The following is a 57,671-nucleotide window of genomic DNA, read 5'->3' on the forward strand; positions in this document are numbered from 1 at the left end:
AGTTGCTGGAGCGCCTGCATGCATTTCTTGAACACGACGTGCTGCCACTGATTCCCGAAGAAGGCTCGGTGGGCGCCAGCGGCGACCTGACACCGCTGTCCTACGTGGCCGCGACTTTGTCCGGCGAACGCGAAGTGATGTTCCGTGGCGAGCGTCGCCACGCCTGCGATGTGCACCGCGAACTGGGCTGGGACCCGTTGGTCCTGCGCCCCAAAGAAGCCCTGGCCCTGATGAATGGCACCGCCGTGATGACCGGCCTCGCCTGCCTGGCCTTCGCCCGCGCCGACTACCTGCTGCAACTGGCCACGCGTATCACCGCGCTGAACGTGGTGGCGCTGCAAGGCAACCCGGAGCACTTCGACGAGCGCCTGTTCGCCGCCAAGCCGCACCCGGGGCAGATGCAAGTCGCCGCCTGGCTGCGCAAGGACTTGGCCATCGATGCGCCGACCGCGCCACTGCACCGCCTGCAAGACCGTTACTCGCTGCGCTGCGCACCCCACGTCCTCGGCGTGCTGGCCGACAGCCTGAACTGGCTGCGTTCGTTCATCGAGATCGAACTGAACAGCGCCAACGACAACCCGATCATCGACGCAGAAGAGGAGCGCGTGTTGCACGGCGGGCACTTCTACGGCGGGCATATCGCCTTCGCCATGGACAGCCTCAAGACTCTGGTGGCTAACGTCGCCGACCTGCTCGATCGCCAGCTCGCCTTACTGGTGGACGTGCGTTACAACCACGGTTTGCCAAGCAACCTGTCCGGCGCCCCGGCGGATCGCGCGATGATCAACCACGGCTTCAAGGCCGTGCAGATCGGCACCAGCGCCTGGACCGCCGAAGCGCTGAAAAACACCATGCCGGCCAGCGTGTTCTCGCGGTCCACCGAATGCCATAACCAGGACAAAGTGAGCATGGGCACCATCGCCGCCCGCGATGCGATCCGTGTGCTGGAGCTAACCGAACAGGTCGCCGCCGCCACCTTGCTCGCCGCCAACCAAGGCGTATGGCTGCGCGCCCAGGCCGAAGACGCTCGCCCGCTGCCTCCAGCCTTGGCCGCGATGCATGAGGAACTGGGCAAAGACTTCCCGCCAGTGATCGAAGACCGCGCCCTGGAAGGCGAACTGCGCCTGTGCCTGCAACGCATTGCCGAGCAACACTGGAGGCTGCATGCGTAGCCCCGGCGTGCTGCATTGCGACACCGAAATCCTCGTGCCGTTTTTTGACGTCGACACCATGAACGTCGTTTGGCACGGGCACTACGTGAAGTACCTGGAAGTGGCGCGTTGCGCGTTGCTGGACAAGCTCGGCCACAACTACACGCAGATGCTGGAGTCGGGCTATGCGTGGCCGGTGATCGACATGCAGTTGCGCTATGTGCGCGGCGCCGTGTTCGGCCAGACCATCAATGTGCGCGCCAGTTTGGTGGAGTGGGAGAACCGTTTGAAGGTCAATTACCTGATCACCGATCTGGCCAGCGGCGAGCGTTTGACCCGTGCCAGCACCGTGCAAGTGGCCGTGGAAGTCGCTAGCCGCGAGATGCAACTGGCCTCCCCCAAAATATTCACAGACGCCGTCGAAAGGGCCTTGAAATGAGATTCCCTGTGGGAGCGTTAATCCTGTTGTTAAGCGTTTCAGGCTTGGCCCATGCCTTCGACCTGCAACAACTCAGTGACCAGCTTGCCAAACCCTCCGTGATCCACGGCAGCTTCATCCAGGAAAAACACCTGCGCGCCCTGCCCCAACCCCTGGTCAGCAAAGGCACCTTCGTGCTGGCCAAGGACCACGGCCTGCTGTGGCTGCTCAAAACCCCGCTGCAACAGGACTATCGCATCAGCGCCCAAGGCATTGCGCGCCGTGACGCCAACGGCTGGCAATTGCTGCCAAACAAGAGCGCAGGCGCAGAACAGAATCGCCTGTTTCTCGCTGTGCTCCAGGGCGACAGCAGCGGTTTGCAGCGTGACTTCGAACTGCAACTGCAAGGCGAAGCCAGCGGCTGGAAATTGACCCTGATCCCACGCTCGCTGCTGCTCAAGCAGGTGTTCACCCAGATCAATATCGACGGTGGCGAGTTGGTGCAAAAAATCGAACTGCTGGAGACCCAAGGCGACAGCACCGTGCTGCGCATGCAGGACAGTTCGGCCAGCCAACCCTTGAGCGAAGCGGAGCAACACGACTTTGCCCAGTGAGCGCCTGCTACCGCGCCTGTTCCTGATCCTGCTGGTAGCCGTGCTGGCCCTGGCTGGCTGGCAGTGGCGCCACGGTGCCCCGCTGTCGGCCAACCTGATGGAACTGGTGCCGGGCAACACGCCGGATGCCCTGGAACTGCAAGCCGAACAGCGCATGCAAGAGCCGCTCAACCGCGAAATGCTGGTACTGGTGGGGCATGCCGACCGCCAGCAAGCAGTGGCGGTAGCCCAGCAGTTGGGCGAGCGTTGGCAGGCCAGCGGCCTGTTTGAAAAGGTCCAATGGAACCTGCAAGCCGACTTGCCGGCGCTGCGTGAACAACTGCTGCACGGCCGCCTGGCGATGCTCTCGGCCAAGGATCGCAAGCAACTCATCGAGCAACCCGACGCGTTTATCCAGCAGCGCGTGCAGGCACTGTTCGACCCCTTCACCGGGTTCAGCCTGGTACCGAGCCAGGACGACTGGCTGGGCCTGACCGGACGCATCCAGAACAGCCAACCGCAACATGGCTCGGTGCAATTGGATATCGGCAGCGGTGCGTTGATCGCCGATGCCGACGGCAAGAGCTGGGTGCTGTTGCGTGCGCGCACCACCGGCAATGCCTTCGATATGAAACTGCCGTTGCAAGTGGCGGACCTGCTCCAGGCCAGCCGCGAACAAGCGAGCGGGCAAGGTGCGCAATTACTCGCGGCCAGCGGGCTGCTTTACGCCGCCAACGGCCAGCAGCAAGCCACGCGTGAAATCACCTGGGTAGGCGGCGGCGCCACCGTCGGCATCCTGCTGTTGCTGTTGCTGGCGTTCCGTCGCTGGCGCGTGCTGCTGGCATTCGTGCCGGTGCTGGTGGGCATGCTGTTTGGCGCGGTGGCTTGTGTGGCACTGTTCGGCCACATGCATGTGATGACGCTGGTACTGGGCTCCAGCCTGATCGGCGTGGCCGTGGATTACCCGCTGCACTACCTGTCCAAGAGCTGGAGTATGCAGCCGTGGCGCAGTTGGCCGGCGTTGCGCATCACCTTGCCGGGGCTGAGCCTGAGCCTGGCCACCAGTTGCATCGGTTATCTGGCGTTGGCGTGGACGCCGTTTCCGGCACTGACCCAGATCGCCGTGTTCTCCGCCGCCGGCCTGGTAGGCGCGTACCTGTCTGCCGTGTGCCTGCTGCCGGCGCTGCTCAAGGGTATCGAGTTGCGCCCAGCGCAATGGCCGCTGCGGATCGCTGACGGTTTGTGGCAGGTGCGAGCGTCGTTGCTCAAGCGCGTGTCAAGCCCAGTGTTGCTGGTGTTGCTGCTGCTGTTTTGCGCAGGGGGCCTGTGGCACTTGAACAGCAAGAACGATATTCGTCAGTGGATCGGTGCACCGCCGCAGTTGCTGCAAGAAGCGCAAGCCGTGGCACGCATTACCGGGTTCCAACCCACCAGCCAGTTCTTCCTGGTGCGCGCAGAGAACCAGCAACAGTTGCTGGAGCGTGAAAGCGCCCTGGGCCAACGCCTGGATCAGTTAGTGAACATGGACAAGCTCCAAGGTTATCTGGCGCTCAACCAGCTGGTCAGCCTGCCCGCCGAGCAGCAACAGGTGCGCGACGCATTGAACGCGTTGGCGCAGCACTGGCAACCACTGCTGGACCTCGGCGTCCCTGCCAGCGCCCTGCAAGCCGAGGTCGCGCAACTGCAGGCGCTGCCCACCCAAGACATCGACGCCGCATTGGCAGGTCCACTGGCCGAGCCTTGGCGCACGCTGTGGCTTGGCCCGGTAGACGGCGGCGTGGCGGCGATGGTCAGCCTGCAAGGCTTGAACAACCCGGCGCTGCTGCGGGTGCAAGCGCTAGACCTGCCTGGCGTGCAACTGGTGGATCGCCTGGGCGACTTGAACCGGGTATTTGCCAACACGCAGATCAGCGCCGCCGAATTGAAGTTGATGTCGTGCGTGCTGATCGTGCTGTTGTTGATCCTGCCGTTCGGCTTCGGCGGCGCCCTGCGCATCGTCGCGCTGCCGCTGCTGGCAGCGCTGTGCAGCCTGGCGAGCCTTGGTTGGTTGGGCCAGCCGCTGACGCTGTTCAGCCTGTTCGGCCTGCTGCTGGTCACGGCCATCAGCGTCGACTACGCGATCCTGATGCGCGAGCAGATCGGCGGCCCTGCGGTCAGTCTCTTGGGCACGCTGCTGGCGGCGCTGACGACCTGGTTGTCGTTTGGCCTGCTGGCGGTGTCCAGCACACCGGCCGTGAGCAATTTCGGCTTATCGGTCAGCCTGGGCCTGGCATTCAGCTTTATGCTGGCGCCCTGGGCCGGGCAACAGAAACACGCCTTATGAATGTGATTATCGCCAAAGCGGCAAGGAGCCCTCGTGCCCACAGTTGAAATGGAACGTCGCCAGGTGGTGGTGATTGGTGCCGGTCCGTCCGGGGCCATCGCCGCTGCGCTGTTAAAGCGCAAAGGGCATGATGTATTGATCATCGAGCGCCAGCATTTCCCGCGATTCTCGATTGGCGAAAGCCTGCTGTCCCACTGCATCGACTTCATCGAAGAAGCCGGCATGCTTGACGCCGTGCAAGCTGCCGGGTTCCAGTTCAAGACCGGTGCGGCATTCGCCTGGGGCGAGCGTTACAGCGCGTTTGATTTCAGCGACACGTTCAGCAACGGCAAGCCCACCACCTTCCAGGTGCAGCGTGGCGAGTTCGACAAGTTGCTGGCCGACCAGGCCGCGCTTCAAGGCGTCGAGATCCGCTACGGCGAAACCATCGTCGGCGTGGACTTCAAGGGCGACTGCCGCTACCTGCACGTACGCCGCGAGAACGGCAGCGAGTACCACCTCAAGGCCAAGTTCGTGCTCGATGCCAGCGGCTATGGCCGCGTGCTGCCGCGCTTGCTGGAGCTGGACTTGCCGTCTGACTTCCCGGTGCGCCAGGCGGTATTCACCCACGTCGAAGACCGCATCGAACACCCAGGCTTCGACCGCACCAAGATCCTGGTGACCACCCATCCAACGAAGCGCGATATCTGGTTCTGGACCATCCCGTTCAGCAATGGCCGTTGCTCGGTGGGTGTGGTCGCCGCCAAGGAGCACTTCGACGGCCGCGACAGCGACCTCGATGCCTGCCTGCGCGGTTTTATCGACGAGACCCCAAGCCTGTCCGGCGTGCTGCAAAACGCGGTGTGGGATACGCCGGCGCGCACCATCGGCGGCTACGCGGCCAACGTCAAAACCCTGCACGGTCCAGGTTTCGCGCTGTTGGGCAATGCGGCGGAATTCCTCGACCCGGTGTTTTCTTCTGGCGTGACCATTGCCATGCGCTCGGCGAGCATGGCCGCCGGTCTCTTGCATCGCCAGCTGACGGGCGAAACGGTGGACTGGGAAACCGAGTTTGCCGTACCGCTCAAGCGCGGTGTCGACACCTTCCGCTGCTACGTCGAAGGCTGGTACGCCGGCACCTTCCAGGATGTGATTTACCACCCCGATAGCTCGCCGGAAATTCGCCGGATGATCTGCTCGATCCTCGCCGGTTATGCGTGGGACGAGCGCAACCCGTTTGTCAGCGAACCCAAGCGGCGGTTACGGATGTTGTCGGAGATTTGTGCAGGGGATGCCGCATGAGCAGTCAGTACCTAAGTAAGAACTACGTCGAAGAAACCAAGTTCGGCTTCTGGTTCCTGCGCAGCCACACCTGGCAGCACCACGTGTTACGCGTGGCAATCAACGACCTGCGTAGCCTGTTTACCGACCCGTTGCCACAGGCACCCGTGTTGCTTGACGCCGGTTGCGGCCAGGGCAAGTCGTTCCAGTATCTGCAGCAGGTGTTCGCCCCCGCGCGCCTGATCGGCCTGGATGCCGACCCCCACAGCCTGGAGCTGAGCAAGGTCGAAGCCGCGCGCCAGGGCCTGGATATCGAGTTGATCGGCAGCGACTGCGCCACCCTCGATGTGCCGGATGCCAGCGTCGATATCCTGTTCTGCCACCAGACCTTCCACCACCTGGTTGAACAGCACCGCGCCCTCAAAGAGTTCTACCGCGTGCTCAAACCGGGCGGTTACCTGCTGTTTGCCGAGTCCACCGAGGCCTATATCGACACGTGGGTGATCCGTTGGCTGTTCCGCCACCCGATGCACGTGCAGAAAAGCGCCGAAGAGTACCTGGAGATGATCCGCGAGCAGGGTTTTGAGTTCGGCGCGCAGAACGTTTCGTACCCATACTTGTGGTGGAGCCGTTCCAGCGATTTCGGCCTGCTGGAACGCTGGGGCCTGCGCAAGGCGCCACCGGTGGGCCAACGCGAAGAAACCCTGGTGAACTGCGTGGCACGCAAGCCCCTGGCGAGCGCCACCCCATGATGCGCCTGTTGCTGATCGGCTGCCTGTTGCTGCTGAGCGCCTGCGCCAGCCAACCGCCGCTGCCCGAGAAACCCCCGGCCCTGGCTTTGCCGATGCAACTGCATGTGCAACGCCTGGCCGATGGCCAAAGCCAGGACTGGTTGTTGGTGATCCAGCGCGAAGGCGGCGGTATTCGCTGGTCGATGATGGACCCGCTAGGCATCCCACAGGCCCGGCAAAAGCTGATCAATGGCCAGTGGCAGGCCGACGGCTTGCTGCCGCCCAATCCTCAGGCGCGCGAGCTGTTCGCCGCGCTGCTGTTTGCACTGGCCTCGGCAGATGACCTGCGCGCGCTGTACCCCAACGCACAAGCCATGGACCTGACGCGCACCCTGCCCGGTCATTGGCAGATCGTGTATCAGTCTTCCGAAGTGTTCAGCGTGAACATCAGCGGGCAACCGTTGAGCTACCGCATCACGCCACTTGGGGCTGCCCAATGACCGCCTACCTCAATGCGCTCGGCGTGATCTGCGCCCTTGGTCGTAGCCAGGCCGAGGTCGCGCGCAGCCTGTTCGCCGGCGACTGCTCGGGCATGCGCGCCGAAAGCGGCTGGGTGCCGGAGCGCGTATTGCCGGTGGCCGGCGTGCACGGCGAGCTGGCGACCATCCCACCGGAACTGGGCCAGCAAAGCAGCCGCAATAACCAGCTGCTGCTGGAAGCGGCGTTGCAGATCGAGGATGACATTCGCCAAGCGATCCATCGCTACGGCGCATCGCGCGTGGGCATCGTGCTGGGCACCAGCACGTCGGGCATCGACGAAGCCAGTCGCGGTATCGCCCATTACCTGCGAGAACATCAGTTCCCGGCCGACTACGACTACCAGCAGCAAGAACTGAGCGCCCCAGCCAACTTCCTCGCCGACTGGCTGCAACTGAGCGGCCCGGCCTATGTGATCTCCACCGCTTGCACCTCCAGCGCCCGTGCGCTGATGAGTGCCCAGCGCCTGCTGGCGCTCGGGGTGTGTGATGCAGTGATCTGCGGTGGCGTCGACAGTTTGTGCAAGCTGACCCTCAACGGGTTCAGCTCGCTGGACGCCGTGTCGAACGAGCGCTGCAACCCCTTTTCGGTGAACCGTAACGGCATCAACATCGGCGAAGCGGCCGTGCTGTTCCTGATGACCCGGCAACCGGCGCCCATCGCCCTGTTGGGCAGTGGCGCCAGTTGCGATGCGCACCATATTTCCGCACCCGAGCCCAGCGGCAAAGGCGCTCTGCAGTCGATGCGCAAGGCCCTGGCCAGCGCAAAGCTTGCACCCGAGCACATCGGTTACCTGAACCTGCACGGCACCGCCACCCAGCACAACGACGCGATGGAAAGCCTGGCGGTTGCCAGCCTGTTCCCCAACGGCGTGGCCTGCTCGTCGACCAAGCCCATGAGCGGCCACACCCTGGGCGCCGCCGGAGCGCTGGAAGCGGCGTTCTGCTGGCTGAGCCTGGCGCACGGCGTCATGCCGCCGCATGTGTGGGACGGCCAGGCCGACCCGGCATTGCCCGCCTTGCAATGGACACGTACCGGTGAACCCTTGAAAAAACGCCGCCTGATGAGCAACTCGTTTGCCTTCGGCGGCAACAACGTCAGCCTGATTATCGGAGAGGCCCCATGATCGATTGGCCACTCGCTGAACTGCTGCCCCATGCCGGCGACATGATCCTGATCGACCAGGTGCTGTCGTTCGATGAAGAGCAGATTCATACCCGCGCCACCGTCACCCCTGGCGGCCTGTTCAACCGCCCTGACGGCAGCCTGCCAGCGTGGGTTGGCATCGAGTTGATGGCGCAAAGTGTTGCCGCCTACGCCGGTTGCCGCGCGCGCCAGAAAGGCGAAGCGGTGGAACTGGGCTTCCTGCTGGGCACCCGTAAGTTCGAATGCAACGTGGAGCATTTCCCGGCCGGTGCCGAACTGACCATCCACGGCCTGCGTTCGCTGGAAGACGACAATGGCATGGGTGTGTTCGAATGCCATCTCACCGGTGACGGCATCCAAGCCAGCGCTCGCTTGAACGTATTTCGACCGCCCCAGGCGGCCAACTATTTAGATGAATCGAAGGACGAAACGCCATGACTGAATCCGTACTGGTCACCGGCTCCAGCCGTGGTATCGGCCGCGCCATTGCCCTGCGCCTGGCGCAGGCCGGCCATGACATCGTGCTGCATTGCCGCAATGGCCGTGCCGAAGCCGATGCAGTGCAGGTCGAAATCGAGGCCCTGGGGCGCAAGGCGCGGGTGCTGCAATTCGATGTGGCGGATCGTGCCGCGTGCCAGCAAATCCTGGAAGCGGACGTTGAGAGACACGGCGCCTATTACGGCGTGGTGCTCAACGCTGGCCTGACCCGTGACGGCGCGTTCCCGGCCTTGTCGGAAGACGATTGGGACGTGGTAATGCGCACCAACCTCGACGGTTTCTACAATGTGCTGCACCCGGTGATGATGCCGATGATTCGTCGTCGCGCCGCTGGGCGCATCGTTTGCATCACCTCGGTTTCCGGCTTGATTGGCAACCGTGGCCAGGTCAACTACAGCGCCTCCAAAGCCGGCCTGATCGGTGCGGCCAAGGCCCTGGCCATCGAGCTGGGCAAACGCAAGATCACCGTCAACTGCGTCGCACCGGGTTTGATCGACACGGCCATGCTCGATGAAAACGTACCGGTGGAAGAACTGATGAAGATGATCCCCGCGCAGCGCATGGGCACCCCGGAAGAAGTCGCCGGCGCGGTGAACTTCCTGATGTCGGCCGAAGCCGGCTATATCACTCGCCAGGTCCTGGCCGTGAATGGAGGCCTGTGCTGATGAAGCGCGTCGTAGTCACCGGCATGGCCGGCATGACCTCCCTGGGCGGCGATTGGGACACCATCGCAGCCAACTTCCGCGCCAACCGCAGTGGCATTCGCCGCATGGATGAGTGGGACCGTTTCACCGAATTGAACACGCGCCTGGCCGGACCGATCGACGATTTTGTCGTGCCGGCCCACTGGACCCGCAAGCAGCTGCGCAGCATGGGCCGCGTCTCGCGTCTGGCGGTGTGGGCGGCGGAGCAGGCGTTGCAGGACGCCGGTTTGCTGGGCGACGAGTCGATCAAGGACGGGCGCATGGGCGTGGCCTGCGGCTCATCCACCGGCAGCACCGACGAGATCAAGGCGTTCGGCAACATGCTGCTGAACTCGGTAGCCGAGGGGCTCAACGCCAACTCCTACGTGCGCATGATGCCCCACACCACAGCGGCGAATATCAGCATCTTTTTTGGCCTGACCGGGCGGCTGATCCCCACCTCCAGTGCCTGCACCAGCGGCAGCCAGGGCATCGGTTATGCCTATGAAGCAATCAAGTTCGGCCGCCTGCCGTTGATGCTCGCTGGCGGCGCCGAAGAGCTGTGCCCCACCGAAGCCATGGTGTTCGACGCGCTGTACGCCACCAGCCTGAAAAACGATGCACCGCAGACCAGCCCGCGGCCTTACGACAGTGGCCGCGATGGCCTGGTGATCGGCGAAGGCGGCGGCATGCTGGTGCTGGAAGAACTGGAACATGCCCTGGCACGCGGTGCGCACATCCACGCGGAACTGGTGGGTTTTGGCAGCAATGCCGATGGTCAGCACACCACGCGTCCGGAGCAGAAAACCATGCGCCGCGCGATGGAGTTGGCACTGGAAGACGCCGGGCTTACCCCGGACGCCATCGGCTACGTCAACGGTCATGGCACTGCCACCGACCAGGGCGACATTGCCGAAACCCTGGCCACCAGCAGCCTGTTTGGCAGCCGCATGCCCATCAGCTCGCAGAAGAGTTTCCTCGGCCACACCCTGGGCGCCTGCGGGGCGTTGGAGTCGTGGTTCAGCATCGAGATGATGAACCGCAACCAGTACGTGCACACCTTCAACCTGGACGCCGTCGACCCACAATGCGGCGAGTTGGATTACCTGCAAGGTGAATTCCGCGAGATGCACAACGACTACGTGATGAACAACAACTTCGCCTTTGGCGGCGTGAACACGTCGCTGATCTTCCGCCGCTGGTCCTGACTTTTTAATCGATTGGAGAATACGGAATGTCTTCCTTGCTACGCGCTACCTTGATCACCCTGGCCCTGTTGACCACCGCCGGCTGCACCAACAAGCCGATCCTCAACACCCAGCATGAGCTGCCGGTCGACAACCAGGTCAGCGAAGAAAAGATGAAAACGATCATCGTCAACGCCCTGCAAAAACGCGACTGGACGGTAGAGCGCCTGAGCCCGCAACTGGTGCAGGCCGAGATCAACGTGCGTAACCAGTATTACGCCGCTATCGACATCCGCTACACCCGCAACAGCTACGCCATCACCTACCGCGACAGCCGCCAACTGGGCTACAAGGACGGCAAGATCCATCGCAACTACAACCGTTGGGTGAGCATGCTGGACCGCGACATCATGGCGGCGTTGCGCAGCAATGGTACAAACGAGGCGGGCTCGGCGGCGCAGTTGTTCGAACAAACCGGCACTACTAAGTAAAACGGGTACCGCTTCCTCGCCATCAAACGAATTTGGGTTCAACAGAAACGACAAAGGGCGCCTTTCGGCGCCCTCTTCACAAACAGGTTGGCTTGTCATCGCCGCTTCCTGCCTGGCTCTGCGATGGCTGGTTGCCCAGGATCCTCAGAGTCTCACAAGCCCCTTTCGGGAACGTGGCCAGTATGCCCGAAAACTCCTTGCCCGCAATCAATGGCAAAGCGCCGCCGGTCTGTCGCAAAACTCAGTGCAGTCCAAGCGCACTGCGCACCGCTGCTTTTATCGCGCGAAACTGTTCGCGGGTGAGTTCTGCGATTTTGTAAGTTCGTTTGCCATGGCGATCTTTACTTTTGATTCTATCGAGCCGGCCCAGGCTCACCGTCGCCACAATGTCGCATTTCGCCCAACAGATCGGACTCGCTCCTTGAAGATGGCTGTCGAGTTGCAAATGATGGTCCAGAACCGTCTGTGGAGCGGTAGTACTCAACGGAACCACCGTCACCAGCAGTTTGTTGGTTCGGTGCTTGCGAATCACTATAACGGGCCTGATCTTGATGATTTCCGGTACTTCATAGCCTCGAAAATCACAAATCAACACACTGCCCTCCTTGGGCTGATAAAGAAGTGCCATCCCTATCACTCACTTGAAAAAAAGCGATTCTGCGCAATTTTCCGGACAATCACTAAGGCGGATGCGTTACCCGATATGTGACCCTGCCTACACCGCCACTTTACGCGTCAACAACTCCACAAACGCCTGCGCCATTGGCGTTTGCACGCCCTTGCGCTGCACCAGCCACACCGCCGTCACCGCCTCGGGGTCCAGCAAAGTGCGGTACACCACGCCGTCAATGCGGATGCGCTGGTAAGACGCCGGCAACACCGACACCCCCAACCCCGCCGCCACCAACCCGATGATGGTCATCGCTTCCCCTGCCTCCTGGGCGAAGTGGGGGCTGAAACCGGCATCACGTGCCAAGTTGATCAACTGCGCATAAAGACCACTGCCGTAGCTTCGCGGGAAAAACACGAACGGTTCCTGTGCCAACTGCGCCAGAAGCAGGCCACGCTCACTGCCCTCGACCAGCGGGTGGCCGGCATTCATCACGGCCACCAGCGGCTCGCGCATCAACTCGACCACGCTCAAGGAGTCCGGCAACGGCAACGGACGCATCAGCCCGACCTGGATCGATTCATCCACCAGTGACTCGGCCACTTGGGTGCTGCTCATTTCCTGCAGGTTCAGGTGTACCGAGGGAAATGCCTGGCGAAACGCGAAGATCGCCTGGGGGATGCTGGAGTTGAAGGGTGCCGATGAGGTGAAGCCGATCTTCAACTCACCCAGTTCACCCAACTGCGCACGCCGCGCCACATCCGCAGCCTTGTCGACTTGTGCCAACACCAATCGCGCCTCTTGCAGGAACAAGCGGCCCGCCTCACTCAGCTCGACCCGACGATTGGTACGCTCAAACAAGCGTGCCCCCACCTCCTGCTCCAGCGCCTGGATCTGCTGGCTCAAGGGCGGTTGCGAGATGCCGAGCACCTGCGCGGCCCGGCCGAAATGCAGTTCTTCGGCAACGGCGATGAAGTACCGCAGGTGGCGTAATTCCATGCAAACCTCATTAGGTCGTAAAAGCTATCAAACAGGTCGAACAATATATTGGAAAGAATCATTAGCCAGCTATATTCTTTTTTGCATTGCCGGTCCTGGCACGTTCTTCCTCCCCGAGGTCCCCGTGAATTCTGCTGTCGCTCCACTCGCCCAAGAAGTCCCGCCTACCGCCCTGGATGAGGTGGTGGCCCAGCTCAATGACGCCTACATCGAAAAGGGCACACCGATGTTCATGCGCACGGTGCTGGCGCTGTTCTCCGGCGGCTTTGCGACGTTCGCCCTGCTGTATTGCGTGCAGCCGATGATGCCGGCGCTGTCCCACGAGTTTTCCATCAACGCGGCCCAAAGCAGCCTGATCCTCTCGGTTGCCACCGCGATGTTGGCGTTGGGCCTATTGATCACCGGACCGATATCCGACCGGCTGGGACGCAAACCGGTGATGGTTTCCGCGCTGTTCTGCGCAGCACTGGCAACCATCGCCAGCGGCTTGATGCCGACATGGGAAGGGATCCTGTTGATGCGCGCGCTGGTCGGCCTGTCGCTCAGCGGCCTGGCGGCCGTGGCGATGACCTACCTGAGCGAAGAGATCCACCCACAGCATATCGGCTTGGCCATGGGCCTCTACATCGGCGGCAATGCCATTGGCGGCATGAGCGGACGCCTGATCATCGGCGTGTTGATCGACTTTGTCAGTTGGCACACCGCAATGCTGATCATCGGCGCCCTGGCGCTGATCGCGGCCACGGTCTTCTGGAAAATCCTCCCCGAGTCGCGCAACTTCCGCGCCAGTAGCCTCAAGCCGCGCAACCTGCTGGATGGCTTTGTCATGCACTTCAAGGACGCGGGCCTGCCGTGGTTGTTCCTCGAAGCCTTCCTGCTGATGGGCGCATTCGTGACGATGTTCAACTACATCGGCTATCGCCTGCTAGCCGATCCGTATGACTTGAGCCAAGCGGTGGTCGGCCTGTTGTCGCTGGTGTACCTCTCGGGCATCTACAGCTCGGCGAAAATCGGCTCCCTGGCCGACCGCCTTGGCCGCCGCCGCGTGTTGTGGGCCACCATCGTGCTGATGCTCGCCGGCATCGCCCTGACCCTGCTCACCCCGCTGTGGCTGGTGGTGCCAGGCATGCTGATCTTCACCTTCGGCTTCTTCGGCGCCCACTCGGTGGCCAGCAGCTGGATCGGTCGCCGTGCGGTGAAGGCCAAGGGGCAGGCGTCGTCGTTGTACCTGTTCTGCTACTACGCGGGGTCCAGCGTGGCCGGTACGGCTGGCGGGTTTTTCTGGCACTTTGCGGGGTGGAACGGGATTGGGGCGTTTGTCGTTGCTCTGCTGATCGGTGCGTTGCTGGTGGCGTTGAAGTTGGCGAAGTTGCCGCCACTCGCTCGCGCCTAAAGCGCCGTCGTTTCAAGGTCCCGGACCTTGAACGACATCCGCGCCATCACCCGTTTGCCACGTTTCTCATGCAGTACCACCGCGCCGATATGCAGGACCAGCATCAACAACAGCAACACGCACGACAGCACATGCACTTGGGTAAACCTGGCAATGGTTGCGGGGTCACTGAGGAACGGGGAAATGGCGAACAGGTTAAACACATTGATCGACCGATCCATCATCAGCACGCCCGTCGCCAATACCACCGCCAACACCAGGTACATGGCCTTGTGGACGAATAACGCCATGTACTCCTGCAGCGAGCGCCGGGTGGAAAAATCCAGGCCGTGGGAGAACGAGCAATAAACCCGCAGCACAAAGACTGGGATATACAACGTGGTCAACGACACGTTAAAAAAACCGACCCACGCCTTGATGGCGGCAGGAACGGTAAATACGGCTACATAAAAACCCGACAACAACGACCACACAATGATGACGGCAGAAACCCAGTGCAGGACTTTCTGGCTCATCGAATATTCGGTAACGCTCATTGGGTTATCACCTCTTCATCAATGCCAATCATCGGCGAGTGAATTCGCGGCGGATTCTTGACGAAAGAGCGCCCTTTGGACTTAGGAACAATTCCAAAGACTACGAAAGGGCAGCGCGAGAATGCTGAAAGCGCCGTTTGCTATACCGTCGGTCGACACGTTTGGGCCAACACCTAAAGCACCAGGCGTGCCTCTAGCCGCTGCTCGCGCTTTTGCAGCGTCAACGTGAGCAAAGGCGTGCCATCGCGCTCCAGATCAGCAAGCCAGCTCAACAGTGCGTGCGCTTCTCCGCTGATGCTCAGGCGCAATTGGTCGCCATCCACTTCCATCTGATGCAGATCCAGGCCTGCCGCCGTTGCGCGTTCACTGAGCCGGGCCGGCAAGGGTTGCGTGGCAACCGACATCTCTTGTTGGGGTTGAGCAAGCAACACTCGCCGCGAGAGGACCCACTGTTGCTGGTAAAGGCGCTCGGCACCGGCCAACTGTTGCTGCGTGGGTTGCCACAATAATGAGTAGAGCAATCCGCAGAGCAGCAGCAGTGCCATGCAAATAAGCAAGTAGCGCTCGCGCAACGACAGACTTTTCCAGGCGCGTAAGGTCGACTCAATCCGGCGCTTCACAACGACTGCTCCCACATCAACACCGCCTGTACCCGGTTTCCATTCTTACTGGCATTGCCGATACGCACCGGTATCCCGCTCTGCTGCCCACGCTCACGCAGTCGCTCCAGTTCATTGAAACTGGAGGTCGTCAATTGCACCTTCCAGCCATCACCCGCCTGAAAATCGATGCGCTGCACGTCCACATCCCCACCACCGATCACCTGCTCGGTGAGCCACACTAGATGTGCGAGCGCAGTGGTCGAAGCGGTCGCGCCCTGCCTCTGCAACGCATCGAGCTGCGCAGAAAGATCTACGACACGGGTCTGCTGCGGATACAGCGCTTGAAACCGTTGCAGGCTTTGCGCATACAACTGCTGCGCCTGCCCTTCGAGGGTTTGAATACGCACCCGCTTGAACCCCCAATCCACCATGAACAGCAAGGTGGCCGCGAGGGCCAACGTCACCCAAGGCCAGGCCCGCCGGGCGCGACCGAACTCACCCTGCAACAGGTCGATCGATTGGCCGTGTCCACTCCACAGCGCCGCTTCAATCAGCATCCGGCTGTCGGTGTCGCCGAGCCACTGCAACGGCTCGACAAGCAAGGGTTCAATGGCCTTGAGGCCCTGTGGGGAAAGCGCCACGTGCAGGTTGCCGCCGACTACGCGACGGTCAAGCCAGTCGACGGCATCGGTGGAATCGTCGAGTAATAGATTGGCGTCCACCTTCACGCTACGGACTTGAATACCCAGTGCCGCCAGTAAATGCAGCAACGCCCTGAAACGCGCTTTATGCGTGACCAGCACCGGATAACGACCCTGGCGGTCACGGCGCCCGGCACACACGTGCACCCCCTCCAGGTCTTCACCCAGTTGTTCCTCAATGGCGAAGGCGATCGCCTGGGCGTCCGGTCGACGTTTTGACGGCCAAGGCTCTGTGCGCAAGAAGCTGCACATTTCCATTGGCAGCAACAGATCGACAGGTTGCCCAGCCAGGCGCTGCGCGGCTTCGGCCAACCGCATCCGCTCGCAGTCACCTGCGGCGCGCCACAGCAGACACGGCCACTCGTCAGAAGGCGCAGCGAGGCCTTCGGCGCTCAAATGAAGCCAGTTTTTCATAAAGAGTTCTCGCTAGAAATCGGAGGAAGGAAACGTCGCTGCACCACGCGCCAGCGCCCGGTTTTGCGCTCACGCTCAACCTCGCTGACCAAACGTAAGCGATTGGTGCCCAGGCTTACCTCGACACTGACGCGAAACCAGCGACTGCCGATGCCCAAGCCCTGACTGTTGATTCCCAGCCCCGCGATCAGCGGATCATGGGTAAACGCCTGGACGCTGGCGTAACCGTCGTCGGATCGTTGGGCCACCAGTGCCTGGGCAGTCGCCATGGACACGCCGTCCAACATTGCCAACACCTGCGCCGGAGCAGTATTGATGTTCAACGCGGCGTCCTCTGGCAGGGTCGCCACCCAAGGCTCCAGCCTGCGCAAGAGCGCACCGTCGATACCCGGCAGCACGCGCAACTGGCTCAGTTCCTGTATCGCGCCGGTTGCCGGCAAGTCCAACGGACTCAGCCCCAGGGAGCCGAGCAGCCGCGTCCAGCGCTGTCCTGCCACCCTATCCACGCGCCCTTCGCTCAACAGCGCGTTGAGGTTGAAGCGACCGGAAAGGTCTTCGATGTGCAGATTGATCTGCGCGCCGTCAGTCGCGAAAGGCCAGACCACATGGGCCCACGGTTGGGCTGTGTGTACCCTCTGCCTGTCATCCTCGGTCGCCTCCAGCGCGAGCTTTGCCCAGGCTTCCGCCGACAGTGCCAATTGCCGAAGCTGTACCTGGTGCAAGTGACGCGTGCTGCCTTGCAACATCAACAAATGGCTACGCAGCATGGCCGCCGTCAGTAACAACGCCAGGCTCATGACCAGCAACACGCTCAGCAACGCGACACCGCGTTGGCGACGCTTCATGGATGCCCCTGGGGCAATGGCCATACGCGGCGTATTCGCTCGAAACGATCACTCGACAGCACCACTTCGAGTGCTTGCGGCGGCGTGGTCGCTGCGCCTCGCCCCACTGGCCACGTGGCACTCCAACCGGTTTCGGGGTCGTACAATCGCCAGGTGAACTCGTGCACATCATCGAGCAGTTTCTGTCGCTCCACCGTGGGTGAATCCAACCCTCGGCTTTCACGCCAGAGCACGCGGTTTTCCAGGCGATAGAGCACATGCTGACGCCCGCTGCGCGGCAGGTCATGTGGGTTGCGCCAGTTGCTGCGCACCAGCTGCAAGGTGGTGGGGCCAAGGACCATGACCGATGACGCTACGTGCAACGCATCCCGCTCAATCACGCCGAGCACCCGCTGCAGGCGACGCAGTGACTGTTCGTGGCTGGCCACGCCTTGTTGTGCGCGTACGGTCGTGTCGAACAGCCGCCAACTGGCCAGCCCCAACAAGGCAAAGATAGCCAGGGCAATGACCAATTCCAGCAGGGTAAAACCACGTTGCTTATTCATGCACGGCAAGCACCCAACTGCTGGTGCTGTAGGCCGGCTGATCGCTGCCTTGGCGCGTGACGCTGATATCGACCTTGAGCATTCGAGGGTCCGTATCCGGCGTGATGATCTGCTCGACCACCCAATCACTCTGGTCAAAGTGCCGCAGCAATTGCTGGCGCCCAGGCGACGCAGCCTGCAAGCGCAATTCGCTGAGTTGGTTATCCGCCAGCCACACGCATTGCATCTGCTCCTTGAGCCGGCTGTTCTGCTGCAATGAGTAATGGCCGGCCGTGATCACGGCGGCGGCCAACGTGGCGAAAATTGTCAGGGCAATCATGACCTCCAGCAAGGTGAACCCCCCGGCCGTCTTGGTACGTTTTCGATTGCGCCGGTGTTTACCCTTCAATCCAAGGGTCTCCCGCGCCGTCACTGACCACGCTCAGCCACGTCTGCTCCATCGACTTGAAGTACAGGACAAATGCACTGAGTTCGTCGTTGCTGAGCATCAGCAATTGCGGCACGGTACCGTCGAGGTTCAGTTGCTGACCTTCCTGTTCGAGGTGCAAGTACAGGCCCTCGGGCAACCGGTGCACGGCACCGGCAGGTTGCCAGCCCTCGTGTTCAAGGCGCGCGACGCGATATTCATCACGCTGTATGCGCACACCGTATTCACGCCCCTCGAGCACGGCTTGCTCGCGCAGTTGCTGGACCACTTGCAGCAGTTGGCCGGCCTCCTGACGTGCCACGCGCCCGGGGCTGTTACTGGTCGACAGGCTGACGACACCCAGCACGATGCCGATCAGGGCGATCACCACCATCAGTTCCAGCAAGGTAAATCCACGGCTGCGCCTAGGCATCCGATCAGCCTCCCCAGTTGCCGATATCCGCCGCGTGGCCTTCGCCACCGGTTACGCCATCGGAGCCCAATGAGTAGAGGTCATAGCCGCCATTGGCTGCGCGCACGCCAGGATTGAGGTATTGGTAGGGCGTACCCCAAGGGTCCACCGGCAGGCTTTTCAGATAGCCCTGAGGGTTCCAGTTCCTAGCGGCCGGTGTGCCTGTCGGGCGATGGATCAAGGCCTCCAGGCCTTGCTGGGTCGAGGGGTAATAAGCGTTGTCGAGGCGATACATTTCCAGGCTAGTGGAAATTGCCTGGATATCCGTCTTGGCGGCCGTGACTTTCGCCTGGTCGGGTCGGCTCATGAACTGCGGCACCACAATGGCGCCGAGCACGCCGATGATGACCACCACCACCATGATTTCAATCAGCGTAAAACCGCGTTGGCCCTGGGGCATTTTGCGCATTCAGTTCACCAGTTGGTTAAGGCTTAAAATCGGCAACAGAATCGCCATGACGATCAGCAGCACCACGCCACCCATCACCACCAGCATTGCCGGTTCGAACAAACTCACCACCAGCGCGATACGAGCGGCGAGGCTTTTTTCTTGTTGCTCGGCGGCGCGCGCCAGCATGGCGTCGAGTTCACCAGCGCTTTCGCCACTGGCGATCATGTGCAACATCAGCGGTGGAATATCGCCGCCCGCTTCAAGCCCGCGGGTCAGGGTTCCGCCCTCGCGCACAGAACGGGCGACATCGGCCATGCGCGCTCGAATGGTCACGTTACCAATCACGGCAGCAGCGATTTCCAGGGCGTCCACCAACGGCACGGCGCTTTTCCCGAGGATCGCCAGGGTGCTGGCGAATCGCGCGGCTTCCATTGCGCGCAAAACGCCGCCCACCAGCGGAATACGCAACGCCAGGCGGTGCCAATACCAGCGCCCGCGCGTTTGCTGCAGACTCCAACGCAGCCCTATCACGATGCCGGCCAGTACCACCAACAGCACCAGTCCGTAGGCACGCAGGCCATGGCTTACAGCGATCATGGCCTGGGTCAGCCGGGGCAGCGGCTGGCCACTGTCGACAAAGATCTTCACCACATCCGGCACGACGTACCCGAGCAGAAAACCGACGATTGCCACACAGGCCGTCATCAGTAACGCCGGATAGACCAGGGCCAGTTGAATCTTCTGGCGCGACGCCTGGCGTGCTTCGGTATACGCAGCCAACTGCTCAAGCACGTGGCCTAGATGCCCCGAGCGCTCACCGGCAGCGATAGTCGCGCAAAACAACTCTGGAAATGCCCGAGGAAATGCCCCTAGCGCAGCGGCCAGTGAATGACCTTCCATCACACGGCCGCGCACCTGCACGAGCAGACGGGATACGCGACGTTTCTCGCTCTGCTCGGCCACCGCTTTTAGGGCTTGCTCCAGCGGCAAACCCGCTTGGACCAGGGTCGACAGTTGCAAGGTCAACAAGGCGAGGTCAGCGGCATTCAGTCCCAGCGCCAATCCCCTGCTGTCACGCACACTCGCTGCTTGCACCCGGCTCGGCAGCAGGCCTCGCTCACGCAGCAATTGCCTGGCGTGACGCGGGCTGTCGGCCTCTTGCCGACCTCGGCACGTACGGCCCTGACGGTCTCGGGCTTGATAGTCAAAGGTGGGCACGACTAACTCTCCTGGATGACCCGCAGTAGCTCATCCACGCTGGTCAAGCCTTCGAGTACCAGCCGACGACCGTCCTGAAACAGGCTTGGCGAGTGACGTCGCGCTTCGGCCAGCAACGCCTGCTCACCGGCCCCCTGGTGAATCATCCCGGCCAGTTGGGGGGTCACCCGAACCAACTCATAGATGCCAACACGCCCGCGATAGCCCTGCTGGCAATGCTCGCAGTTGCAGGGATCGATGCTGGCCAGACGTCGGCAAGCTCTGCTCACGCAGGTCCTGATAACGCCGCTGGCTGATCCCGGACAGGTCCTGGCCACTGCGCACGATGGTCGGGCGCAGGAACACCATCAGGTTGCTCTTGACCTGGGTGTCGCGGCTCCAACGAAACAGCGCGCCGAGATAAGGAATGTCGCGCAACAGCGGCACTCCGCTGTGCTGGGTACGCACGCTGTCCTTGATCAACCCGCCGATCACGATGATCTCGCCATCGTCGGCCAGGATCGTGCTCTTCAGCGCACGCTTGTTGGTAATCAGGTCGGATGAGTCCACGCCTGACACGGCCGGGGCGATGTCGGAGACTTCTTGCTCGACCTCCAGGCGCAGGGTCGAGCCTTCGTTGATGTAGGGTTTTATCTTGAGGCTGATACCGACGTCCTTGCGCTCCACTGTGGTAAAGGGGTTATCCGCACCACTGCTGTTGGTGGCGTAGGAGCCCGTCTTGAACGGCACGTTTTGACCAACGATGATTTCCGCCTCCTGGTTGTCCAGGGTCAGCAGGCTCGGCGTCGATAAGAGGTTGCTGCGACTGTTGCTGGCCAGGGCGGAAATCAGCGCGCCAAAATGGTCCCCACCCAGTTTGAGCAATGCCCCCTCGGGCACCACGCTTTTCTCGTCGAACTTCAAGCCGCCGATGATCGGCAACCCAGTGCCAGGAAAGTTGATCAGCCCCGACGCACCGCTACCGTTGAGCGCCCACTGCACACCGAGCGCTTCGGCGATGTCGCCGGAAATCTCGACAATAGCGGCATGGATCAGCACCTGCGCACGCGGCCGGTCCAGCTCGCGCACGATGCCTTCGAGCGTTGCCAACTGAGCCGGTTCTGCCACCACCACGAGGGCATTCTGGCTTTCATCAGCGCGCACCATGAAAGGCGCGTTGGCGGTGGTGTCTTTGAGCCCTAAAGCGGACAGCGGCGATTTGCTGCCTTGCCCCATGGTGTCCAGCACTTCGGCCAGTTGCTTGGCATCGCTGTAGCGCAGACGGATAACACGGGCATTGTCCAGGCGCTCGGGGGCGGTGGTATCCAGGCTGCGGGCCAACTGCACCAGGCGCTGGCGCACGGCCGCTGTGCCGACGATCACCAGACGGTTGCCGCGCGGATCGGCCAATACTGAAATGGCACTTTCCGCATTTTGTTTGCCCAGCGTGCCTTCCATCAACCGAGCGATATCCACCGCGACGCCATGGCGCAGCTCCACCAGTTCATGGGTATTCTTCGCGCCCGAATCCAACTGCCGCACGACCTCACTGATACGCCGTACATTGCGCGCCGTATCGGTAATCACCAAGGCATTGGCCGAAACGGAGGGACCGACATAGCCATTGGTGGAGATCAAGGGCCTGATGAGCCCGGCCAGATCAGAAGCGTTGCTGATGCCCAATGCGATGACTTGCGTCACGAACTGCTCGGGGGCCGCCGTGGGCTCCTGCGCATCGGCCGAGAGGGACTTGGCCTGGGCAACCGGCACCACAAGGATCTGATCGCCCTGGTCAATCACACTGAAACCATGGGTATCGAGCACGCTGTAAAACAGCCGTCGAACACCTTCACGGTCCAGCGCCTGGCTGGACATCACGGTGATCCGGCCCTGCACTTTGGGGTCGAGGATCACCGTCTTACCCAAGATGCTCGATATTTCTTCGACCACATCACGCAGCTCGGCATTGTTCATGGTCAACTGCCAGCGCTCTTGCGAAGCCGACACGTAGCCCGTGGACAACGCTGCGAACAGGGTCATTGCGCCAAAGACGCCGCATAAGGTGCGCTGCCCGATGATGCTGTGCATGGGTTTACTCACTTGCGGGATTGTTCGGCGGTTGGCTTGAGATGAAGGCTTCTTGCCTCCTTGCGATGTGCATCCACAACCTGCAGAAACCTCTCGCCCGCAGGACGGAGCATCAGTAGTTCCTCACGACCCTGGCGCCACAGCACAACGTGGGCCGGTTCAATGCGCCGCAGCACACTACTTGCCGACAACCGCTCGCCGGCACGGTAGAACCGTTCGCCAGCGGGCCCGGCCAGCAACGCCCGCGACTCGCCAGTGCCGACTACCGTGGCCAGCAACGTCAAGGGTTCAGCACTGCTTACCCTTGCGCCCGGCGAGGAAAAACCAAGCACTGTCGCCACCGCCAGGGTGTTGAGCGGCGCCGGTACCGCTATGGGCACGGTAGGGACTGGTGTCGGTAAGGGCGCCTGTAACCCTTGGCGAAACACCCTCTCCTGCCACGCCAGCATCAGGCCATAGCCCAAAGGCAGTGCCAGGAAGAGCACCCGGACCCAGGACATGCGTAACGTCATACGCACCTGCGTACCGTGCATTCAATGAAAAAAGGGGGGTGGGTATACAAAGAAAACACCTGAAAAAAACAACAAATACCCATTAAAAAAAAGACCGGAAACTTAAAAACAAAAGTACCGAGCACACAAATATTTGCTTCCCAAGTTGATATGACCGGGCAAGCTAAACCACACACTTGCTTCATTTAATTTACGCCCACAGACAGCCAATCCACTCCACTTAAAAAGCCCAAGGAAAGTTCTAATTTACTTACCTCGGGCTTTCTCAACTAACGCTTACAGTTGGTTCCACGCGGTTTGCCAGTGATGGCCAACACCTGGCTCGAAGCCCGTGGCGGTTGGTGTGTACTGCTTGCAGTAGCCCGACTCGGGGAACGGCTTGCACTCATAAACTTCACCCGTTTGCGGGTGCAGTACACGGGTACCGGCGTCATAGGTTGTCAGGCCTTCCGGGAATACGAAGTGGTAGTCCTTCGCGCCACCTTCACCTGTCATGTTGACCGGCTGGGTATCCTGAAGCGTGGTACGCCCGTCTGTGGTAGTGCCCACCAACGTCATGTGGTGAGTACCGGGTTCCGAACGCACATCCATTTCAAGCCAAGTGCCGGAACCCTGTGCCAGGGTTTTTACAGAACCGACGGCTTTGTTGCTGGCGTTGAACAAGGTGGCTTCGACGTTCATCTCACGGTTGGCGAGCATGGTGAAATTCAGGGTCGCGCGACCTTTGTCCAGGACGTATTCGGTAGCAAATGACGACAAGGCCATTTTTGCACTTTCGTCCTGCTTCATGTCCAAAGCGACTTCGTAACGAACCACGCCGCTATCTTTCTGGGCATACAGGTTGTTCTGGCCTTTGACCGGCGCAACATTGCCCTGCTCGTCGCGGATACCCGCTTGAATCAAGGTCTGGGTCTTGTTGATTTTATCCGCCAGCTTGAACGCCCAGTTCTCAGGCACGCCCTCTTCGGCGTTATCAATGCTGATTTCAACCGAGTGCGACGCACTCTCACCGTCAGCAGTGAAGGCGCGGGCCTTGACCTTATCCCCCGCCAACAACTGGGTGGACGCAGCGATACTGCCAACATTGCTCCACCCGCCAGGCAACTCGGCTTCGGCAATGATGTTCACGTCAACAACGTTGTAAAACGCCGCATCGGTGTCACCCACGGTCCAGATACCGAGAAGTACGTGAGAACCGTTTTTGTCCTGTGGAATGACACATTCGTGCTTGGTGCCTGGCGTCGGCAGTACGTTGCCACCGTCGACCGAACAGAACGGGGTACTTTCGAACGAAGCGCGCGCGAGTGGCTGGTTAGGATTCCAACCATTGCGAGTGATGAAGTACTCATGCTTGGTCACCGGGTGCGGCGCCGTGTACTTCCAATCGAACTTTACAGTGCGATCCTTGATTTCAGTCTTGTACCAACGCGTGGCTGACTGGGCGTCAACCGCAGAAAACAGGCCATGACCACCACTGGCGATCTTCCCGTCAACCGGCCCCTGCAACGGCGCGCCGCCTACTCCGGCCGGAAACCCCTTGAAGGTTTCACCCACGCTTTGCGGTTCGTACTGAGCACCGCCGCAGTCTTTGTTCAGGCCTTTCTGGCACTGGAACGCCCGGGAAGGTGGGTCATTCAAGAAGCCATGAGCGATGGCGTTCTGTGCTGGTAGTAGCAACGCACTTGCTAGGGCCAACGAAGAAGCGCCGCCCCATTGCGAAATATTTTTTTTGATCACGATTTTTATCCCACGATTAAAACTTGGTAAATAGTGCACACACATGGCGCGAACGATGCCTTGAAGAGTTACCGAACAACAACCGGCCGCAATATTCGCGGAAGCAACAAACAATGACTGTAAGAAAAGTCTTAGCGTTAACTTTCAGGCGCAAAAAAAAGCCCAACTACGTTAAGTAACAAGTTGTCTTTTAAAAATACAAATACTTTGATTCAGGCAATAAAAAACCCATCACTCCACGTACGCGAAGTGATGGGTTTCAGGCGGAAGTTGTTACTGGTGGTATTGCGCGGACAACTCGTGCACGGCCTGCAGGAACGCGCCGGCATGCTCCGGGTTCACTTCCGGCGTGATGCCATGGCCCAGGTTGAAGACATGCCCGCTGCCCTTGCCATAGCTGGCCAGGATGCGGCCGACTTCGGTGCGAATCGCTTCCGGCTTGGCGTAGAGCACAGTTGGGTCCATGTTGCCTTGCAGCGCAACGCGGTTACCCACGCGCTGGCGGGCCTCGCCCAGGTCGCAGGTCCAATCCAGGCCCAGCGCGTCTGCGCCGGCGTCGGCAATGCTCTCCAGCCAAAGGCCGCCGCCCTTGGTGAACATGATCACCGGCACTTTGCGCCCTTCGTGTTCACGGATCAGGCCGCTGACGATCTTGCGCATGTAGGCCAGGGAGAACTCCTGGTACGCCGCCGACGACAGGTTGCCACCCCAGGTGTCGAAGATCTGCACCGCTTGTGCACCGGCCATGATCTGGCCGTTGAGGTAGGAAATGACCGACTGCGCCAGCTTATCCAGCAGCAGGTGCATGGCTTGCGGGTTGTCGTACAGCATGGCCTTGGTCTTGCGGAAGTCTTTCGACGAACCGCCTTCGACCATGTAGGTGGCCAGGGTCCATGGGCTGCCGGAGAAGCCGATCAGCGGCACGCGGCCATTGAGCTCGCGGCGGATGGTGCTGACGGCGTCCATCACGTAGCCCAGATCCTTGTGCGGGTCGGGGATCGGTAGAGCCTCGATGTCGGCCAGAGTGCTGACGACTTTCTTGAAACGCGGGCCTTCGCCGGTTTCAAAGTACAGGCCTTGGCCCATGGCATCAGGAATAGTCAGGATGTCGGAAAAAAGGATGGCCGCGTCCAGTTGTGGATAGCGGTCCAGCGGCTGCATCGTGACTTCGCAGGCGAACGCAGGATTCATGCACAGGCTCATGAAGTCACCGGCATTGGCGCGACTGGCGCGGTACTCCGGCAGGTAGCGACCCGCCTGGCGCATCATCCACACAGGGGTGACGTCCACGGGTTGCTTGAGCAGGGCACGAAGGAAACGGTCGTTCTTGAGGGCAGTCATGTCGGCATCCGCAAAAAAAGTGCGGGCATTTTCTCAGAGCCAGACGCAAAAGGCACGGAATGCGCCGTGCCTTTTGTCTATAGGGTTGATTTACGACAATTACTTGAACCAGCACAAATCAAATGTGGGAGCGGGCTTGCTCGCGAATGCGGTGGGTCAGTCAACACATCTGGTGACTGATCCACCGCATTCGCGAGCAAGCCCGCTCCCACAGTTTGATCCCATTCCAAGTTTGGACTGGGGTTAGACGCCGAGGTAATCCAGGATCCCTTCGGCGGCATTGCGGCCTTCGAAGATCGCCGTCACTACCAGGTCAGAACCGCGCACCATATCGCCACCGGCGAAGATTTTCGGGTTGCTGGTCTGGTGCTTGTGCTGGCCCTGTTCCGGGGCGACTACACGACCCTGGCTGTCGGTCTGGATCTGGAACTGCTCGAACCACGGCGCTGGGCTTGGGCGGAAACCGAAAGCGATGACCACGGCGTCAGCCGGGATGATCTCTTCAGAACCCGGAATCGGCTCAGGGCTGCGACGGCCACGGGCGTCCGGTTCGCCGAGACGGGTCTCGACCACTTTCACGCCTTCGACGCGGTCTTCACCGACGATAGCGATTGGCTGGCGGTTGTAGAGGAATTTCACGCCTTCTTCCTTGGCGTTCTTCACCTCTTTGCGCGAGCCGGGCATGTTGGCTTCGTCACGACGGTACGCACAGGTCACCGACTTGGCACCCTGGCGAATCGACGTACGGTTGCAGTCCATCGCGGTGTCACCACCGCCCAGCACCACGACCTTCTTGCCCTTCATGTCGACGAAATCTTCCGGCGACTTTTCAAAGCCCAGGTTGCGATTCACGTTGGCGATCAGGAAGTCCAAGGCGTCGTACACGCCCGGCAAATCCTCACCGGCAAAGCCGCCTTTCATGTAGGTGTAGGTGCCCATGCCCATGAACACGGCATCGTATTCTTCGAGCAGTTGTTCCATGGTGATGTCTTTGCCGATTTCGGTATTGAGACGGAACTCGATACCCATGCCGGTGAACACTTCGCGACGGTTGCTCAGTACGGTTTTTTCCAGCTTGAACTCGGGAATACCGAAGGTCAGCAGACCGCCAATTTCCGGGTTCTTGTCGAACACCACCGGGGTCACGCCGCCGCGCACCAACACGTCGGCACAGCCCAGGCCAGCAGGTCCGGCACCGATGATGGCGACGCGCTTGCCGGTCGGCTTGACCTTGGACATGTCCGGACGCCAGCCCATGGCGAACGCGGTGTCGGTGATGTACTTCTCCACCGAACCGATAGTCACCGCGCCGAAACCGTCGTTAAGGGTGCACGCACCCTCGCACAGACGGTCCTGCGGGCACACCCGGCCGCACACTTCCGGCAGGGTGTTGGTCTGGTGCGACAGCTCGGCGGCGGCGAGGATGTTGCCTTCGGCCACCAGCTTGAGCCAGTTGGGAATGAAGTTGTGCACCGGGCACTTCCATTCGCAATACGGGTTACCGCAACCCAGGCAACGGTGGGCCTGGTCGGCCGAGTGCTGGGGTTTGAAGGGTTCGTAGATTTCCACGAACTCTTTCTTGCGTTGACGCAACAGTTTCTTCTTCGGATCTTTGCGCCCGACATCGATGAACTGGAAGTCGTTATTCAGACGTTCAGCCATGTTAAAACCTCATCAAACTCTTCAGGCGCATATCACTGCGGGTTGGCACGGATGCTGGAAAGCAACGATTTCAGGTTGGCAGCCTTGGGCTTGACCAGCCAGAAACGACGCAGGTAATCATCGAGGTTTTCGGCGAGGTTACGACCCCATTCGCTGCCGGTCTCCTCGACGTACTCGTCCAGCACGTGCTGCAAGTGGTTCCGGTAGGACTCCATGGCTTCGCCGCTGATCCGCTGGATCTCGACCAACTCGTGGTTGACCTTGTCGACGAAGGTGTTGTCCTGGTCGAGCACGTAGGCGAAACCGCCGGTCATGCCCGAACCGAAGTTGTAACCGGTCTTGCCCAGTACCGCGACAAAGCCCCCGGTCATGTACTCGCAGCAGTGATCGCCAGTGCCTTCCACCACGGTGTGGGCACCGGAGTTACGCACGGCGAAACGCTCACCGGCCGTACCGGCGGCGAACAGCTTGCCACCGGTGGCGCCGTACAAGCAGGTGTTGCCGATGATGGCACTGTCCTGGGTCTTGTAGACGCTGCCTTTAGGCGGAACGATCACCAGCTTGCCGCCGGTCATGCCCTTGCCCACGTAGTCGTTGGCATCGCCTTCCAGGTACATGTGCAGGCCGCCGGCGTTCCACACGCCGAAGCTCTGGCCGGCAGTGCCCTTGAAGCGGAAGGTGATTGGCGCTTTCGCCATACCTTGGTTGCCGTGCTTGCGCGCGATTTCGCCGGAGATGCGGGCGCCGATGGAACGGTCGCAGTTGCAGATATCCAGTTCGAATTCACCACCGCTGGCGTCGCTGATCGCGCCACCTGCGATTTCCACCATCTTCTCGGCCAGCAGGCCCTTGTCGAATGGCGGGTTGCGCTCGACGCCGCAGAACTGTGGCTTGTCGGCCGGGATGTGATCGCTGCCCAACAGCGGCGTAAGGTCCAGGTGATGTTGCTTGGCGGTCTGGCCTTCGAGGATTTCCAGCAGATCGGTACGACCGATCAGTTCTTCCAGCGAACGCACGCCCAGCTTGGCCAGCCACTCACGGGTCTCTTCGGCGACGTAGGTGAAGAAGTTCACCACCATGTCGACGGTGCCGATGTAGTGATCCTTGCGCAGCTTCTCGTTCTGAGTGGCGACGCCGGTGGCGCAGTTGTTCAGGTGGCAGATGCGCAGGTATTTGCAGCCCAGGGCGATCATCGGCGCGGTGCCGAAGCCAAAGCTTTCGGCGCCGAGGATCGCGGCCTTGATCACGTCGAGGCCGGTTTTCAGGCCGCCGTCGGTCTGTACACGCACCTTGCCGCGCAGGTCGTTGCCGCGCAGGGTCTGGTGGGTTTCAGCGAGGCCGAGTTCCCACGGTGCGCCAGCGTACTTGATGGAGGTCAGCGGCGAAGCACCAGTGCCGCCATCGTAACCAGAGATGGTGATCAAGTCGGCATAGGCCTTGGCCACGCCGGCAGCGATGGTGCCAACGCCAGCTTCTGCCACCAGCTTCACCGAGACCAGCGCCTTCGGGTTGACTTGTTTCAAGTCGAAAATCAGCTGCGACAAGTCTTCGATCGAGTAGATGTCGTGATGCGGTGGCGGCGAAATCAGGGTCACGCCCGGCACTGCATAACGCAGCTTAGCGATCAGACCGTTGACCTTGCCGCCTGGCAACTGGCCGCCTTCACCGGGCTTGGCACCTTGGGCTACCTTGATCTGCAGCACCTCGGCGTTGACCAGGTATTCCGGCGTTACACCGAAACGACCCGTGGCGACCTGCTTGATTTTCGAGCTCTTGATGGTGCCGTAGCGCGCCGGGTCTTCACCGCCTTCACCGGAGTTGGAACGCGCACCCAGGCGGTTCATGGCTTCGGCCAGGGCTTCGTGTGCCTCAGGCGACAACGCGCCCAGGGAGATACCGGCGGAGTCGAAGCGCTTGAGGATCGATTCCAGCGGCTCGACTTCGCTGATGTCCATCGGCGTGTCCAGGGTCTTCACCTTGAACAGGTCGCGAATCATCGACACCGGGCGGTTATCCACCAGCGAGGTGTATTCCTTGAACTTGGCGTAGTCACCCTGCTGCACAGCGGCTTGCAGGGTGTTGACCACGTCCGGGTTGTACGCGTGGTATTCGCCACCGTGCACGAACTTGAGCAGGCCACCTTGCTGGATCGGCTTGCGCGCGCTCCAGGCTTCGGCTGCCAGGGCTTTTTGTTCGGCTTCGATATCGACGAAACGCGCACCCTTGATGCGGCTCGGCACGCCACGGAAGCTCAGCTCGCAAACCTCTTCAGACAGGCCGATGGCTTCGAACAGTTGAGCGCCGCGATAAGACGTGACGGTGGAGATACCCATCTTCGACAGGATCTTCAACAGGCCTTTGGTGATGCCTTTGCGGTAGTTCTTGAACACCTCATAGAGATCGCCCAGCACTTCACCTGTACGGATCAGGTCACCCAGCACTTCGTAAGCCAGGAACGGGTACACCGCCGAGGCGCCGAAGCCGATCAGCACCGCGAAGTGATGCGGGTCGCGGGCGGTGGCTGTTTCGACCAGGATGTTGGAGTCGCAACGCAGGCCTTTTTCGGTCAGGCGGTGGTGCACCGCGCCGGTCGCCAGGGATGCGTGGATCGGCAACTTGCCTGGAGCGATGTGTCGGTCGGTCAGCACGATCTGGGTACGACCGGCGCGCACGGCTTCTTCGGCCTGGTCGGCGACGTTGCGCACAGCGGCTTCAAGGCCGAGGCTCTCGTCGTAGTTCAGGTCGATGATCTGGCGGTCGAAGCCTGGGCGGTCCAGGGTCATCAACGAGCGCCACTTGGCCGGCGAAATCACAGGCGAGCTGAGGATCACACGGGAGGCGTGCTCAGGCGATTCCTGGAAGATGTTGCGCTCGGCACCGAGGCACACTTCCAGCGACATCACGATAGCTTCGCGCAGTGGGTCGATCGGTGGGTTGGTCACCTGGGCGAACTGCTGGCGGAAGTAGTCGTACGGCGTGCGCACGCGCTGGGACAGCACGGCCATCGGCGTGTCATCGCCCATGGAGCCTACGGCTTCGTAGCCTTGCTCACCGAGTGGGCGCAGCACCTGGTCGCGCTCTTCGAACGTGACCTGGTACATCTTCATGTACTGCTTGAGCTGGTCGACATCGTAGAAAGCCGAACCGTGGTCGTTGTCTTCCATGGTCGCCTGGATGCGCAGGGCGTTCTTGCGCAGCCATTGCTTGTACGGGTGACGCGACTTCAACCGGTTGTCGATGGCGTCGGTGTCGAGGATCTGCCCGGTTTCGGTGTCCACGGCCAGGATCTGGCCAGGGCCAACACGGCCTTTGGCGATGACGTCTTCGGGCTTGTAGTCCCACACGCCGATTTCCGACGCCAGGGTGATGAAACCGTTGGTAGTGGTGACCCAACGCGCCGGGCGCAGACCGTTACGGTCGAGCAGGCACACCGCGTAGCGGCCGTCGGTCATGACCACGCCGGCCGGGCCGTCCCACGGCTCCATGTGCATCGAGTTGTACTCGTAGAACGCACGCAGGTCCGGGTCCATGGTTTCGACGTTCTGCCACGCGGGCGGAATGATCATGCGCACGCCACGGAACAGGTCGATGCCGCCGGTGACCATCAGCTCGAGCATGTTGTCCATGCTGGAGGAGTCGGAACCCACACGGTTGACCAGCGGGCCGAGCTCTTCCAGGTCCATCAAGTCGTTGGCGAACTTGGTGCGACGGGCCACGGCCCAGTTGCGGTTGCCGGTGATGGTGTTGATCTCGCCGTTGTGGGCGAGGAAGCGGAATGGCTGGGCCAGCGGCCATTTCGGCAGGGTGTTGGTGGAGAAGCGCTGGTGGAACACGCAGATTGCGGTTTGCAGGCGCTCATCGCTCAGGTCTGGGTAGAAGGCGGTGAGGTCCGCCGGCATCATCAGGCCTTTATAAATGATGGTCTTGTGGGAAAAGCTGCAGATGTAGTGGTCGGTGTCAGCGGCGTTGGCCACCGACGAGCGGCGACGCGATGTGAACAGCTTGATCGCCATGTTCTGGTCGCTCAGGCCGTCGCCTGCGATGAACACTTGTTCGATCTGCGGCAGGCGCTCCAGGGCCAGGCGGCCGAGCACGCTGGTGTCGATCGGCACTTTGCGCCAGCCGACGAGCTGCAAGCCAGCAGCCAGGATCTCGCGGTTCATGTTTTCGCGAGCGGCTTCGGCTTTGACCGGGTCCTGGTTGAAGAACACCATGCCCACGGCGTACTGCTTGGGCAGGTCAACAGCGAAATGCTCTTTGGCGACAGCGCGCAGGAACAGGTCGGGCTTTTGAATCAGCAAGCCACAACCGTCACCGGTCTTGCCGTCGGCGTTGATCCCACCGCGGTGGGTCATGCAGGTCAGGGCCTCGATGGCCGTTTGCAAAAGGGTATGACTGGGCTCGCCCTGCATATGGGCTATCAGGCCGAAACCACAGTTATCCTTGAATTCGTCGGGTTGGTACAGACCTGCTTTCATAGACACTTTCTCACCAGGCTGCCTCTTATAACGAGGCAAATTTCTTTTCAATTCAACCGGTTACCTTCCACGTCGAACGTACGCCGACTTAGCGGGGGCAAAAGGGAGGTCATTGTACACACCGACACAGACGCTCACAAATTTAGCGACGAAATGTCGCAAATCTATGTCGCATTTATGAAAGGTTTAAAGCGATACGCTGTGCTAGTCAAAACTTTTTTAATTTTGACTGCCGCGACTCAAAAGCCACTGTGACGCAGACACCACAAAGCGCGCGGTCCTTGCGGGACTGCACGCCATGCGATTTATTTTGAGGTGCTGGGAGGGCGACCTGGGTAAGGTCGCCGGATCTTCAGCGAGTTGTTGCCAGTTCTTGTTGAACGCTGGCGACAGTGCGAGGCCAAGGTTTACCAGCCTGAACCTTCGCTGGCAAGGATTTGATCGCAGAATCAGCGGCTGCACGGCTAGAGAAGTTGCCGTAGGTGATCACGTAGAGAGGCTTGCCGTTGAGCACTTTCTTGAAATAACGGTACTCGCCGCCCTGCTCTTTCACGAAAGCTTGGGCGTTGGCTTCGGAGCTGGTGCCAAGGATCTGCACGACGAAATTGCTGGCTGGTTGGCTGCCATACCAGCCACTGCCAGCTGCGCCTGCTTTAGCGACGGCGACAGGTTTTTCAGCAGGCTTGGCCGCTGGGGCCGGAGCAGGCTTGGCAACTGGCGCAGCGGCGACGGGCTTGGTCACCGGTGCCGGCTTGGCGGTGGCAACAGTCGGTGCTGGCGTTGGCTTGGCCGCCGGCTGACCTGCAGGCACACCCACAGGTGGTGCAGTGGTAGTCACGGTTGGCGGTGTAGCGCTCGAGCCTTCCACCGGCACACCGTCGTCGCCTTCGGAGATGCCGCCGGCTTCTTCGGCGAGTGGGCCACGCATCACAGGCTGGCCAACCATAGGCAGGTTGGTCGGTTGCCCGGAATTGGCGAATTCGACGTTTGGCGTGGGCTTGCCCAGTGGCAATTGCGCCTGTTCGGTTGGCGCGCCGGCCGTGGTTGGTGCCTTGCTACGACCTGGAATCAACCAGGCGGCGGCAACAGCGACCACGACAACGGCGGAAATAGCCAATACGTGCTTCTTAGGCATGGTGAACCCCATCTTTGGACGCTTGACCGCAGAGCGGCTGGCAATCATGGCTTCGATCATCGCATCGCGGGCGACCTGGTTGATGGTGCCAGGCCAGCCGCCTGCGCTGTCGTGAATATCAGAGATCTGCGCAGCGGAGAAAAGTTCGATACCCGCCCCTGCGCCTTCCAGGCGTTGAGCCAGGTATTCGCGGGTTTCTTCTTCTTCGTAAGGCTGCAATTCGATGACGTGGAACAGCTCTTGTTCGCCGCTGATCTGCTCCAGATCGGCGATCAACGACGACTCACCAAACAGGAACACATGCGGGCGACCTTCCGGCGTACCCGCTGCCAGTGCCAGCAGCGCTTCCAGGGCAGATTCATCAAGCTGTTCGGCGTCATCCACCAACAAGTAGACTTCTTGGCCCGTCAGGCCCAGTTGCACAACCTGCTTTAGAATCGCGTTCGGCTCGGCAGTGGCCACGTCCAGCGACTGGGCAACCTGGCGCAAAACGCCTGCCGCATCACCGACACCACGGGCCGACACCACTACGCTCTGAACCGATTGCTTGTTGGTGCTGGCCACCAGGGCCTGGCGCAGCAGGGTCTTGCCGCTGCCCAACGGCCCCGTCACGACCAGCAGAAGTTGGCTGTAGCGTGCAAGGTGATGCAATTGCCCAAGCACCGGCTTGCGCTGAGCCGGGAAAAACTTGAAACCAGGCACCCGTGGAGCAAAAGGGTCGTGGCTTAACTGGTAATGGCCGAGGAACGCCTCGTCGGCATGCAAACTAGTCATCGGGATCTGGTTAACCTTTCAGCTGAGCCAGGGCACGGTAATCCGCTCCCAGCGTGGCTTGTAAAATCTCTTTTGGATAATCGTCGGTCACCACGGCTTCACCCATGTGGCGCAGCAGCACCAGTCGCAGTCGACCGTCGATCACTTTCTTGTCTATCGCCATATGTTCCAGGAAGTCAGCCTCGGTCATTTCCTCAGGCGGAATGACCGGCAAACCGGCGCGCTGGAACAGGCGGATACCGCGATCCCGCTCCTGGGCGCTGATCCAGCCCAGGCGTTGCGACATCTCCAATGCCATCACTGTGCCAGCCGCTACGGCCTCCCCATGCAGCCACACACCATAGCCCATGTGAGTTTCGATCGCATGGCCGAAGGTGTGGCCCAGGTTCAAGGTGGCCCGCACACCGGACTCCCGTTCGTCGGCATTCACGACCAATGCCTTGGCCGCGCAGGAGCGCGAAATAGCTTCGGTGAGTGCAACCTGGTCCAGGACGCGCAGGGCATCAACATGCTCTTCAAGCCAGGTCAGGAACGGCTCGTCGCAGATCAGCCCGTACTTGATGACTTCCGCCAGGCCCGCAGACAGTTCGCGCGGCGGCAGGGTATTGAGGGTGGCGGTATCAATCAGAACAGCCTGTGGCTGGTAGAACGCGCCAACCATATTCTTGCCCAGCGGATGGTTGATACCGGTCTTGCCGCCCACCGACGAGTCAACCTGGGACAGCAACGTGGTCGGCACCTGGATAAAGTCCACGCCACGCTGGTAGCAGGCGGCCGCGAAGCCGGCCATGTCACCAATCACACCGCCGCCCAGGGCGATCACGGTGGTGCGGCGATCATGGCGCGCGGTGAGCAGGCCATCAAAGATCAGTTGCAGGGTTTCCCAGTTCTTGTGAGCTTCGCCATCAGGCAGGATCACGGAGATCACCGAGTACGCTGCCAGGCTGCGGCTCAGACGCTCAAGATACAGCGGCGCGACCGTTTCGTTGGAGATGATCGCCACTTGCCGCCCAGCAATGTGCGGCGCGAGCAGCTCGGGCTGGTCCAGCAGACCTTCGCCAATATGGATCGGGTAGCTGCGCTCGCCTAGATCGACCTTAAGTGTCTGCATGTGTCCCCGCGTTAGAGATGTATTGACGACCGGCAACGTCAAGATCTGACGCCGCCTGATGGCTCTACGCCACACTCCAGAAGAGAATGGCGCGCCGCCGAGAATAGCGCATTTCGGGCCTGGCTTTAACGGGGTGGCAGCCGTTGCAGGCGCTCAAGAATATCGAGAACCACCATCCTGGGTGGTCGCTCATCGGTTTCCACCACCAGGTCGGCGATCTCCCGATACAGCGGATCGCGCAGCGCCAGCAGGTCCCGCAAGGTTTTTTCCGGATTAGCCGTGCGCAGCAACGGGCGATTGCGATCGCGGGCGGTACGGCCCACCTGCTGCTCGACCGAGGCATGCAAATAGACCACCCGACCACCGGCATGCAGGGCACGACGGTTTTCTTCGCGCATGACTGCGCCACCGCCGGTAGCCAATACCACGCCGTCGCAGCCGCACAGTTCGGCGATCATCGCCTGCTCGCGGTCACGAAAGCCCAGCTCGCCTTCCTTATCGAAGATCCATGGGATATTGGCACCCGTGCGCAATTCAATTTCCTTGTCGGAATCTTTGAACGGCAGGCGCAGCTCTTTGGCCAGCAAACGGCCGATGGTGCTTTTTCCAGCCCCCATCGGTCCTACAAGAATCAAATTTCGCACAGAATCAACGACTCACAGCAATCGCCTGGTTATTCATAATACGCGGAGTCAGGAATACCAGCAGCTCGGATTTTTTCTCCGCCAGCACATCGCGCCGGAAAAGGCGGCCAAGATACGGCACATCGCCCAAAAATGGCACTTTATCTACCACTTTGCTTTGGGTATTGGAGAAAACCCCACCAATGACGATGGTCTCGCCATCCTTGACCAGCACCTTGGCGTTGACTTCGTTCTTCTTGATCGGCGGTACATCGTTGAGCTTGTTCAGGTAGTCCGGCTCGTCCTTGGTGACTTTGACCTCCATGATCACGTGGTCGTCGGGAGTGATTTGTGGGGTGACTTCCAGGGAGAGCGAGGCCTCCTTGAACGACACCGAGGTGGCGCCGCTGGAGCTGGATTCCTGGTACGGGATCTCGGTCCCCTTGAGAATCCGCGCGGTTTCCTTGTCGGACGTCACCACCTTGGGCTGGGAGACGATTTCCCCGTTGCCGGTTTTCTCCATCGCGGTCAGCTCAAGGTCCAGCAGCAGGTTATCGGTGATATAGGCGATACCCAGGCCCGACGACCCCGTTAAAGAACCTAAGTCGACAAAGGGTGCAGAGGGCGGATTTTCCGGAGGCTCTGCGCCCTCGCCCAGTGATTTGCCAACGCCGCCAGCCCCCCACTTGCCGCGAGTGAGCCGCCCGCCCCAACGCGCGCCGAGGCTTCTGTCGTAATCGACATTGGCCTCGACAATCCGGGCCTCGATCATCACTTGGCGCACCGGGACATCCAATTGCGCAACGATTCGCCGCAGCTCTTCAAGGCGCTCGCCAGTCTGGTAGGCAACGATGTTGTTGGTGCGGTCATCCACGGCCACTGAGCCACGCTCATCGGTGGTGCCTTCCAGGCCGGCCACCGATTGGAACAGCTTGGCCAGGTCTGCCGCCTTGGCGTAATTGACCTGCAACAACTCCCGACGCAATGGCGCCAGTTCAGCCATCTGCTTGCGCGACTCCAATACCAGCAATTCTCGGGCTGCCAACTCCTCGGCGGGCGCCACCAGCAACACGCCAGCCTTTACTCGCTTATCCAGGCCTTTGGCTTGCAATACCAGGTCCAGCGCCTGGTCCCATGGCACATCCTTGAGCCGCAGGGTGATCGAACCCTGCACATCGTCCCCGGCGACCAGGTTGAGGCCTGCCACGTCGGCGATTTGCTGCAATACCGTGCGCAGTTGGATGTCTTGGAAGTTGAGGCTCAGCTTATCGCCGGCGTAGACGCCCGAAACCGCATTGTCAGGAGGCGGCAGATGAATCAGGTCGACGCGATTGGGCACAGCGGCAGCCATCGGTGCCGTGAACGCTATCCATAGCGCCACACCGACGGACAAGAAAGTCCTTTTCATGGGTTCGATTCCGTTATGAGTTGACGTTTAACACCAGGGTTCGCGAGCGCTCCAGCCAAGCGCCCTGTTTATCGGGGAACAACTCGACCAGCTCGACGTGGCCATCATGAATAGCCGTGATCCGGCCATGGTCTGGTCCCAGGTAGTCGCCGACCGCCAGGCGGTATACCTGGTTAGCGGCACGTAGCAGGACGAAGGACTGCATGCCTCGGGACAATGTGCCGACCATTTCGCACTGCTCCACCGCGAGGTTTTCCAAGATCCCACGCGGCCTTTTCAGATCCGGCGCAAGGGCCGGACGCCCAGGCGCGTGTTCGGCCTGCAACGCCAGCGGCTGGAACGGATCGCGCAGGCCGGATGAGTCATAGGTAAACGATTGGGCTTGCAAGATAGGCTCAGCCGAACGCGCACCTTGCTGCGTGCGCCAATAGGCCTTGGCCAACACATCGAGGCGCAGCAACCTGCCATCCCCTCGCAAGGCAACATCGTGCGTGGTGGCGATTCGCGTAAGGCCTCCCAGGCCGCTCACGAACATCGCAAGGTCGTGATACGCGCCCGTCACGCCAATTTGCACGGGCTGCTCGATATAAAACGAATGAGGCTGTTCATCCAAGGGTGTGACGCTTTCGACCAGCAAGCCATTGGCCAGCGCCAAGCGCGCAATATCCTCCAACAACCCAGGCATAGCGGACTCACTCGGCAACTGTCGCAGAAGCGTGTCAACCCGACCTTGCCTAAGCAGTAGCTGGCGGTTGTGTTCTTCCAGGCTGGCAGACTGGGCGGTTTTTTGCGCAACTTGCTGCTGCAGGGACACTTCCCGCGCCGCGACCTGATACAACCGCCCCCGTGAGGGGCTCAAGTAAGCAAGGTCGCCGACCACCCACACCACACCCGCCAGCGCACAACCCAGCAGGGCCTTGCCGGGAAGGGGCCATTTTTCAGTGTTGTGAGTGAGTGCGCGAAGTTTGAGCCACAGCAGGCTCAAGGCTGAGCCTCGGTGGAATCGCCCTGACGCACCATCAGCTGGAATTCATTGTTGCCGCGAGCGCCTTCTGTGCGCACATGTTGCAGCCGAGTGGCGTGGGCGCCTTCGGAGGCTTCCAGGCTACGCATCAATTGGGCGATGTCCTGGCTGGAGTCGGCACTGCCGCTGATGCTGACCGTGTCACCCTTCGCCACCACCTCATGCAGATGCACGCCCTCAGGCACAGCACGCGCCAACTGGTCCAGCAACTGGGCACTGGACGAGCGCCCATCGTGCAAGTCCTGCACGACCTTCATGCGCTCCGCCAACTTCTGGCTTTGCAGTTGCAGGTCGTCGATGGTCTTGATGCGTGAGTCCAGGACGGCGACGTCCTTATCCAAATGGTTATTGCGCGTCACTTGCCGATCAATGGCCCGGTCGATCACTTGGTCCGCCAGCCACACGGCCGCGAGCGCCACACCGGCGAACGCCAGCAGAAACGCAAGGAAATACTTGCGCCGCCGCTCTGCCAAGGCCTGACGCCAAGGCAACAGGTTGATTCGTGTCTTCAAGCGAAACTCCTCAGGGCCAACCCACAAGCAATTCCCATCCCGTGGGCATCCACGGCCCATTGTGCGCCATCGACTCGATGGCCCGGCGTGAAGCTGGCGAAATCCTGACTGCAAGCACGCGCCAATGCAAACGCTTCGACATCAATCACCTTCGGCACCAGCCCTGCCAGGGCCAAGACCGCCTCGCGCGCTTCGATATGCTCCTTCAGGCAGGCTGCCAACAGCACCTCGACGCGATCAGGGTCCTGGGCCGAGCGCCCCTGGACCTGAAAGTCGATGGCCACCTCGTCCAGCGGGTACGGAATGTACTGGTCCGCTTCTGCCTGGATCATCCATGCCATCTCATCGTCGCTGAGCCCTGCTGCCATGTCGATGACCCGCGTAATCACTGAAGGCCCGGCCACGGCAACCGCAGCGCCACGGGCTAACGTGTGCAACCGAGGCAGCATCGCGTGCAAGGCACGCCCTATGCTTTCCAGATCCACAAGCGTGCCATCGACCACCGCGCGGGCGGGCAGTGCCTGGGTGGCATAGCCCTGAACACTGTAACCGTTGCCAGAACGGCCCAACTCAACCAGCCGAATGGCCGTGTCATTGATATCGACACCCAGCAGGGCGTCGGCTTTTCGCGTGAAAAATCCCTTTCTCATAAAACTCCCTAAAACTTTGCCTGTCATACCGCCTGATTGCTGCTGGGCGCCATGCATTCGGTCGACTTGTTGAACAGGCGCGAATGACGCCCCAAGCCGAAAAATGCTTTAATGCCCAGCGTTTTTTCCCGCTTTATCTGCAGCTCGGGTTGATCCATCGTTTGCCATGCATGCCCCGACGCCTAACTCATTCTTTTCTCTGGAAATCCAAAAGCCTTGATTCGTCTGCTGAAGTTTTTCGGGTACTCCATTGTCGCGATTGTCTGCGGGCTGCTGCTCGTACTCAGCGGTGCCTACCTCTACCTTAGTCCGGGTTTACCCTCCGTAGAGGCCCTGAGAAGTATCCAGTTGCAGATTCCTTTGCGGGTCTACAGCAGCGATGAAAAGCTGATCGCGGAGTTCGGCGAAATGCGCCGCACACCGATCCGTTTTGCCGACATTCCACCCAATTTCATCAGCGCCCTGCTCTCGGCCGAAGACGATAATTTCGCCAACCACTACGGCGTAGATCCCAGCAGCCTGGTGCGCGCCGCCACGCAACTGGTAAAGAGCGGACACATTCAATCCGGTGGCAGCACCATCACCATGCAGGTGGCGAAGAACTTCTTCCTCACCAGCGAGCGCAGCTTCTCGCGTAAAGCCACCGAGATCCTGCTGGCGCTGCAAATCGAGCGTCAGCTGACCAAGGACGAAATCCTTGAGCTGTATGTCAACAAGATCTACCTGGGCAACCGCGCCTACGGGATCGAGGCGGCTTCGCAGGTTTACTACGGCAAGTCGATTCGTGATGCCAGCCTGGCACAGATGGCCATGATTGCTGGCCTGCCGAAGGCGCCTTCGCGCTTCAACCCCCTGGCCAACCCGGCACGCAGCAAAGAACGCCGCGACTGGATCCTCGGCCGCATGTACAAGCTGGGCAAGATCGACCAAGCCGCCTATGAAAGCGCAGTGGCCGAACCGCTGAACGCCAGCTACCACGTGCCAACGCCGGAAGTGAACGCGCCGTATATCGCTGAAATGGCCCGGGCCGAGATGGTCGGCCGTTATGGCAGCGAGGCCTACACCGAGGGCTTCCGCGTCACCACTACCGTGCCAAGCGACCTGCAGGACTTTGCCAACAACTCGGTGCATTCCGGCCTGATCACTTACGACCAGCGTCACGGCTACCGAGGCCCTGAATCGCGCTTGCCGGGCAAGACCTTGAGCGCATGGACCACAGAGCTGGGCAAGCAACGCGCAATCAGCGGGCTGGAACCGGCCATCGTGACCCAAGTGCAAAAAGACGGCGTGCAGGTCCTGACCCGTACCGGCGAAGCGCACGTGAGCTGGGACAGCATGAAGTGGGCGCGACCGTTCCTGAACACCAACAGCATGGGCCCGATGCCCAAGCAGCCGTCGGACGTGGCGCAGGTGGGTGACTTGATCCGCGTGCAACGCCAGAAGGACGACAGCCTCAAATTCAGCCAGGTGCCGCTGGCCCAGGGTGCCCTGGTTTCCCTGGACCCACAGAACGGTGCAATCCGCGCACTGGTCGGTGGCTTTGCCTTCGAGCAGAGCAACTACAACCGTGCCACCCAGGCCAAGCGCCAGCCGGGTTCCAGCTTCAAGCCGTTCATCTATAGCGCCGCGCTGGACAACGGTTATACCGCTGCCAGCCTGGTCAACGACGCACCAATCGTGTTTGTCGACGAATACCTGGACAAGGTCTGGCGCCCTAAGAACGACACCAACACCTTCCTCGGTCCTATCCGTATCCGCGAGGCGTTGTACAAGTCGCGCAACCTGGTGTCGATCCGCTTGCTGCAAGCGATGGGTGTAGGCAAGACCATCGACTACATCACCCGCTTTGGCTTCAACAAGTCGGACCTGCCGCCTAACCTGTCGCTGGCCCTGGGCACTGCGACCCTGACACCGATGGAAATCGCCACCGGCTGGAGCACCTTTGCCAATGGCGGCTACAAGATCTCGCCGTACTTGATCGACAAGATCGAAAGCCGCAATGGCGACACGCTGTTCACCGCCAACCCGCCACGCGTGCCGGGTGATGTGGTCAACGGCGTAGCCGCCACCGATGGCCTGGCCGCGCCGAGCCATGGCGGCATCACCATCGAGCCGACCCCAGGTGCCGCGCCAGCCGCGAACACCACCGCGCCAGCCGAGCCACAAGCCCCTGCCGTTGCTGAGCGCGTGGTGGATGGCCGCACCACGTACATCCTCAACAGCATCCTTGAAGACGTGATCAAGAAGGGTACCGGCCGCCGTGCACTGGCACTGGGCCGTGCGGACATCGCGGGCAAGACCGGTACCACCAACGACTCCAAGGACGCCTGGTTCTCCGGCTACAACGGCGACTACGTGACCACCGTATGGACCGGCTACGACCAACCAGAAAGCCTCGGCCGCCGCGAGTTCGGTGGTACCGTCGCCTTGCCGATCTGGATGAGCTACATGGGCGCAGCCTTGAAGGACAAACCGCTGCACACCCAGCCGGAACCGGAAGGCATTCTCAGCCTGCGGATCGACCCGGTCAGCGGCCGCGCGGCCTCGCCAAGCACGCCGAATGCGTACTTCGAACTGTTCAAGAGCGAAGACACGCCGCCGTCGGTCAACGAACTGGGCAATGGTGTTGCACCGGGTAGCCCGTTGCCAGCAGATGAAGCGGCACCGATCGATCTGTTCTAACTCAGGTTCTGTAGTGAGCGGGCTTGTCCCGCGCTGGGTGGCGAAGCCGCCCTAAAACCAGACAACCGAGTTTTGCCTGGAAGACTGCGGTGACTGGATTGGGGCGGCTTCGCCACCCAGCGCGGGACAAGCCCGCTCACTACAAAAGCCCCCGCAGCTAGGCACAAAAAAGCCCCGGCTCTCACGAGCCGGGGCTTTTTGTTGGTGCGCTACAACGGCTTAGCCGTTGAACACATCATCCACGCTTTGCAGCGGGTAGTTCTTCGGATACGGCAGGGTGGCCACGCCGGTCTCGATGGCGGCTTTGGCCACGGCATCGGAGATCAGGGTGATCAGGCGCTTGTCCATTGGTTTCGGAATGATGTACTCACGACCGAATTCCAGCTTGGCGCCACCGTAGGCGTCGCATACGTCCTGAGGTACCGGCAGTTTGGCCAGTTCACGCAGGGCGTTGGCGGCAGCCACTTTCATTTCTTCGTTGATGCGCTTGGCGCGAACGTCCAGGGCACCACGGAAGATGAACGGGAAGCCCAGCACGTTGTTGACCTGGTTCGGGTAGTCCGAACGACCAGTGGCCATGATCACGTCGCTACGGGTGGCGTGAGCCAGCTCTGGCGAGATCTCTGGGTCCGGGTTGGAGCAGGCGAACACGATTGGGTTGGCCGCCATGGACTTCAGGCCTTCAGCGCTCAGCAGGTTCGGGCCGGACAGGCCGACGAACACGTCTGCACCGTCAAGGGCGTCAGCCAGAGTGCGCTTGGACGACGGGTGGGCAAACATCGCCTTGTACTGGTTCAGGTCGGAACGCTCGGACTGGATCACGCCCTTGCTGTCGACCATGTAGATGTTTTCCAGCTTGGCGCCCATGCTGACGATCAGCTTCATGCAGGAGATGGCCGCAGCGCCAGCGCCCAGGCAGACGATCTTGGCATCAGCCAGGGTTTTGCCAGCGATTTCCAGGGCGTTGATCATGCCGGCCGCGGTAACGATCGCGGTGCCGTGCTGGTCATCGTGGAATACCGGAATGTCGCACTGTTCGATCAGGGCCTTTTCGATCTCGAAGCACTCAGGTGCCTTGATGTCTTCCAGGTTGATGCCACCGAAGGTGATGGAAATGCGCTTGACGGTGTCGATGAAAGCTTGCGGGCTCTCGGAGTCGACTTCGATGTCGAAAACGTCGATACCGGCAAAGCGCTTGAACAGCACGCCCTTACCTTCCATGACTGGCTTGGAAGCCAATGGGCCGAGGTTACCCAGGCCGAGAATCGCGGTGCCATCAGAAATCACTGCAACCAGGTTGCCCTTACCGGTGTACTTGTACGCCAGCTCAGGGTCGCGGGCGATTTCACGTACGGGCTCGGCCACGCCAGGGCTGTAGGCCAACGACAGGTCGCGGGCGGTGGCGGTGGCTTTGGTGAGCTCTACACTCAGCTTTCCTGGACGAGGATTGGCATGATATTCGAGAGCGGCAGTTTTCAAATCAGACATATCGGCATTCCGCTTTTACTGTTGGTCGACGGACCGCCGAGGATACGCGTGTCGTAAAGTCCCTACAAGACTGGGTAGTCACCGGTGTCAAGGCCCCAAACCGCCGTACTTTGGTCTAAGGCCACGGGATACAAGGGCTAAACTGTTCACAATCACATAAAAAAATGTCTACAATTTTTTATTAATTCGTCGAATTGAGCATGCTGGGGTCGCTCAGCGGCAGTAACCAACGAGCTTGATCGCGCTTCAAGCTGCCGCGCCTGGCACGATCGTGCACCCAACCGCGCGCCTCGATTGTCTTGCCTTGCAGACCACTCAGCATGGCGCTGTCGAACTGGCTGGCCAACGCAGGGGCAATGCGCAATACCAGTGAGCCCTGCACTTCGATCCAGACACCACCGCGATTACGCTCGACCTTGCTCACCTGGCCGCTGACCAGAGCGAAGCCGGACTGTTTGAGTTGCGCCACACGCTGCACTGGCGACTGCCGCCACAACCCCAGGCGCGCCTTGCGAGCACTGTTCTCGGCTGCCCGCTGGCACGCAACAAGATCGACATTCGGCGCTACGCCTACCTGAAACCCCAGGCCCTCGGCCAACAGTCGGGCTTCCAGGTTCTCTCCATCCACACCATAAAGATGGGCCAGGGTTCGGCCATAGCGATCTTTGCTTTCACGCCCCACCACCAGGCCGACGCGACCGCCGCTGGCCTGCACCAACGCCTGCAAACGCTGGCGGGCAGCGACAGCATAAGGCTCGTCGGCAAGGCCCTTCTTGCCGGTTTCCGGGGCATTGAGGCCGATCATGCGTACGCTGCGACCGTCCTTGAGGCGTACCGTGTCGCCATCCACAACGCGCTGTACGTGTACCTGAGCCAATGAGGCCGGCGCCGGGCAGAACACTTCGGCCTGGGCTGCCGACAGCCAAATCCCAGGCACAAAAAAGGCGCCCACAAGGGACGCCTTTTTCAACAGCTTGCAAAAGCCCATAAGGCTCTTGAGCCTTACTCTGCTGGAGTAGCAGCAGGCTTCTTGCCGAAAGCACCAAAGCGATCTGCGAAGCGCTGTACGCGGCCGCCGGTGTCCAGAGTTTTCTGCTTACCGGTGTAGAACGGGTGGCACTCGTTGCATACGTCAGTACCCAGTGGCTTGCACAGGTTCGAACGAGTTTCGAACTTGTTGCCGCAGCTGCAGGTTACTTCGATGGTTTCGTACGCTGGATGGATATCGGCTTTCATGGCACTTCCTCGGGCTAGCGTGCCGCCACTCGACACTATTGTCGAATACCGCACGTAATTAGGCCGCGGATTCTACCAGACCTTTTTAAACGCGCAAGCGGCGCTGAGGGTGTGAATCGTCCTTTCATCAGAAATCCACGGCATACCCAAGCCACCCCTCGTCTGCTAGGCTCCCGCCCTTGCGCCACCGCCTGCCTTATATGAGACCCCCCGCGTGCCCGACGCCATTTTGCGCCTAGCCCTGCCCTCGCCCCTGCGCCGCCTGTTCGATTACCGGGCCCCGGCCGGTGTGCTGCGGGCACAGTTGCAGCCAGGCATGCGCGTGCGCGTGCCGTTTGGTCGAAGGGAGATGATCGGGGTTTTGGTGGAAGTTGCCGACCACAGCGAAGTCCCGGCCGAGAAGCTCAAGCCTGCACTCGCGATACTCGATGCCACGCCACCGCTGCCACCCGCGCTGTTCAAGCTGTGCCTATGGACTGCCCAGTATTACCAGCACAGCCTCGGCGATACCTTGAGCTGGGCGCTGCCAGTGTTGTTGCGTCAGGGCGAACTCGCCGAGGCGCGCCAGGAGCGTTTCTGGTCGATGGTTCCCGGCGCACGCCTTGACGACCCACGCATCGCTCGCGCCCCGCGCCAGCGCGAAGCCTTGGCGACCCTGGCCCAGCACCCACACGGCGTAGCCCATCAGTTGCTAAGCAAACTGATGCTGAGCAAAGACAGTCTCGACCTGCTGCTCGCCAAAGGCCTGGTGCAGGTGGAAATCCGCAAGCACGCCCCCGACCCGCGCCACGAACACTGGTTGGCCCAGCCGGAACTGCCGCTGAACCCCGAGCAACGTGCGGCCTACGAGGCAATACGCGCTGGCTTCGACAGTTTCCACGCGTTCCTGCTGGCCGGCGTTACCGGCAGCGGCAAGACCGAAGTGTATTTGCAACTGATCCGCGAAACCCTGCAGGCCGGCAAACAGGCACTGGTGCTGATCCCCGAGATCAACCTGGGACCGCAGACCCTGGCGCGCTTCGAACAGCGCTTCAATGCGCGCATCGCCCTGGTGCACTCGGCGGTCAACGACCGTGAACGCCTGGAGTCCTGGTTGGCCGCACGGGATGGCGAGGCCGACATTATTATCGGCACCCGCTCGGCGCTGTTCACTCCGATGAAAAACCCCGGGCTGATCATCATCGACGAGGAGCACGACGGCTCCTATAAACAGCAGGAAGGCCTGCGCTACCACGCTCGCGACCTGGCGCTGGTGCGGGCGCGCCAGGAAGACATCCCGATTGTGCTGGGCTCGGCCACACCGTCTTTGGAGAGCCTGCACAACGCCTACACCGGTCGTTATGGTCTCCTACGTCTGAACGAGCGTGCCGGCGGTGCCAAACAACCGCGCTTCCTGCGCCTGGATGTAAAAAGCCGCCCACTGGACAGCGGCATTTCCGGGCCGATGCAACAAGCCATCGGCCAGACCCTCGCCGCCGGCCAACAGGTTTTGGTATTCCTCAACCGTCGTGGCTTTGCGCCAACACTGCTCTGCCATGACTGCGGCTGGATGTCCGAATGCGAGCGCTGCGATGCGCGCATGACCGTGCACCAGCGCTACGGCGAACTGCGCTGCCATCATTGCGGCCATGTAGAGCGGGTACCGCGTCACTGCCCGCAATGCGGCAAAGTCGACCTGCGACCAGTCGGCGCGGGCACCGAGCGCGCCGAAGAGCGCCTGGGCATCCTGTTCCCTGACTTTCCGGTGCTGCGGGTCGACCGCGACAGCACGTCGCGTAAAGACGCGATGAACCAACTGTTCGCCACCATCCAGAAAGGCCAGCCGTGCATCTTGATCGGCACACAGATGCTTGCCAAAGGGCATCACTTTCCACGGGTAACCCTGGTGTCGATCCTGGATGCCGACGGCGGCTTGTTCTCCGGAGATTTCCGCGCAAGCGAGCGTATGGCGCAGTTGATCGTACAAGTCGCAGGCCGTGCAGGCCGCGCCGAAGAACCGGGCAAAGTGATTATCCAGACCCACTTGGCCGACCACCCGCTGCTGATTCAGCTGACAGAGCAAGGCTACTTTGCTTTTGCCGAACAGGCGCTGAGTGAGCGCCGCGCCGCCGGCCTGCCGCCCTTCTCCCATTTAGCACTGCTACGGGCCGAAGCGCACAAACCGGGGCAGGCCGAAGGTTTCCTGGACGAGGCCTGCAGCGCTGCCGAACGTTTGCTCGGCGAACTGGGCCTCATCGGCATCGAGCTGCTCGGCCCGGTGCCAGCCCCCATGGAGCGTCGCGCCGGCCGTTACCGTGCTCAGCTACTCTTGCAGGCGACGTCTCGTGCACCGCTGCATCGGCTATTAAGTAGCTGGTTGCTTGCCCTGGAGCAAATGCCCAGTGGTCGGCAGGTGCGATGGTCGTTGGATGTAGACCCGGTAGATTTGTATTAAGCCTGGCCATAGGTCCTGCGAAGGTTGGCAAGCCCGCCCTCGCCACGGATAATGCCCAGTTTTTCCACCTGCGCATCGCGCGCCGCCGCTTGCGGTCGAAAGAGAACACCATGAAAGACACCATTCGCCAGCTGATCCAACAAGCCATCACCCAACTCGTCAACGAAGGTGTGTTGCCTGAAGGCCTGACGCCGGCGATCCAGGTGGAGAACACCCGCGACAAGACCCACGGTGACTTCGCCAGCAACATCGCGATGATGCTGTCCAAGCCGGCCGGCATGAAACCCCGCGACCTGGCGGAAAAGATCATCGCAGCCCTGCCTGCCGACGAGAGCATCACCAAGGCCGAAATCGCCGGCCCAGGCTTTATCAACTTCTTCCAGAACACCCAGGCCCTGGCTTCGCGCCTGGATGCGGCCCTGGCCGACGCCAAGATCGGCGTACGCAAGGCCGGCCCGCTGCAACGTGTGGCCATCGACCTGTCGGCGCCGAACCTGGCCAAAGAGATGCACGTAGGCCACCTGCGCTCGACCATCATTGGCGACGGCGTGGCGCGCGTGCTGGAGTTCCTCGGCGACACCGTGATCCGCCAGAACCACGTAGGCGACTGGGGCACCCAGTTCGGCATGTTGATGGCCTACCTGCAAGAGAACCCGATCACCAGCAACGAGCTGTCGGACCTCGAAAACTTCTACCGCGCCGCCAAGAAGCGTTTCGACGAATCCGAAGAGTTCGCCGACCGTGCCCGTGGCCTGGTGGTCAAGCTGCAAGCCGGTGACAAGGAATGCCTGGAGCTGTGGAGCCGCTTCCGTGACATTTCCCTGTCCCACTGCCAGGAAATCTACGAACTGCTCAACGTGAAGCTGACCATGGCCGACGTGATGGGCGAAAGCGCCTACAACGATGACCTGATCAACGTGGTCAACGACCTCAAGGCCAAGGGTCTGCTGGTTGAGAGCAACGGCGCGCAGTGCGTGTTCCTCGAAGAATTCAAGACTGCCGATGGCGAGCCGCTGCCGGTGATCATCGTCAAGGCCGATGGCGGCTACCTGTACGCCACCACTGACCTGGCGGCCGTGCGGTATCGCAGCGGCGTACTCAAGGCGGATCGTGCACTGTACTTCGTCGACCAGCGCCAGGCCCTGCACTTCCAGCAGGTGTTTGAAGTGGCACGTCGTGCCGGCTTCATCACCCACCCGATGCACATGGAACACATGGGTTTCGGCACCATGAACGGCGCCGATGGCCGCCCGTTCAAGACCCGCGACGGCGGCACCGTGAAGCTGATCGACCTGCTGAACGAAGCCCAGGAACGTGCCTACAACCTGGTGAAGGAAAAGAACCCGGAGCTGGCCGAGGCCGACCTGCGCAACATCGCCCGCGTGGTGGGGATTGGCGCAGTGAAATACGCCGATTTGTCCAAGCACCGTACCAGCGACTACAGCTTCAACTTTGAGCTGATGCTCAACTTCGAAGGCAACACTGCGCCGTACCTGCTGTACGCCTACACCCGCGTGGCTGGTGTATTCCGCAAATTGGGCAAGGACTTCAGCGAAGTTGAAGGCCATATCGTGCTGGACGCACCGCACGAACAGGAATTGGCCGCCAAACTGGCACAGTTCGGCGAAGTGCTGAACAGCGTCGGCGAGAAAGGCACTCCGCATATCCTGTGCACCTACCTGTACGAAGTCGCCGGTCTGTTCTCCAGCTTCTACGAGAACTGCCCTATCCTGACCGCCGACGACGAAGCCCAGAAGCAAAGCCGCCTGCGCCTTGCCGCCCTGGCTGGACGGACCCTCAAGCAAGGCCTGGAACTGTTGGGCCTGGAAACTCTGGAGCGTATGTAAGTTGGCTGCCAAGAAAAAACCTGCACCCAAGCGCGGCGCCAGCCGCTACCAGGCCCCGGCGAAGAAGCCGATCCCGGGCTGGTTGTGGATGGCCATCGGCCTTGCTGTCGGTGCATTCGTTGTCATCCTGATGAAGCTGGAGCCGGGCAAAGGCGACGACGTCAAACGGGTCAAGCAAGAGCAGCAGAAAGCCACGAAAATGGCCGAAGCCAACAAGACTGCGCCGAGCCCGACCGCACCGGTAAAGCCGAAATACGACTTCTACACGCTGCTGCCGGAATCGGAAGTGATCGTGCCGCCTGACGCCGTGCCGGAAAAAACCCTGCCGACGCCACAAGTGCCGACCACCCCGGTTACTCCTGCGGAAGCCGCGAAGATCGACACAGCTCGGGCACAGGCCGCGCTGGCCGGGATTACCCCGCCGCCTGCGCCACCGGTTGCCGAGACCAAGGCGGCACCGGTGACCAAGTTCTTCCTGCAAGCGGGCTCGTTCCCGAAACAGGCGGATGCGGATCGCGTGCGTGCACAGATCATTTTGCTTGGCCAGTCGGTGACGGTGGAATCCGGCACGGTCAAGGATGCGACCTGGTATCGCGTGCTGGTGGGGCCGTTCAGCAACCGTGAGCAGCTGACCGTGGCGCAGAAACAATTGGCGGGTGCAGGGTTTAGCAACCTGTTGTTACAACAACGCCAGAGCCGCTAAGTCACAGGCAACATAGATCACAATGTGGGAGCGGGCTTGCTCGCGAATGCGGTGGATCAGTCAGTATTTTCGGCGACTGACACACCGCATTCGCGAGCAAGCCCGCTCCCACATTTGTTTTTCATCGTTCTCAGAACCGAGCCCGACACATAAACGCCACTCGTCCGTCCTACCTTCCTACAGTTGAAATCCCCCCCGCCACCCCCATATGAGTTTCCATCAGGGCATTTTCGCCCCGCTGCGTGGAGACTCTCCCCTTGACCACCATCGTTTCAGTACGTCGCCACGGCAAAGTCGTCATGGGCGGCGACGGCCAGGTTTCCCTTGGCAACACCGTGATGAAAGGCAACGCCAAGAAAGTGCGTCGCCTGTACCACGGCCAGGTTCTCGCGGGCTTTGCCGGCGCCACCGCCGACGCCTTCACCCTCTTCGAGCGCTTCGAAGGCCAGTTGGAAAAACACCAGGGCCACCTCGTTCGCGCCGCCGTTGAACTCGCCAAAGAATGGCGTACCGATCGCTCTCTCAGCCGCCTGGAAGCCATGCTGGCCGTTGCCAACAAAGACGCCTCTCTGATCATCACCGGTAACGGCGATGTGGTTGAGCCCGAAAACGGCCTGATCGCCATGGGTTCCGGCGGTGGCTATGCCCAAGCTGCGGCCAGCGCACTGTTGAAGAAAACCGACCTGTCGGCCCGTGAAATCGTCGAGACCGCCCTGGGCATCGCCGGCGACATCTGCGTGTTCACCAACCACAATCTGACCATTGAGGAGCAGGACCTCGCGGAGTAAGCCGTAGGCTTATTCCCGCTTGAGGCCGCCAAACACTATGTCCATGACTCCCCGCGAAATCGTCCACGAACTCAACCGCCATATCATCGGCCAGGACGATGCCAAGCGCGCCGTTGCCATCGCGCTGCGTAACCGCTGGCGCCGGATGCAACTGCCCGAAGAACTGCGCGTTGAAGTAACGCCAAAGAACATCCTGATGATCGGTCCTACCGGTGTCGGTAAAACCGAGATCGCCCGTCGCTTGGCCAAATTGGCCAACGCACCGTTCATCAAGGTCGAAGCCACCAAGTTCACCGAAGTGGGCTACGTGGGCCGCGATGTCGAGTCGATCATTCGTGACCTGGCCGACGCCGCGCTGAAGCTGCTGCGCGAACAGGAAATGACCAAGGTCAGCCACCGCGCCGAAGACGCCGCCGAAGAACGCATCCTCGACGCCCTGCTGCCACCGGCACGCATGGGTTTCAACGAAGACGCCGCGCCGGCCTCGGATTCCAACACCCGTCAGCTGTTCCGCAAGCGCCTGCGTGAAGGCCAGTTGGATGACAAGGAAATCGAGATCGAAGTCGCTGAAGTCTCCGGCGTCGATATCTCCGCACCACCTGGCATGGAAGAAATGACCAGCCAGTTGCAGAACCTGTTCGCCAACATGGGCAAGGGCAAGAAGAAAAGCCGCAAGCTCAAGGTGAAGGACGCACTGAAGTTGGTGCGCGATGAAGAAGCCGGGCGCCTGGTGAATGAGGAAGAACTCAAGGCCAAGGCCCTGGAAGCCGTTGAGCAGCATGGCATCGTGTTTATCGACGAGATCGACAAAGTGGCCAAGCGCGGCAATTCCGGCGGCGTCGATGTGTCGCGCGAAGGCGTCCAGCGCGACCTGCTGCCGCTGATCGAAGGCTGCACGGTGAACACCAAGCTGGGCATGGTCAAGACCGACCACATCCTGTTTATCGCCTCCGGTGCGTTCCACCTGAGCAAGCCAAGCGACCTGGTTCCGGAGCTGCAAGGCCGCCTGCCGATTCGTGTAGAACTCAAGGCGCTGACCCCGGGCGACTTCGAGCGCATCCTCAGCGAGCCCCATGCGTCGCTTACCGAGCAGTACCGTGAACTGCTGAAAACCGAAGGCCTGGGGATCGAATTCCAGCCGGACGGCATCAAGCGCCTGGCGGAGATCGCCTGGCAGGTCAACGAGAAGACCGAGAACATCGGGGCGCGTCGTTTGCACACGTTGCTGGAGCGTTTGCTGGAGGAGGTTTCCTTCAGTGCTGGCGATTTGGCTGGGGCGCAGAATGGCGAAGTGATCAAGATCGATGCTGACTACGTCAACAGCCACCTGGGCGAGTTGGCGCAGAACGAAGATCTGTCGCGCTATATCCTCTAAGGCTAACGCAGGACCGCTTTGCTTTAATGTGGGAGCGGGCTTGCTCGCGAATGCGGTGTATCAGTAGCAGATGTGCTGACTGACACACCGCATTCGCGAGCAAGCCCGCTCCCACAGTTTTAAGCCGGTTCCTTCAGGACTATCTCCGAGCGGTTCTCCAATGTCCAAATTCCCCACCGCTGTAAACCTGCACAAAACCTCCAACACCCTCGGCCTCACCTACGGGCCCGACGAGGTGTACCAACTCCCCGCCGAACTGCTGCGCACCCACTCGCCTTCCGCCGAGGTCCAGGGCCACGGCAAACCCATCCTGCAATTCGGCAAGCTCAATGTCCGGTTGACCAAGATAGAACCGGCCGGTCAGTACGCACTTAAATTGACCTTCGATGATGGTCATGACAGCGGACTGTTCACCTGGGACTACCTCTACCAGTTGGCCGTGCGCCAGGATTCGCTGTGGGCCGATTATCTGGCCGAGCTGAAAGCTGCCGGTAAAACCCGCGACCCGAGTGAGTCGGTCGTGCGCCTGATGCTCTAGCCCAGGCGTCTTGCTCTTTAGAGGGCATTTTCTAATTTCATCTGCTTGAATGCCCTGTCGCGTGGCCAACGATTGGCCCGCTTGCGAAAAAAATTAAACTCGGGTAACCAATGGAACTGGCAAGTTCCCTGCATTTGACGATGCGGTATCAACGGTCACCCGAGTCGCAGTACCAGGCTTGTGTTGTGTATCGAAATTGGGTGCACAGCGGTACCCGGTACTCGTCTTTCGGACAATGGAGCGTCGTAGATGAGTAACAAGAACAACGATGACTTGAAACGCCAGGCCTCGGAAAACACCCTGGGGCTCAACCCGATCATCGCGTTACGGAAAAAGGATTTACTCGCCTCGGCGAAGATGGTGCTGACCCAAGCCATCAAGCAACCGTTGCACAGCGTCAAGCACGTCGCCCACTTTGGCGTCGAATTGAAGAACGTGATGTTCGGCAAATCTGCGCTGGTGCCCGAAAGCGATGACCGTCGTTTCCATGACCCGGCCTGGAGCCAGAACCCGCTCTACAAACGCTACCTGCAAACCTACCTGGCGTGGCGCAAGGAACTGCACGACTGGATCGGCGACAGCAACCTGTCGGAACAGGACATCAGCCGCGGTCACTTCGTGATCAACCTGATGACCGAAGCCATGGCCCCCACCAACAGTGCGGCCAACCCGGCAGCGGTCAAGCGTTTCTTTGAAACCGGCGGCAAAAGCCTGCTCGACGGCCTGTCCCACCTTGCCAAAGATATGGTGCACAACGGCGGCATGCCGAGCCAGGTCAACATGGGCGCCTTTGAAGTGGGCAAGACGCTGGGCACCTCCGAAGGCGCCGTGGTGTTTCGCAATGACGTGCTGGAGCTGATCCAGTACAAGCCGATCACCGAACAGGTGCACGAACGCCCGCTGTTGGTGGTGCCGCCGCAGATCAACAAATTCTATGTCTTCGACCTCAGCCCGGATAAGAGCCTGGCGCGCTTTTGCCTGCGCAACGGCCAGCAGACCTTCATTGTGAGTTGGCGCAACCCAACCAAGGCCCAGCGCGAGTGGGGCCTGTCGACTTACATCGAGGCGCTCAAGGAAGCGGTGGATGTGGTCACCGCGATTACCGGCAGCAAAGACATCAACATGCTCGGCGCCTGCTCCGGCGGTATTACCTGCACCGCGCTGCTCGGCCACTACGCCGCGCTGGGTGAGAAGAAGGTCAATGCGCTGACCCTGCTGGTGAGCGTGCTGGACACCACCCTGGACACCCAGGTGGCGCTGTTCGTCGACGAGCAGACCCTGGAGGCGGCCAAGCGCCACTCCTACCAGGCCGGTGTGCTGGAAGGCCGTGACATGGCCAAGGTGTTCGCGTGGATGCGCCCCAACGACCTGATATGGAATTACTGGGTCAACAACTACCTGCTGGGCAACGAGCCGCCGGTGTTCGACATCCTGTTCTGGAACAACGACACCACCCGCTTGCCAGCGGCGTTCCACGGCGACCTGATCGAACTGTTCAAGAACAACCCATTGGTGCGCGCCAATGCACTGGAAGTGTGCGGCACACCGATTGACCTCAAGCAGGTCACCGCCGACATCTACTCACTGGCCGGCACCAATGACCACATCACACCGTGGCAGTCTTGCTACAAATCGGCGCAGCTGTTTGGTGGCAAAGTGGAGTTCGTGTTGTCCAGCAGCGGGCATATCCAAAGCATCCTCAACCCGCCGGGCAACCCCAAGGCGCGCTACCAGACCAGCGACAGCCTGACGGCGACGCCGCTGGACTGGCAGGAAAATGCGACCAAGCACACGGACTCCTGGTGGCTGCACTGGCAGGCGTGGCAGGCGGAGCGGGCGGGCAAGTTGAAGAAGGCACCGACGACTCTGGGTAACAAAACGTACGCCGCAGCCGAAGCGGCCCCAGGCACCTATGTACACGAACGCTAGATTGAAATGAGATCAAATGTAGGAGCGGGCTTGCTCGCGAATGCGGTGGCTCAGATAAAGCACCTGTGAATGACACGCCGCATTCGCGAGCAAGCCCGCTCCCACATTTAGACCGCATTCCGGCTTTCACACTTCGCAGGGCTTGAGCATGCCGCAACCATTCATCTTCCGTACCATCGACCTGGATGGCCAAACCATCCGCACGGCGGTACGCCCGGGCAAGCCTCACTTGACGCCGCTGCTGATTTTCAACGGCATCGGCGCCAACCTTGAGTTGGTGTTTCCGTTCGTCCAGGCCCTGGACCCGGACCTGGAAGTGATCGCCTTCGATGTACCGGGCGTCGGCGGTTCGTCAACGCCCAACCGGCCGTACCGCTTTCCTGGGCTGGCCAAGCTCACGGCGCGCATGCTCGACTACCTCGACTACGGGCAAGTGAATGCAGTGGGGGTGTCGTGGGGCGGCGCGCTCGCGCAACAATTTGCCTACGACTACCCGGAGCGTTGCAAGAAGCTGATCCTGGCCGCCACGGCAGCGGGTGCGGTGATGGTGCCGGGCAAGCCAAAAGTGTTGTGGCTGATGGCCAGCCCACGCCGCTACATTCAACCGTCCCACGTGGTGCGCATTGCGCCGATGATTTACGGCGGCTCGTTCCGCCGCGATTCCAAACTCGCCGCCGAACACGCCAGCAAAGTGCGCTCGGCGGGCAAGCTGGGTTACTACTGGCAACTGTTCGCCGGGCTGGGCTGGACCAGCATCCATTGGCTGCACAAGATCCGCCAACCGACGCTGGTACTGGCCGGGGACGACGACCCGCTGATCCCGTTGATCAATATGCGCATTTTGGCCTGGCGAATTCCCAATGCACAGTTGCACATCATCGATGACGGCCACCTGTTCCTGATCACCCGGGCCGAGGCCGTGGCGCCGATCATCATGAATTTTCTCGAAGAGGAGCGCATGCGTGCGGTGATTCATCCGCGACCGGCAGTGTAAGGACTACACCGCCGCGCAACTTGCCAGGAACCGACTATGGTTCTGAATTGGCGTGCCTGTTTGATGGCTTGACGAAGGAGTGTTGGCTCATGCGAGAAAGACCCGTGACGAACCCGGCGCCCACCCCCGCTGCGTTCATCAATGCGCAAAACGCGATCACCGGCCTGCGAGGTCGGGATTTGCTATCGACCCTGCGCAGTGTCGCTGCACACGGCCTGCGCAACCCAGTGCACACCGCGCGCCATGCCTGGGCGTTGAGCGGTCAGTTGGGGCGGGTGCTGCTGGGTGAAACCGTGCATGAACCCAACCCCCACGACAGCCGCTTCAGCGACCCCACCTGGAAACTCAACCCCCTATACCGGCGCAGCCTGCAAGCCTATCTGAGCTGGCAGAAACAGACGCGCCACTGGATCGACGACAGCTCATTGAGCGCCGATGACCGGGCACGTGCGCACTTCGCCTTCTCCCTGATCAACGATGCCGTCTCGCCGTCCAACACCCTGCTCAACCCACTGGCCATCAAGGAGTTGCTCAACTCCGGCGGCAACAGCGTGGTACGCGGTGTGACCAATCTGGTCGAAGACCTGCTGCACAACAATGGCCTGCCACGCCAAGTGAGCAAGCACGCCTTTGAAGTCGGCAAGACGGTGGCAACGACCCCAGGCTCAGTGGTGTTTCGCAATGAGCTGCTGGAGCTGATCCAGTACAAGCCCATGAGCGAAAAACAGTACGCCAAGCCGCTGCTGATCGTGCCGCCGCAAATCAACAAGTACTACATCTTTGACCTGAGCCCATCCAACAGCTTTGTGCAGTACGCCCTGAAAAACGGCCTGCAGACCTTTATGGTCAGTTGGCGCAACCCGGATGTGCGCCACCGCGAATGGGGCCTGTCCACCTACGTTGCGGCGCTGGAAGAAGCCCTCAACGTATGCCGCGCGATCACCGGTGCCCGCGAGGTCAACCTGATGGGAGCCTGCGCCGGCGGGCTGACGATTGCTGCGCTGCAAGGCCACCTGCAAGCCAAGCGCCAGCTGCGACGCATCTCCAGCGCCAGCTATTTGGTTAGCCTGCTGGACAGCCAGATCGACAGCCCTGCCACCCTATTCGCCGACGAACAAACCCTGGAAGCCGCCAAGCGCCGCTCCTACCAGCAAGGCGTGCTGGACGGTCGCGACATGGCCAAGGTATTCGCCTGGATGCGCCCCAACGACCTGATCTGGAACTACTGGATCAACAACTACCTGCTGGGCAAGGAACCGCCGGCCTTCGACATCCTGTACTGGAACAACGACAACACCCGCCTGCCTGCGGCCCTGCATGGCGACCTGCTGGATTTCTTCAAGCACAACCCATTGACCCATCCCGGTGGCCTCGAGGTGTGTGGCACGCCCATCGATTTGCAGAAGGTCACGGTAGACAGCTTCAGCGTGGCGGGCATCAACGACCACATCACGCCGTGGGACGCGGTGTACCGCTCCACCCAACTGCTGGGCGGGGACAAACGCTTCGTGCTGTCCAACAGCGGGCATATCCAGAGCATCCTCAACCCGCCGGGCAATCCCAAGGCCAACTACGTCGAAAACCCCAAACTGAGCAGCGACCCTCGCGCCTGGTATTACGACGCCAACCACGTCGAAGGCAGTTGGTGGCCGCAATGGCTGGAATGGATACAGCAACGCTCCGGCGTGCAACGCGAAACCCTCACTGCCCTGGGCAACCAGAACTACCCACCGATGGAAGCAGCGCCAGGCACTTACGTGCGGGTGCGCTGAGCTCAACGATCACATTAAGAAGACTGGATGAAGACCCGCGACCGTATCCTTGAATGTGCCCTGCAGTTGTTCAACCAGAAGGGCGAGCCAAACGTGTCGACCATGGAGGTGGCCAATGAAATGGGGATCAGCCCCGGCAACCTCTACTACCACTTCCATGGCAAGGAACCGCTGGTGCTTGGGCTGTTCGAACGTTTCCAGAACGAACTGGCGCCGCTGCTCGATCCACCGGCAGATGCTCAATTGGAGGCACAGGACTACTGGCTATTCCTGCACCTGATTGTCGAGCGCATGGCCCATTATCGGTTTCTGTTCCAGGACCTGTCCAACCTGGCGGGGCGCTTGCCGAAGCTGGCCAAGGGCATTCGCAACCTGCTGACGGCGCTCAAACGGACCCTCGCGTCGTTACTGGCGCGGTTGAAAGCCGCCGGGCAGTTGGTCAGTGACACCCAAGCCTTGGGGCAACTGGTTGAACAGATCACGATGACCCTGCTGTTCTCCCTGGACTACCAACGAATCCTCGACCGTGAAGGCGAGGTACAGGTGGTGATCTACCAGATCATGATGCTGGTGGCACCGCACCTGTTGCCGCCTGCGCGCCAGGCAACTGAGCGATTGGCCCTGCGTTACTTGGATAGCCCCATTTAACTTACAACAATAAGAAAAAATTCTTACACTTACCGCATCAACCAGCCCCGCCA

52 protein-coding genes and 2 pseudogenes (2 of these 54 only partly in view) are annotated in these 57,671 nt (G+C 60.9%); 24 read left to right on the forward strand and 30 right to left on the reverse strand.

The window, feature by feature from the left end:
* The 12 genes in view from HF257_RS04825 to HF257_RS04880 are tightly spaced (at most 33 nt apart) and all read left to right on the forward strand, a layout consistent with a single transcriptional unit that may run on beyond the window.
* Positions 1–1,172, forward strand: the 3' portion of a protein-coding gene (locus tag HF257_RS04825; RefSeq protein WP_185704931.1) for an HAL/PAL/TAL family ammonia-lyase. It extends 370 nt beyond the left edge of the window; 1,172 of the gene's 1,542 nt are visible here — the last part of the coding sequence; its start codon lies beyond the left edge, outside the window; the stop codon is at positions 1,170–1,172.
* Positions 1,165–1,590 carry an acyl-CoA thioesterase gene (locus tag HF257_RS04830; protein ID WP_185704928.1) on the forward strand — a complete coding sequence of 142 codons (426 nt, stop codon included), beginning with the start codon at positions 1,165–1,167 and terminating at the stop codon, positions 1,588–1,590. The genes HF257_RS04825 and HF257_RS04830 overlap by 8 nt, the downstream gene beginning before the upstream one ends.
* On the forward strand, positions 1,587–2,183 hold the full coding sequence (locus HF257_RS04835; RefSeq protein ID WP_185704926.1) for an outer membrane lipoprotein carrier protein LolA: 597 nt from the start codon (positions 1,587–1,589) through the stop codon (positions 2,181–2,183). The genes HF257_RS04830 and HF257_RS04835 overlap by 4 nt, the downstream gene beginning before the upstream one ends.
* Positions 2,173–4,485 (forward strand): MMPL family transporter, encoded by a 2,313-nt coding sequence (locus HF257_RS04840; protein ID WP_185704924.1) that lies wholly within the window; start codon positions 2,173–2,175, stop codon positions 4,483–4,485. The genes HF257_RS04835 and HF257_RS04840 overlap by 11 nt, the downstream gene beginning before the upstream one ends.
* A gap of 33 nt (positions 4,486–4,518) precedes the next feature.
* Entirely contained in the window at positions 4,519–5,766 is a 1,248-nt protein-coding gene (locus HF257_RS04845) for an NAD(P)/FAD-dependent oxidoreductase (protein WP_185704922.1), read from the forward strand.
* Positions 5,763–6,497 carry a class I SAM-dependent methyltransferase gene (locus HF257_RS04850; RefSeq protein ID WP_185704920.1) on the forward strand — a complete coding sequence of 245 codons (735 nt, stop codon included), beginning with the start codon at positions 5,763–5,765 and terminating at the stop codon, positions 6,495–6,497. The genes HF257_RS04845 and HF257_RS04850 overlap by 4 nt, the downstream gene beginning before the upstream one ends.
* A complete protein-coding gene (locus HF257_RS04855; protein WP_185704918.1) occupies positions 6,494–6,976 on the forward strand; it encodes a hypothetical protein in 483 nt (160 codons plus the stop codon). The genes HF257_RS04850 and HF257_RS04855 overlap by 4 nt, the downstream gene beginning before the upstream one ends.
* Positions 6,973–8,139 carry a beta-ketoacyl-[acyl-carrier-protein] synthase family protein gene (locus HF257_RS04860; RefSeq protein WP_185704916.1) on the forward strand — a complete coding sequence of 389 codons (1,167 nt, stop codon included), beginning with the start codon at positions 6,973–6,975 and terminating at the stop codon, positions 8,137–8,139. The genes HF257_RS04855 and HF257_RS04860 overlap by 4 nt, the downstream gene beginning before the upstream one ends.
* Positions 8,136–8,597 carry an ApeP family dehydratase gene (locus HF257_RS04865; RefSeq protein ID WP_185704914.1) on the forward strand — a complete coding sequence of 154 codons (462 nt, stop codon included), beginning with the start codon at positions 8,136–8,138 and terminating at the stop codon, positions 8,595–8,597. The genes HF257_RS04860 and HF257_RS04865 overlap by 4 nt, the downstream gene beginning before the upstream one ends.
* Complete coding sequence (fabG, locus tag HF257_RS04870; protein WP_185704912.1) at positions 8,594–9,322, forward strand: 3-oxoacyl-ACP reductase FabG; 729 nt, start codon at positions 8,594–8,596, stop codon at positions 9,320–9,322. Before HF257_RS04865 ends, fabG begins: the two co-directional genes overlap by 4 nt.
* Complete coding sequence (locus tag HF257_RS04875; protein WP_185704910.1) at positions 9,322–10,548, forward strand: beta-ketoacyl-ACP synthase; 1,227 nt, start codon at positions 9,322–9,324, stop codon at positions 10,546–10,548. The genes fabG and HF257_RS04875 overlap by 1 nt, the downstream gene beginning before the upstream one ends.
* Positions 10,549–10,574: 26 nt before the next feature.
* Positions 10,575–11,018: a hypothetical protein gene (locus tag HF257_RS04880; protein ID WP_185704908.1), complete on the forward strand. Its 444-nt coding sequence runs from the start codon at positions 10,575–10,577 to the stop codon at positions 11,016–11,018.
* Positions 11,019–11,259: 241 nt separating this feature from the next.
* Here HF257_RS04880 and HF257_RS04885 read toward each other — a convergent pair whose 3' ends face one another.
* Positions 11,260–11,646 carry a type II toxin-antitoxin system PemK/MazF family toxin gene (locus HF257_RS04885; RefSeq protein WP_185704906.1) on the reverse strand — a complete coding sequence of 129 codons (387 nt, stop codon included), beginning with the start codon at positions 11,644–11,646 and terminating at the stop codon, positions 11,260–11,262.
* A gap of 87 nt (positions 11,647–11,733) precedes the next feature.
* The gene (locus HF257_RS04890) at positions 11,734–12,627 is read right to left on the reverse strand and encodes a LysR family transcriptional regulator (RefSeq protein WP_185704904.1); all 894 of its coding nucleotides are present in this window, start codon (positions 12,625–12,627) and stop codon (positions 11,734–11,736) included.
* Positions 12,628–12,799: 172 nt separating this feature from the next.
* On the opposite strand from HF257_RS04890, the gene HF257_RS04895 reads away from it, so the two are divergent.
* A complete protein-coding gene (locus tag HF257_RS04895) occupies positions 12,800–14,020 on the forward strand; it encodes an MFS transporter (RefSeq protein WP_198913505.1) in 1,221 nt (406 codons plus the stop codon).
* Here the strand turns inward: HF257_RS04895 and HF257_RS04900 are convergent.
* The 24 genes and pseudogenes from HF257_RS04900 to HF257_RS33430 all read right to left on the reverse strand — a co-directional run bounded on the left by HF257_RS04900 (position 14,017) and on the right by HF257_RS33430 (position 39,342).
* Positions 14,017–14,556, reverse strand: coding sequence for a cytochrome b/b6 domain-containing protein (locus HF257_RS04900; RefSeq protein WP_185704900.1), 540 nt, complete (start codon positions 14,554–14,556; stop codon positions 14,017–14,019). The two genes, HF257_RS04895 and HF257_RS04900, sit on opposite strands and share 4 nt — an antisense overlap.
* A gap of 173 nt (positions 14,557–14,729) precedes the next feature.
* A complete protein-coding gene (gspM, locus tag HF257_RS04905; protein WP_332872202.1) occupies positions 14,730–15,176 on the reverse strand; it encodes a type II secretion system protein GspM in 447 nt (148 codons plus the stop codon).
* Positions 15,173–16,273 (reverse strand): type II secretion system protein GspL, encoded by a 1,101-nt coding sequence (gspL, locus tag HF257_RS04910; protein WP_185704898.1) that lies wholly within the window; start codon positions 16,271–16,273, stop codon positions 15,173–15,175. The genes gspM and gspL overlap by 4 nt, the downstream gene beginning before the upstream one ends.
* Entirely contained in the window at positions 16,270–17,118 is an 849-nt protein-coding gene (locus HF257_RS04915; protein ID WP_185704896.1) for a type II secretion system minor pseudopilin, read from the reverse strand. The genes gspL and HF257_RS04915 overlap by 4 nt, the downstream gene beginning before the upstream one ends.
* The gene (locus tag HF257_RS04920; protein ID WP_185704894.1) at positions 17,115–17,663 is read right to left on the reverse strand and encodes a type II secretion system protein GspJ; all 549 of its coding nucleotides are present in this window, start codon (positions 17,661–17,663) and stop codon (positions 17,115–17,117) included. The genes HF257_RS04915 and HF257_RS04920 overlap by 4 nt, the downstream gene beginning before the upstream one ends.
* Positions 17,656–18,075: a type II secretion system minor pseudopilin GspI gene (gene gspI, locus HF257_RS04925; RefSeq protein ID WP_408635597.1), complete on the reverse strand. Its 420-nt coding sequence runs from the start codon at positions 18,073–18,075 to the stop codon at positions 17,656–17,658. The genes HF257_RS04920 and gspI overlap by 8 nt, the downstream gene beginning before the upstream one ends.
* Positions 18,041–18,502: a type II secretion system minor pseudopilin GspH gene (gene gspH, locus HF257_RS04930; RefSeq protein ID WP_185704888.1), complete on the reverse strand. Its 462-nt coding sequence runs from the start codon at positions 18,500–18,502 to the stop codon at positions 18,041–18,043. The genes gspI and gspH overlap by 35 nt, the downstream gene beginning before the upstream one ends.
* 4 nt (positions 18,503–18,506) lie before the next feature.
* Positions 18,507–18,950: a type II secretion system major pseudopilin GspG gene (gene gspG / locus HF257_RS04935; RefSeq protein ID WP_185704886.1), complete on the reverse strand. Its 444-nt coding sequence runs from the start codon at positions 18,948–18,950 to the stop codon at positions 18,507–18,509.
* Positions 18,951–20,150, reverse strand: coding sequence for a type II secretion system inner membrane protein GspF (gspF, locus tag HF257_RS04940; RefSeq protein ID WP_185704884.1), 1,200 nt, complete (start codon positions 20,148–20,150; stop codon positions 18,951–18,953).
* A gap of 2 nt (positions 20,151–20,152) precedes the next feature.
* Positions 20,153–20,374, reverse strand: a pseudogene (locus HF257_RS04945) (ATPase, T2SS/T4P/T4SS family); the annotation flags it as partial.
* Positions 20,328–22,217 carry a type II secretion system secretin GspD gene (gspD, locus tag HF257_RS04950; protein ID WP_185704882.1) on the reverse strand — a complete coding sequence of 630 codons (1,890 nt, stop codon included), beginning with the start codon at positions 22,215–22,217 and terminating at the stop codon, positions 20,328–20,330. The gene gspD and the pseudogene HF257_RS04945, both read right to left, overlap by 47 nt.
* A gap of 8 nt (positions 22,218–22,225) precedes the next feature.
* Positions 22,226–22,729, reverse strand: a complete 504-nt coding sequence (locus HF257_RS04955; RefSeq protein WP_185712022.1) for a type II secretion system protein N — start codon at positions 22,727–22,729, stop codon at positions 22,226–22,228.
* Positions 22,730–23,005: 276 nt separating this feature from the next.
* Positions 23,006–24,475 carry an N-acetylglucosamine-binding protein GbpA gene (gbpA, locus tag HF257_RS04960; RefSeq protein WP_408635609.1) on the reverse strand — a complete coding sequence of 490 codons (1,470 nt, stop codon included), beginning with the start codon at positions 24,473–24,475 and terminating at the stop codon, positions 23,006–23,008.
* Between the two features lie 264 nt (positions 24,476–24,739).
* Positions 24,740–25,807, reverse strand: coding sequence for a uroporphyrinogen decarboxylase (gene hemE, locus HF257_RS04965; protein WP_185704876.1), 1,068 nt, complete (start codon positions 25,805–25,807; stop codon positions 24,740–24,742).
* Positions 25,808–26,050: 243 nt separating this feature from the next.
* Positions 26,051–27,469 (reverse strand): FAD-dependent oxidoreductase, encoded by a 1,419-nt coding sequence (locus HF257_RS04970; protein ID WP_185704874.1) that lies wholly within the window; start codon positions 27,467–27,469, stop codon positions 26,051–26,053.
* A gap of 32 nt (positions 27,470–27,501) precedes the next feature.
* Positions 27,502–31,947, reverse strand: a complete 4,446-nt coding sequence (gene gltB / locus HF257_RS04975) for a glutamate synthase large subunit (RefSeq protein ID WP_185704872.1) — start codon at positions 31,945–31,947, stop codon at positions 27,502–27,504.
* A 352-nt stretch (positions 31,948–32,299) separates the two neighbouring features.
* Complete coding sequence (locus tag HF257_RS04980) at positions 32,300–33,856, reverse strand: SPOR domain-containing protein (protein ID WP_185704870.1); 1,557 nt, start codon at positions 33,854–33,856, stop codon at positions 32,300–32,302.
* Positions 33,857–33,866: 10 nt separating this feature from the next.
* Positions 33,867–34,967 (reverse strand): 3-dehydroquinate synthase, encoded by a 1,101-nt coding sequence (gene aroB / locus HF257_RS04985; RefSeq protein WP_185704868.1) that lies wholly within the window; start codon positions 34,965–34,967, stop codon positions 33,867–33,869.
* 125 nt (positions 34,968–35,092) lie between these two features.
* Complete coding sequence (gene aroK, locus HF257_RS04990) at positions 35,093–35,611, reverse strand: shikimate kinase AroK (RefSeq protein WP_185704866.1); 519 nt, start codon at positions 35,609–35,611, stop codon at positions 35,093–35,095.
* 4 nt (positions 35,612–35,615) lie between these two features.
* Positions 35,616–36,869, reverse strand: a pseudogene (locus tag HF257_RS04995) (type IV pilus secretin PilQ); the annotation flags it as partial.
* Positions 36,870–37,011: 142 nt separating this feature from the next.
* Positions 37,012–37,983, reverse strand: a complete 972-nt coding sequence (locus HF257_RS05000; RefSeq protein WP_185704864.1) for a pilus assembly protein PilP — start codon at positions 37,981–37,983, stop codon at positions 37,012–37,014.
* A complete protein-coding gene (locus tag HF257_RS05005) occupies positions 37,980–38,534 on the reverse strand; it encodes a PilN domain-containing protein (RefSeq protein ID WP_233081265.1) in 555 nt (184 codons plus the stop codon). Before HF257_RS05005 ends, HF257_RS05000 begins: the two co-directional genes overlap by 4 nt.
* Complete coding sequence (pilM, locus tag HF257_RS05010; protein ID WP_185704860.1) at positions 38,531–39,184, reverse strand: type IV pilus biogenesis protein PilM; 654 nt, start codon at positions 39,182–39,184, stop codon at positions 38,531–38,533. The genes HF257_RS05005 and pilM overlap by 4 nt, the downstream gene beginning before the upstream one ends.
* Positions 39,185–39,207: 23 nt before the next feature.
* Positions 39,208–39,342 (reverse strand): hypothetical protein, encoded by a 135-nt coding sequence (locus HF257_RS33430; protein WP_269835743.1) that lies wholly within the window; start codon positions 39,340–39,342, stop codon positions 39,208–39,210.
* 58 nt (positions 39,343–39,400) lie between these two features.
* On the opposite strand from HF257_RS33430, the gene HF257_RS05015 reads away from it, so the two are divergent.
* Positions 39,401–41,866: a penicillin-binding protein 1A gene (locus tag HF257_RS05015; protein WP_185704858.1), complete on the forward strand. Its 2,466-nt coding sequence runs from the start codon at positions 39,401–39,403 to the stop codon at positions 41,864–41,866.
* 219 nt (positions 41,867–42,085) lie between these two features.
* Here HF257_RS05015 and HF257_RS05020 read toward each other — a convergent pair whose 3' ends face one another.
* The 3 genes from HF257_RS05020 to rpmE all read right to left on the reverse strand — a co-directional run bounded on the left by HF257_RS05020 (position 42,086) and on the right by rpmE (position 44,590).
* Positions 42,086–43,354, reverse strand: coding sequence for a malic enzyme-like NAD(P)-binding protein (locus HF257_RS05020; RefSeq protein ID WP_185704855.1), 1,269 nt, complete (start codon positions 43,352–43,354; stop codon positions 42,086–42,088).
* Between the two features lie 181 nt (positions 43,355–43,535).
* Positions 43,536–44,342 carry a thermonuclease family protein gene (locus HF257_RS05025; RefSeq protein WP_185704853.1) on the reverse strand — a complete coding sequence of 269 codons (807 nt, stop codon included), beginning with the start codon at positions 44,340–44,342 and terminating at the stop codon, positions 43,536–43,538.
* A gap of 14 nt (positions 44,343–44,356) precedes the next feature.
* A complete protein-coding gene (rpmE, locus tag HF257_RS05030; RefSeq protein ID WP_005784030.1) occupies positions 44,357–44,590 on the reverse strand; it encodes a 50S ribosomal protein L31 in 234 nt (77 codons plus the stop codon).
* A 214-nt stretch (positions 44,591–44,804) separates the two neighbouring features.
* On the opposite strand from rpmE, the gene HF257_RS05035 reads away from it, so the two are divergent.
* The 10 genes from HF257_RS05035 (at position 44,805) to HF257_RS05080 (ending at position 57,618) form a co-directional block, all read left to right on the forward strand.
* A complete protein-coding gene (locus HF257_RS05035) occupies positions 44,805–47,024 on the forward strand; it encodes a primosomal protein N' (protein ID WP_185704851.1) in 2,220 nt (739 codons plus the stop codon).
* Between the two features lie 110 nt (positions 47,025–47,134).
* Positions 47,135–48,871, forward strand: coding sequence for an arginine--tRNA ligase (gene argS / locus HF257_RS05040; RefSeq protein ID WP_185704849.1), 1,737 nt, complete (start codon positions 47,135–47,137; stop codon positions 48,869–48,871).
* A 1-nt stretch (position 48,872) separates the two neighbouring features.
* Positions 48,873–49,574, forward strand: coding sequence for an SPOR domain-containing protein (locus HF257_RS05045; RefSeq protein ID WP_185704847.1), 702 nt, complete (start codon positions 48,873–48,875; stop codon positions 49,572–49,574).
* 257 nt (positions 49,575–49,831) lie between these two features.
* On the forward strand, positions 49,832–50,362 hold the full coding sequence (hslV, locus tag HF257_RS05050; RefSeq protein WP_017738857.1) for an ATP-dependent protease subunit HslV: 531 nt from the start codon (positions 49,832–49,834) through the stop codon (positions 50,360–50,362).
* Between the two features lie 37 nt (positions 50,363–50,399).
* Positions 50,400–51,737: an ATP-dependent protease ATPase subunit HslU gene (gene hslU / locus HF257_RS05055; protein ID WP_185704845.1), complete on the forward strand. Its 1,338-nt coding sequence runs from the start codon at positions 50,400–50,402 to the stop codon at positions 51,735–51,737.
* A 160-nt stretch (positions 51,738–51,897) separates the two neighbouring features.
* On the forward strand, positions 51,898–52,275 hold the full coding sequence (locus tag HF257_RS05060; RefSeq protein WP_185704843.1) for a gamma-butyrobetaine hydroxylase-like domain-containing protein: 378 nt from the start codon (positions 51,898–51,900) through the stop codon (positions 52,273–52,275).
* A gap of 249 nt (positions 52,276–52,524) precedes the next feature.
* Positions 52,525–54,204, forward strand: coding sequence for a class II poly(R)-hydroxyalkanoic acid synthase (gene phaC / locus HF257_RS05065; RefSeq protein WP_185704841.1), 1,680 nt, complete (start codon positions 52,525–52,527; stop codon positions 54,202–54,204).
* A gap of 148 nt (positions 54,205–54,352) precedes the next feature.
* Positions 54,353–55,198, forward strand: coding sequence for a poly(3-hydroxyalkanoate) depolymerase (gene phaZ, locus HF257_RS05070; RefSeq protein WP_185704839.1), 846 nt, complete (start codon positions 54,353–54,355; stop codon positions 55,196–55,198).
* Between the two features lie 89 nt (positions 55,199–55,287).
* Positions 55,288–56,970: a class II poly(R)-hydroxyalkanoic acid synthase gene (gene phaC / locus HF257_RS05075; protein WP_185704837.1), complete on the forward strand. Its 1,683-nt coding sequence runs from the start codon at positions 55,288–55,290 to the stop codon at positions 56,968–56,970.
* 27 nt (positions 56,971–56,997) lie between these two features.
* Complete coding sequence (locus HF257_RS05080) at positions 56,998–57,618, forward strand: TetR/AcrR family transcriptional regulator (protein ID WP_185704835.1); 621 nt, start codon at positions 56,998–57,000, stop codon at positions 57,616–57,618.
* A gap of 37 nt (positions 57,619–57,655) precedes the next feature.
* Here HF257_RS05080 and HF257_RS05085 read toward each other — a convergent pair whose 3' ends face one another.
* On the reverse strand, positions 57,656–57,671 hold the 3' end of the coding sequence (locus HF257_RS05085; RefSeq protein WP_185704833.1) for a response regulator transcription factor. Its footprint extends 680 nt past the window's final position; the window shows 16 of its 696 coding nt (coding positions 681–696); its start codon lies beyond the right edge, outside the window; its stop codon occupies positions 57,656–57,658.

This window comes from Pseudomonas cremoris, assembly GCF_014230465.1.

Coding starts and splice junctions, on each gene's coding strand:
- pilM (WP_185704860.1), bottom strand. CDS start 39,184: ATGAGAAAGGGATTTTTCACGCGAAAAGCCGACGCCCTGCTGGGTGTC.
- HF257_RS04955 (WP_185712022.1), bottom strand. CDS start 22,729: ATGACGTTACGCATGTCCTGGGTCCGGGTGCTCTTCCTGGCACTGCCT.
- HF257_RS04915 (WP_185704896.1), bottom strand. CDS start 17,118: ATGAAGCGTCGCCAACGCGGTGTCGCGTTGCTGAGCGTGTTGCTGGTC.
- rpmE (WP_005784030.1), bottom strand. CDS start 44,590: ATGAAAGCCGATATCCATCCAGCGTACGAAACCATCGAAGTAACCTGC.
- hemE (WP_185704876.1), bottom strand. CDS start 25,807: ATGACTGCCCTCAAGAACGACCGTTTCCTTCGTGCCCTGCTCAAGCAA.
- HF257_RS04880 (WP_185704908.1), top strand. CDS start 10,575: ATGTCTTCCTTGCTACGCGCTACCTTGATCACCCTGGCCCTGTTGACC.
- HF257_RS04980 (WP_185704870.1), bottom strand. CDS start 33,856: ATGACTAGTTTGCATGCCGACGAGGCGTTCCTCGGCCATTACCAGTTA.
- phaC (WP_185704841.1), top strand. CDS start 52,525: ATGAGTAACAAGAACAACGATGACTTGAAACGCCAGGCCTCGGAAAAC.
- HF257_RS04900 (WP_185704900.1), bottom strand. CDS start 14,556: ATGAGCGTTACCGAATATTCGATGAGCCAGAAAGTCCTGCACTGGGTT.
- HF257_RS04860 (WP_185704916.1), top strand. CDS start 6,973: ATGACCGCCTACCTCAATGCGCTCGGCGTGATCTGCGCCCTTGGTCGT.
- HF257_RS04830 (WP_185704928.1), top strand. CDS start 1,165: ATGCGTAGCCCCGGCGTGCTGCATTGCGACACCGAAATCCTCGTGCCG.
- HF257_RS05080 (WP_185704835.1), top strand. CDS start 56,998: ATGAAGACCCGCGACCGTATCCTTGAATGTGCCCTGCAGTTGTTCAAC.
- aroB (WP_185704868.1), bottom strand. CDS start 34,967: ATGCAGACACTTAAGGTCGATCTAGGCGAGCGCAGCTACCCGATCCAT.
- HF257_RS05020 (WP_185704855.1), bottom strand. CDS start 43,354: ATGTCTGATTTGAAAACTGCCGCTCTCGAATATCATGCCAATCCTCGT.
- phaC (WP_185704837.1), top strand. CDS start 55,288: ATGCGAGAAAGACCCGTGACGAACCCGGCGCCCACCCCCGCTGCGTTC.
- HF257_RS04835 (WP_185704926.1), top strand. CDS start 1,587: ATGAGATTCCCTGTGGGAGCGTTAATCCTGTTGTTAAGCGTTTCAGGC.
- HF257_RS05060 (WP_185704843.1), top strand. CDS start 51,898: ATGTCCAAATTCCCCACCGCTGTAAACCTGCACAAAACCTCCAACACC.
- fabG (WP_185704912.1), top strand. CDS start 8,594: ATGACTGAATCCGTACTGGTCACCGGCTCCAGCCGTGGTATCGGCCGC.
- gspL (WP_185704898.1), bottom strand. CDS start 16,273: ATGAAAAACTGGCTTCATTTGAGCGCCGAAGGCCTCGCTGCGCCTTCT.
- HF257_RS04855 (WP_185704918.1), top strand. CDS start 6,494: ATGATGCGCCTGTTGCTGATCGGCTGCCTGTTGCTGCTGAGCGCCTGC.
- gspD (WP_185704882.1), bottom strand. CDS start 22,217: ATGCACAGCATCATCGGGCAGCGCACCTTATGCGGCGTCTTTGGCGCA.
- HF257_RS04970 (WP_185704874.1), bottom strand. CDS start 27,469: ATGGCTGAACGTCTGAATAACGACTTCCAGTTCATCGATGTCGGGCGC.
- HF257_RS04885 (WP_185704906.1), bottom strand. CDS start 11,646: ATGGCACTTCTTTATCAGCCCAAGGAGGGCAGTGTGTTGATTTGTGAT.
- HF257_RS04920 (WP_185704894.1), bottom strand. CDS start 17,663: ATGAATAAGCAACGTGGTTTTACCCTGCTGGAATTGGTCATTGCCCTG.
- HF257_RS04865 (WP_185704914.1), top strand. CDS start 8,136: ATGATCGATTGGCCACTCGCTGAACTGCTGCCCCATGCCGGCGACATG.
- hslU (WP_185704845.1), top strand. CDS start 50,400: ATGTCCATGACTCCCCGCGAAATCGTCCACGAACTCAACCGCCATATC.
- argS (WP_185704849.1), top strand. CDS start 47,135: ATGAAAGACACCATTCGCCAGCTGATCCAACAAGCCATCACCCAACTC.
- phaZ (WP_185704839.1), top strand. CDS start 54,353: ATGCCGCAACCATTCATCTTCCGTACCATCGACCTGGATGGCCAAACC.
- gspG (WP_185704886.1), bottom strand. CDS start 18,950: ATGCGCAAAATGCCCCAGGGCCAACGCGGTTTTACGCTGATTGAAATC.
- gltB (WP_185704872.1), bottom strand. CDS start 31,947: ATGAAAGCAGGTCTGTACCAACCCGACGAATTCAAGGATAACTGTGGT.
- HF257_RS04850 (WP_185704920.1), top strand. CDS start 5,763: ATGAGCAGTCAGTACCTAAGTAAGAACTACGTCGAAGAAACCAAGTTC.
- HF257_RS05025 (WP_185704853.1), bottom strand. CDS start 44,342: ATGGGCTTTTGCAAGCTGTTGAAAAAGGCGTCCCTTGTGGGCGCCTTT.
- gspH (WP_185704888.1), bottom strand. CDS start 18,502: ATGCCTAGGCGCAGCCGTGGATTTACCTTGCTGGAACTGATGGTGGTG.
- HF257_RS04890 (WP_185704904.1), bottom strand. CDS start 12,627: ATGGAATTACGCCACCTGCGGTACTTCATCGCCGTTGCCGAAGAACTG.
- HF257_RS33430 (WP_269835743.1), bottom strand. CDS start 39,342: ATGGATCAACCCGAGCTGCAGATAAAGCGGGAAAAAACGCTGGGCATT.
- HF257_RS04875 (WP_185704910.1), top strand. CDS start 9,322: ATGAAGCGCGTCGTAGTCACCGGCATGGCCGGCATGACCTCCCTGGGC.